Genomic DNA, 57671 nt, shown 5'->3' with positions numbered 1-57671 from the left:
GAGAGCGCAATTGGTAAAGATTGCGCCACTTTGACTAGAAGTATTTTGGCTGATAATTCTCCGTATTATGAAGCGGGTGTGAAAATTGGATATACGTCAAAAAGCGAAAAATGGTATTTGGCGGCAATGTATTTGAACGGATGGCAACGCATTCAGAAAATTGAAGGCAATCAAACACCGGCTTTTGGAACACAAGTAACCTATAAACCTACTGCAAAAACAACGTTGAATTGGAGTACGTATGTGGGGAATGAACAACCGGATAATGACAGAAAATGGCGTTATTTTAATAATTTTTACGGACAATTTAAAGTATCCGAAAAGACAAGTTTAACAGCTGGTTTTGATATTGGAGCGCAACAAAAAGTAACAGAAAGTGACGAGTATGATGTTTGGTTTTCACCGATTTTAATAGCGCAATACAAACCGACAACTAAAATCCAATTGGCAGCAAGAGGGGAATATTACGCGGATGAAAAAGGAGTGATAATAGCAACAGCAACACCAAATGGATTTAGAACCTATGGTTTTTCGGCTAATTTTGATTATTTACCTACTGATAATGTCATGTTCAGAATAGAGGCAAGAACTTTAAATAGTAAAGATGATATCTTTTTGAAAAACAATGATCCTAGTAATCAAAATGTATTTTTAACTACATCATTAGCTATTTCATTTTAATTTTTTCTAAAATATAAAATCCTAAAACTAAATTGGACAACGAAAAAGAAAATAATGTCAAACACTTTCTTGATTTAATTCAGAAATCACGTAAAGGAAAGTTTAAAGTCTACATCGGTATGAGTGCCGGTGTAGGCAAAACTTTTCGTATGTTACAGGAAGCACATACGTTATTGAAAAATGGGATTGATGTAAAAATCGGTTATATAGAAACGCATAATCGGAAGGAAACACATGATTTGTTAGAAGGTTTACCGGTCATTCCAAGGCGAACTCTTTTTTATAAAGGGAAACTGCTTGAAGAAATAGATTTGCAAGCCATTATCAATTTGCGTCCTGAAGTAGTTATTGTAGATGAATTAGCGCATACGAATATAGAAGGAAGCAAAAACGAAAAACGTTGGCAGGATGTTCTGGAGATTCTGGAAGCGGGAATAAATGTGATTTCGGCAGTAAATATACAGCATATTGAAAGTTTAAATGAAAACGTCAAAAGCATTACGAATATTGACGTTCATGAACGCATTCCGGACAGTGTTTTGAAATTAGCAGATGAGGTGGTCAATATTGATTTGACTTCAGATGAATTGATTGCCCGTTTGAAAGAAGGTAAAATCTATACCGCAGATAAAATCCCTACAGCGCTGAATAATTTTTTTAAATCCGATCAAATATTGCAATTGCGGGAACTGGCTTTAAAGGAAGTTGCGGGACAAGTGCTTAGAAAAGTGGAAAGTGAAGTACCTAAAAACAGGACTTTTAGACATGAAAAATTATTGGCTTGTATCAGCAGTAACGATAAAACGGCTAAAATTATAATTAGAAAAGCAGCTCGTTTAGCCAGTTATTACAACTGTAAATGGTATGTTTTGTATGTGGAAACTCCAAAAGAAAGCAGCGACAAAATTGCATTAGACAAGCAACGGCATTTAATAAATAATTTCAAATTAGCCATGCAACTTGGTGCTGAAGTAATTAAAGTTCAGAATACTCATATTACAGATGCTATTTTAGAGGTGGTCGATCAAAAACAAATCACCACCGTTTGCATCGGGAAACCGCATTTGAGTTTATTTAAAGTAATTTTATCGACAACTGTTTTCAATAAATTGCTTAACAACTTAACGTCATCTAATATTGATCTTCTAATTCTATCTTAAAATGAAAATTAAAACCAAATTAAACCTGGGCGTTGGATTGCTTTTTCTGATGATAATCATTCTTTCATTAGTAGCGGCATTTTATATTTTTTCGATAAAAAAAGATACAGAAAACATTCTGAAAGCCAATTACAACACTCTGGAATATTCTCGTAATATGCTTCTTTCGTTAGATGAAATTAATGAGAATGAAGAAAAAGCAATTACTATATTTGAAACCAATATTACCAAACAAATTGCCAATATTACGGAGGCTGGCGAAGATAAAGCGACCTATAATTTGCAGAAAAATTTTGATTTTTTGAAAGAAAATAGAACTGATGAAACCTTAAAAAGCCAAATCCGTCAAGACATATTCAAGATTATGAAATTGAATATGAATGCAATAAAACAAAAAAGTGATATTGCTAAACACACAGCAGAGACCGCTAATTTTTGGATTGCAGTAACAGGAACACTTTGCTTTTTGATTGCTTTTAATCTTCTGGTGAATTTGCCCAACAATATTGCCAACCCAATAAAAGAACTCACGGACAGTATCAAAGAAATAGCCAATAAAAACTATTCGCAACGTGTGAATTTTATGAATCACAATGAATTTGGGGATCTAGCCAAATCATTCAATATCATGGCAGAAAAACTGCAGGAGTATAACAATAGTAATCTCTATAAACTTTCATTTGAAAAGAAAAGACTAGAAACCTTAATCAATAATATGCACGACCCAATTATCGGGTTAGACAATCAAGGTTTGGTTTTATTTGCCAATGATGAAGCCTTGAAAATCATTGGATTAAAAACGGAAGAAGTAATTGGAAAACTGGCAACAACTCTTGCTCTGACAAATGATTTGATGAAATCGCTAGTAATAAATGATTTGTCTAACGAAAAACAGAAATCGCTTCCCATGAAAATTTTTGCTGATGGAAAAGAAAGTTATTTCGAAAAAGAAACTCTAAATATTACGATAAAACCAACTGGAGAAGATCAAACTATTGATATTGGCGATGTTATTATTTTGAGAAATATTACTGTTTTCAAAGAACTGGATTTTGCTAAAACCAATTTTATTGCTACTGTTTCACACGAATTAAAAACCCCAATTTCATCCATCAAATTAAGTTTACAATTACTTGAAAAAACAGAAACAGGAACTATTAATGAAGATCAAAAGCAATTAATAGAAAGTATAAAAGACGATAGTCAGCGGTTATTAAAAATTACTGGGGAGTTGTTGGAATTGTCGCAGTTAGAAACAGGAAATATTAAGCTGAATATTGAGAAGAGTAATCCCTATGAAATTATTAATTACGCTTCAGAAGCGGTAAAAGTGCAAGCAGAACAAAAGCAAATTGAGCTAGTTATTGAGACGGAACAAAATTTACCAGATATAAAAGCGGATAGTGAAAAAACTGCTTGGGTTTTGATTAATTTTTTAACCAATGCAATTACGTATTCTACAGAAAACAGTACCATAATTGTAAAACTTAAAAATGAAAACAGTCAAGTTGTTTTTCAAGTAATTGATACTGGAAAAGGTATTGATAACCGTTACAAAACTAAAGTTTTTGATAAATATTTTCAGGTTCCAGGAAGTCATAAGTCAGGAACAGGACTCGGTTTAGCTATAAGTAAAGAATTTATAGAAGCGCAAAACGGAACTATTGGGGTAGAAAGTGAGTTGGGTCTGGGTAGTACTTTTTATTTTAAATTGACAGCGGTTTAAATTTTTCTTTTGAATTACAATAGTTGAAAAATATTTTGCAACACATAGATAAACGTAAATCTTAATGTCATGTTGGAAAAACCAGTCAAATTGACCACCCTATTCCAGTCTAAATTGACCACCAGTTTCGGAGTAAACTGACCACCACTTTCCAGTTCAAATTGACCACCTGATTTTGGGGTAAAATTGGACATCAAAAACTACTAACTCTTTCATGTTGTTAGCACCATACATTCGTTAAAAAAATACGGATTATGGCAAACAAAATAACAGACATGAGTAAAATTAGAAAAGCAATTAAATTCTACTGTAACGGAAAAAGTAAGTTATTCCTAAGTAAGTACTTATCTCTTTCTAGAAATACGGTAAAAAAGTATATTTCTTTATTTGAAGTGCTAGGATTAAGTTTTGAAGTAATTAGTGAAAAACTGGTGCTGAGTTAGAACTTTTGTTCTCACACACTACCGTGTAATCAATCAGTCCCAAACTGCAGATTCTTTATGATTTTTTTCCTAAAATGGAACGCGAACTAAAAAAAGTTGGCGTTACCGTACACCATATGTGGGAGCAATATATTGCCCTAAATCCTAATGGTTACAGGAGCTCACAATTTGGACATTATTACAAAGCATGGAGCAAACGAGTCAATCCAGTGATGCACATGAATCACAAAGCGGGTGATAAAATGTATGTGGATTATGCTGGAAAAACACTCTCCATTATTGATAAAGACACGGTAGAAATCAAAGAAGTACAGTTTTTTGTAGCCATATTGGGAGCCAGCCAATACACCTATGCCGAAGCTTCCATGAGCCAACAAAAGGAAGATTTTGTTACTTCGGTAGAAAATGCTATGCGTTTTTTTGAAGGTACTCCTGCGGCAATTGTTCCGGATAACTTAAAATCTGCAGTAATAAAAAGCAGTCGTTTTGAACCCACAATAAATGAAACCTTGGCTGATTTAGCCGAACATTACCAAACTACAATCTTGCCTGCCAGGGCTTATAAACCCCGAGACAAATCATTGGTTGAAGGAGCTGTCAAGATCTTGTATCGAAGGATTTATGTAAATCTAAAAGAAACTAAATTCTTTTCTCTGGAAGAATTAAACCAGCAAATATGGGATTTATTGGATGCTCATAATAGTCGAAAACTCACAGGACGTCCGTACTCTCGGATAGAATTATTTTTAGAAGATGAGCAACAAAAACTAAGTCCATTACCACAAGAACGTTTTGAAATCAAATACCAATCCTTTGCAACGGTGATGCAAAACGGGCATGTTCAATTAAGTCAGGACAAAAATTACTATAGCGTTCCGTATCAATATGTCAAGAAAAAAGCGAAACTATTGTATACCAAATCAATGGTAGAAATCTATCACAAATACAATCGAATAGCCATCCATCCAAGGAATTACAAACCTTATATCTATACCACAATCCCGGAACATTTAGCCAGCACGCATCAATTTGTAGCCCAGTGGAGTGCTGCCCGCTTCATTGATTGGGCCAGTAGTATTGACGAGTCAGTAGCAGAATATATTATGCAAATAATTGAAAGCAGAAACCATCCTGAACAGGCTTATAAAAGTTGTTTGGGAATATTAAACTTCGAAAAAAAGGTAGGGAAAGAGCGATTAATAAATGCCTGTAAGCGGGCACTTGATTTTAAAATTTACAATTTTAAGACCATCCAAAATATTTTAGAAAACAACTTAGATCATATTGAATTTGAACAAGAACCTGATCAGGAACTTCCAATTCACGGTAACATAAGAGGAAAACAGTATTATAATTAAATCAAAACACAGTAATGATGAATGACCCGAGCGTAAGCGAACAGGCGAAGCAATCCACAGTAACAAAAATGAAACAAATAAAGCTTTACAGCATGCATAATGCCTTTAAAACAGCCATTGAAAGCGGGAAAACTGACCATTACACGCTCGATCAGTTTGTATCGATGCTTATTGATGCCGAATGGGATGAAAGGCACAATCGTCGTATTGCCCGCAGTATCACCAACGCCCGATTCCATTATAAATCAAATATTGAAAATATCAATTTTGACCAAACCCGTAATCTGGATCGAAACACCATACTGCGTCTGGCAGAATGTGAATTTGTAAAAAAAAATGAAAACATTTTAATCACGGGAAGCAATGGTGTAGGCAAAAGTTATTTAGGCACCGCATTAGGTTATCAAGCCTGTATCCAAGGTTTTAAAGTAAGTTATTTTAATACTTCGAAGCTGTTTGCTAAAATAAAAATGGCAAAAGCAGACGGCTCTTATCTGAGAGAATTGGCCAAAATAGAACGGCAAGATGTTATTATATTAGACGATTTTGGACTCCAAGCTTTGGATAGCAGTAACCGAATTACACTTTTAGAGATCATTGAAGACAGGCATAATAACGGTTCTATTATAGTAACCTCTCAGATCCCCGTGCAAGGCTGGTATGACATCATTGGAGAAAAAACAATAGCCGATGCCATTTTGGATAGACTCATACATCAATCTCATCGACTCGAATTACATGGAGAATCTATGAGAAAAAAAAGAGGGATAAACAAAGGGATAAACAAAGGGTAATATTTAAATATATTTGAATACTAATTAACAGATGAAAAAGAGTAGTTTTTAATGAAAAATGGGGTGGTCATTTTGCTCCGGAATTAGGTGGTCATTTTGAATTGGAATCAGGTACTCACTTTAAATTGGAATTGGGTGGTCAATATCACTGGAATTTGCAATGATCTTTAAAATAAGTAAATTTTTATGTTGAAATTTGCGATTTCAACTTATTGTGATTCAATTTCAAATTGTTGATTTTCTAAGGTCATTTTAAATTATATATGTCTCTGCTAATTTGTGTACCTAAAATAAAAGTTTAATTTTACTTTTTTAATATATATAGCAACCTTGCCTGTCATTATATAATAATCCTTCCTAATTATTTTTGGCCCGTTGTTTATAAGAAGAAATTTCCAAAGTCATTTTCATAGATATAAACTCATATTTCCATGTATCAATTTTTAAAAAATATCTTGATGCTTTTTTTAGCATCATTAATTTTAGTTTCTTGTAAACAAAAACAAGGAGACAAAATCAAAGTTGGATTTTCTCAAGCTATGACTACGGACGACTGGCGTAAACAAATGAACATCTCCATAAAAGTTGAAGCTTCTTTACGGCCTGAAGTAGATTTGACTATTAAAGATGCTGATAACAATGTCCAAAACCAAATTGAAGATATTGAAAAATTTATAGCTGATAAAGTAGATGTTATTATTGTATCTCCAATTCAATCTAAACCCTTAACTGCAGTTGTAGAAAAATCGATCAAAGCAGGAATTCCAGTTCTTGTTGTAGATCGAAAAATAGATGGTGAAAATTACTCTGCATATCTTGGAGCTGATAATATTGAAATTGGCAGAATTGCTGCTCGATATATTATTTCGAACAGTAAAGGTTCCGGTAAAATTATTGAAATTACCGGAGCAAGTGGCTCATCGCCTGCATATGAGCGTAGTCTGGGGTTTAATCAGATAATTACTAAAAATAATCGTTTTAAAATTAACGGCACCATTCACGGTGATTGGGAAAAAGAGTCCGTTAAAGTACCACTCAAAACAATTCTTGAGCAAAATCCGGATATTGAATACATTTTTGCTCATAACGACCGTATGGCATTAAGTGCGTGGGAAACTGCTAAAACACTAGGATTAGAAAAGAAAATTAAATTTTTAGGCGTTGACGGACTTAATACGGTGAATGGCGGTATAGAGTTGGTGAAAAGTGACGTTTTAGATGGAACTATATTATATCCGACTGGAGGAAATGAAGCACTGAAATTGGCCTTAAAAATGTATAATAAAGAGCCGATTTCTAAAAATAATATACTAAATACGATTGTTATTGATCAGAATAATGCTGAAATCATCGAAAACCAAATGGATAAAGTTGATCAGCAGCAAGCCGTTATTGAATCACAGCAAAGAGCAATAAAGGTGCAGGAAGGAGAATATGCTTCACAGAACAATCTGGTTCGGTTACTGAGTTTTTTCTTAATGATTATTCTCAGTTTGACGATTTATAGTATTTATTCGACTATTTCTATTTCGAGAAAGAAAAAACAGCTGGAGAATATTAATCAGACTGTAATTGATCAGAATCATGAAATTCAGGAAATGGCAAAAATTGCTGAGAAAAGCAATGAGGCCAAATTGAATTTCTTTACAGGACTCTCTCATGAATTCAAAACACCAATAACGCTGATTATGAGTTATGTGGAGTCATTAATTGAAAACGAAAAAATCAAAGGAACCGCTCTTATTGATGAAGTAAAACTGATTCATAAAAATTCGAATAGATTACTGAGATTAATAAATCAGTTGTTGGATTTTAGAAAAATTGAAGAACAAAAATTCACGTTAAGAGCTTCAAATACTAAGATCTATGACTTTACAAATGAAGTAATGACTAACTTTAAAGGTGAAGCTTCCCGTAGAAATATTGATTTTCAGCTTATTTGTAAAAATAAAAACATGGAGTTGTTTATTGACAGGGGGTTGATGGATAAAGTTTATTTTAATTTGCTTTCAAATGCTTTCAAGTTTACGCCTGATAACGGGAAAATAGCTATTTCAATTAGCGAAAATCAGGACAATACAATTAAAATTAGTTTTAAGGATTCCGGAATTGGAATACCGGAAAATGAATTATCAAATGTATTTAATCCATTTTTTAGAGCTTCAAACAATAATAAAAACAGTTCCGGAATAGGGCTTCATTTGTCAAAAGAGTTTGTGCTTTTGCATCACGGAACAATAGAACTTAAATCGAAGCAGGGAAGTGAGTTTATAATTACTTTACTAAAAGGCAGCAGTCATTTACAGCCTTCTGAAATTATACATAAAGCAGAAAACTTAAATGTAACTCCAAATCTAATAACAGATTATCTTGATGTTGAGCCTGATTTTAGCCAACTTAACGTAAGTTCTCAGTTAGAAAAACATTCTCTTTTAATTATTGAAGATAACATTGATTTGGTTACATTTTTAAAAGCTAAACTATCGAACGAGTATGTAATTAATATCTCTGACGGAAGTGATGCTATTGAAAGAGCAATGGAAATTGTCCCGGATATAATTATTTGTGACATTAATTTGGCAGACAAAGATGGTTATGAAATTAGTAAAGAATTGAAAAAGGATTTACGTACTTCTCATATTCCTATTATTATATTGACGGCACAAAGTAACAAGGAATCTGTTTTAAAAGGATTACAGAGTGGAGTGGATCAGTATCTTACGAAGCCTTTTAGTCTTTCGATTTTAAAACAGTCTATTTCGAGTCTGCTTTTTAACAGAGAAAAACTACGTTATTACTATACGAATAATATCTATCGTATTGAACCTGAGTCTAAATTTGGTAATCAGGAGCAGTCTTTTATTACTAAAATGAATGATATTATTAAATTCAATGTGGAAAACCCTAAATTTTCAGTTGAAGATTTAGCATATAAACTAAGTGTTTCCAGAGTTCAGTTGTATCGAAAGGTAAAAGCGATTATCGGAATTAATATCAGTGATCATATTAATAACGTAAAATTAGAGAAAGCGGCAGAACTTTTAAAGTCCAATAAGATGAATATTTCTGAAATTGCATACTCTCTTGGATTCTCTTCTCCAAACTATTTTTCTACAGCTTTTAAGAATAAATTTGGAATTTCACCAAAGGAATACAAATCTTCCAACTAATACTGGTTTAAAATTGATACAAATCAGGTATCAATTTTAAACCTAATGTAACAAAATCGAAACTACAAGGTTTTCGTAAATATTCTTTATTTTACGTAATCCATTGTAAATAAAGTCTTTGAATTCAGATTATCAAACCCTCAGTAATTGAAGAATTAAATTGTAACATCATTAAAAATAAGTTGTTTTTTTTGCGGATATCTTAGCGATAAGTTTTTAATAAATCTACAATGAACAAGATATTACTTTGGTCCGTCACTGCTGCACTGGCAGGTTTTCTTTTCGGTTTTGATACCGTAGTTATTTCTGGAGCTGATAAACAATTACAGCTTCTTTGGCATTCTTCTGATGCTTTTCATGGATCTGTTGTTATGGCAATGGCACTATGGGGAACAGTTGTAGGTGCTATTTTTGGAGGAATTCCAACCAATAAAATAGGTCGTAAAAAAACACTGTTCTGGATTGGGATTTTATATTTCGTTTCTGCTGTTGGTGCTGCTTATGCAAACGATCCATATGTTTTTGCTGCTTTCAGATTTTTGGGAGGGTTAGGTGTTGGTGCTTCAACTATTGCTGCTCCTGCTTATGTTTCTGAAATTGCTCCTGCAGATAAACGAGGCCGGTTAGTAGCTTTGTACCAGTTTAATATTGTACTAGGGATTTTAATTGCTTTTATCTCCAATTACTTTTTAAAAGATATAGGAGAGAATGCCTGGAGATGGATGATTGGAGTTCAGGCTTTTCCATCAGTAATCTATATTCTTTGTATCCTTACAATCCCGGAAAGTCCAAGATGGTTGTTGTCTAAAAATCGTGATGAGGAAGCACGAAAAGTGTTGTTCCAAATTGATCCATCTGCAAAACTAAGTGACATTATGGATGATTCCAGAGAAAATGGAGTTACGAAACACGAGAATATTTTTATGAAAAAATACCGTTTTCCATTGATGTTGGCTTTCCTTATTGCCTTTTTTAATCAGTTTTCAGGGATTAATGCCTTTTTATATTATGCGCCAAGAATTTTTGAAGAAGCAGGTTTAGGACAAAATACCGCCTTATTAAGTAGTATCGGAATCGGGATTACGAATCTTATATTTACTTTAATTGGAGTGGCATTAATTGACAAATTAGGAAGGAAGTTGTTAATGTACATTGGTTCTGTTGGATATATTATTTCCTTAGGTTTAGTTTCGGCTTCTTTTTATTATGATTGGGGAGGATTGTCAGTACCTACTTTTCTTTTCTTCTTCATTGCTTCGCACGCCATTGGTCAGGGAGCTGTAATCTGGGTGTTTATTTCTGAAATTTTTCCAAATCATATTCGTGCTTCAGGACAAGCTTTTGGGAGTTCAGTACACTGGGTTTTGGCAGCAATTATTCCATCTTTAATTCCGATGTTGTTTACAGAAATTGGTCCAGAGGTTGTTTTCTTGATTTTTACATTGATGATGGTATTGCAGCTTTTGTTTGTAATATTTATGATGCCTGAAACCAAAGGAATTTCTTTAGAAACTTTAAGCGAAAATCTAACTAAAAAATATACCAAAAAAAATGAAATCAAAGAAACATCTACCGCTGGTACTTTGTAGTGCTGTGCTACTTTCAATAGTAAGTTGCAAAACCGCTTCAGTTGTATCGCAAACAACTGCTGGTACAAAAGGGGCTGCCGAAGAGCAAATGTACCGTCCTAATTTTCATTATACACCAAAGAAAGGTTGGATGAATGACCCTAATGGAATGTTCTATGCTGACGGACAATATCATTTGTACTATCAATATTATCCTGATGGAAATAAATGGGGCCCTATGCACTGGGGACATACCACTAGTAAAGACATGATTAAATGGGAAGAACAGCCTATTGCTATTTATCCGGATAAAGATAAATATATTTTTTCAGGAAGTGCTGTTGCAGATATAAACAATACATCCGGTTTAGGAAGTGGAAAAACAGTTCCAATTGTGGCTATTTACACTTTGCATGATATGACAAAGGAAAAAGAAAACAAAATTGATGTAGAGCAGCAGGATCTGGCTTATTCGAATGACAATGGTTTTACATGGCAGAAATTTGAGGAAGGAAATCCTGTTGTGAAAAATCCTGGAATTCGTGATTTTCGTGATCCAAAAGTAACCTGGGATAAAACCCATAAACAATGGGTAATGGTTTTAGCTGCTCAGGATAGAGCTCAGTTTTACAAATCAACAAATCTTAAAAACTGGGAATACTTATCTGATTTCGGAAAAAACATTGGAGCTCATGGAGGTGTTTGGGAATGCCCTGATTTTTTTCAAATGAAAGTGGAAGGTACAAATGAAATAAAATGGGTTTTAATTCAGAGTTTAAATCCAGGTGGAGCTAATGGAGGATCGGGAACACAATATTTTATTGGTGATTTTGACGGAACAACTTTCAAACAAGATGTCAATTTTGCTCAAAGAGTAGAAAAGGAAAAAGCAGTTTGGTTGGATTATGGAAAAGATAATTATGCGGGAGTTACCTGGGATAACATTCCCAGTACAGATGGCAGAAAATTATTTATAGGATGGATGTCTAATTGGGATTATGCACAGCAAGTTCCCACACTTGCTTGGAGAGGGAGCATGACTATTGCACGTGAAATTCAGTTAATAAAAAAAGGAAATGAATATAGCTTGGTTAGCAATCCAGTAAATGAAATCAATAAATATATTTCTAAAACTATCAAAGAAAAATCATTAAAAGGAAAAGAAAAAATCTCCATTGTAACAAGTGAAAAAATAGATTTGACTAAAGCAATTGTAAATTTTGATTTAAAAAATCTAAAACAAGATACTTACACTTTTACGCTTTCTAATACTGCTGGACAATCTTTGACTTTCGGAATTAATAATTCAGATCATTATTTGTTTTTAGATAGAACCAAATCTGGGAAAACGGATTTCTCTGAAAAATTTGCATCTACAATTACCAAAGCAATTTTGGATGGAAACCAAAAAGAAGCAGTTTTTAAAATCATTTTAGACAAAACATCCATTGAAATTTTTTACAACAATGGCGAAAAAGTAATTACCGAAATCTTTTTCTCAAACCAACCGTTTACTGAACTTTCTGTTTCTTCAAATCAAGGAATTGAATTGAATGACATTGTAATTAACCAATTAAATATAAACTAAAACTAAAAACCAAATCCATTAACTTATGAAAAGTAAAATTATTTATTTTCTGTTTTTCTTCTTTCCAATACTGATGATGACAGCTCAGGAAGGCGGAATTAAAGGAACGGTAATTTCGTCTGATGACGGAATGCCACTTCCAGGAGCTACTGTACTTATTTCTGGAACTTCCATAAGTACAACCACTGATTTAGATGGAAATTTTTCTTTCCAGAATGTAAATTCAGATGCTACAATTGTAGTTTCTTTTATTGGATATGCATCGCAATCGATTGTGGTAAAAGGGCAAAAAGCATTCAATATAAGCTTGCAAGTTGATGACAATAAACTGAATGAAGTTGTTGTTACGGGATATTCCAAACAAAAGAAAAGTGACATAACCGGAGCTGTTGCTGTTGTAGACATGAAAGATCTAATGAAACAGCCAGAACCGAATCCTATCAAAGCTTTACAAGGAAGAATTGCAGGGGTTAAAGTATCTTCTGATGGTTCTCCAAGTGGAGGAAATACTAAAGTGGTTATTCGTGGAGTGGGAACCCTGAATAATACGGATCCTCTTTATGTAATTGATGGAATGCCAACAAAATCAGGAATGCATGAATTGAATCCGAATGATATTGAAACGATTCAGGTTTTAAAAGATGCTTCGTCAGCGAGTATTTATGGATCGAGAGCCTCAAACGGAGTGATTATCATTACTACCAAAAAAGGGAAAGCGGGTAAAATGAGAATTAATTTCAGCACCTATTCTTCTTTTTCTGATTATTCAAGAAAGCTTGATGTTATGAACGCCAATCAATTCGGTCAGGCATTATGGCAGGCAAATATCAATGACGGACTTAATCCGAACAATAATAATTTACGCTATCAATTTGACTGGACGGTAAATAATAACAAACCACAATTAAATAAAGTTTTGGTTCCTGAATATTTAGATGCAGATCAGACTCTGAAAGCTTCAAATACAGACTGGTACGATGAAATTTCGCAAATAGGAATAGCCAATTCGTATGATTTGTCAGTTTCAAATGCATCAGACAAAGGCAATTATGTTTTTTCGTTGGGATATTATGGCAATGAAGGTGTTGTGAAAACAACTGATTTCGAAAGAATTTCTGCCAGAATGAATAGTTCATATAAATATTTTGACGGTAAATTGGTTATTGGTGAAAATTTTAGTTTCAACCGTACTAATGAAGTTTCAGATCCTGGTGTTTTAGATCCTGCACTTCGGGCTCTGCCAATAATTCCGGTACGTACCGTTGACGGAAAAGGCTGGGGAGGTCCAGTAGGAGGAATGAATGACAGACAGAATCCAGTTCGTTTATTAGAATATAATAAAGACAATAAATATGATTATTTACGTCTTTTTGGAAATATGTACGCTGATTTAGAGCTTGTTAAGAGCCTTCATATCAAAAGTAGTTTTGGTCTTGATTACGGATTTTACAAAAAACGCACCTTACAAAGAAGTTATAAATCAGGTTACCTTCAAAATGATCAAAATTCAGTAACCATTGATCAGTCGCAAAGCGATAAATGGACATGGACAAATACAGCTATTTACAGCCTGAATTTCGGAAAAAGCAATTTAAACCTAATGGCAGGAACAGAAATGTATAAAGATGTTTTTGAGACAAATTCCTTACGCAAAAACGACTTTTTAATAGAAACGCCTGATTACATGTATCCGGATGCAGGAACGGGAGAATCTTTTACAAGCGGCACTTCAACCAACTATTCCCTGCTTTCTTATTTCGGCAAAGCAGATTATGAGTTCGATAACAGGTATTTGCTTTCGGCTACAATTCGTCGCGATGGTTCTTCACGTTTTGGTAAAAACAATCAATACGGAACTTTTCCAGCGGTGTCAGCGGGATGGAGAATCAGCAATGAAAATTTCATAAAAGACAAAGCACCTGTTATTTCTGATTTAAAATTAAGAGCTGGTTGGGGACAAACAGGAAACCAAGAAATTAGTAATACCGCGGTTTACTCACTTTATTTAGCTAGTTATGCTGGCGGAAATCCTACATGGAACACTTCTTTCGGAACAGCTTACGATATTGCTGGAAACGGAAATGGTTTACTGCCATCAGGTTTTATAGCTACACAATCAGGAAACGATGATTTAAAATGGGAAACAACTACACAAACTAATGTTGGTTTAGATTTTGGATTATACAAACAAAAATTAAGCGGATCTGTTGATTATTACATCAAAAAAACAGAAGATATCTTGGTTTTACCACCCTATTTAGGAGTGATTGGCGAAGGAGGAAACCGTTGGGTGAATGGTGCGTCGATGGAAAATGAGGGATGGGAAGTTTCTTTAGGATACCGCGATGAAACTTCATTTGGTTTGAAATATGATATTTCTGCGAATGTTTCGGCAAACAAAAATAAAATTACAGCATTACCTGATGAAGTTAGAAATAATTATGGAGGAAATGGAGTTGATGATAATATTTTAGGGCGCCCTATTAACTCGATGTACGGTTATGTTACTGACGGATTGTTTAAAAGTCAGGACGAAGTTGATAACTCAGCCAATCAGGATGGAAAAGGTCTTGGAAGAATCCGTTACAAAGATTTAAATGGTGATGGAACTATTACTGACAAAGACCGAACTTGGATAGGGAATCCAAATGCAGGTTTGCTTTACGGATTTAACTTAAACTTATCGTATAAAAACTTCGATTTTAATACTTTCTGGGAAGGTGTAAATGATGTTGATGTAATTAATAATACAAAATATCAAACTGATTTTTGGAGTGTTGATGATGTTGGGTCTAATAAAGGAACCCGTTTGCTGAATGCCTGGTCTGTGGATAATCCAAATTCAACCATTCCGGCTTTGACAACTGTTGACAGAAATGCGGAATCAAGATTTTCTACTTATTATGTAGAAAACGGAAACTATCTTAAACTTCGTGTGCTGCAAGTGGGATACAGTCTGCCAAAAGATGTATTGAAAAAGACGAGTATCGAAAGTTTTAGATTTTACATCAGTGGACAAAATTTATTGATTATTAATGCTAAAAATTTCACTGGTGTAGATCCTGAAAATGCTGGATTTGGATATCCGCAGCCAACGACTTTTACAGCTGGGCTTAATTTAACATTATAATAAAAGATTAAATAGAAAAAACATGAAAAAAATAATATATATAGCAGGGTTTTTAGTGATGGGAATCATCTCTTCCTGTTCTGATTTTTTGGAAACTAACCCGCGTGGCGTATTATCTGAGGATGATATTGTTACACCAGAATCAGTAGAAGGATTTATGAATGCTGCCTACGCACAATTAGGGAATGATCACTATGATTCGCCTTACAGTTTGTGGCCTTTTGGAAATGTTCGTTCTGACGATGCTTATAAAGGAGGAAGCGGAACAAATGATATTCAGAATTTTCACTTTTTTGAAGTATCGAATAATATCAGACCTGATTTTGGTGAACTAGACAATTTTTGGTATATCAGTTATGTTGGAGTTTCCAGAGCGAACAAGGCTTTGAAAGCTTTGGAGCAAATTTCGGAAGCCGATTATCCGTTGAAAAAAAGACGTATTGCCGAAATGCGTTTTTTGAGAGGACATTTTTATTTTATGCTGAAAATTATGTTCCGAAATGTACCATACATTACAGAAGATATTCCTGTTGAAGATTATAAAACGATTTCAAATACTGCAATTCCAAACGAAGAACTTTGGAATAAAATTGCAGCAGATTTTCAGGCAGCAGCCAATGATTTACCTGAAACACAGCCACAAGTTGGGCGTGCTACACAAAAAGCAGCTTATGCATACTTAGCCAAAACACGTTTGTATCAGGCTTATACACAAGACGAAACATATGATGTTATAGGAATCAATACGCAGCATCTTCAAGAGGTAATTACTGCAACAGATAAAGTAATTGGAAAAGCATCTTTGGAACCTGATTTTGCCAATAACTTTTTGCCAGGAACTTTTGAAAACGGTTCAGAATCAATTTTTTCTATTCAATTTTCAGATAACGATGGGACTTTATACGGGAGGTTAAATTTTTCGGATGTTCTTTCTACTCCTCAAGGATTGGGATGCTGCGATTTTCATAAGCCAAGCCAAAACTTAGTAAATGCTTTTAAAACAAGCGCTAATGGTTTGCCAGAATTCGACACTTATAACAATCAGGATTTTGATTATAAAAATATAGATGCCAATACTGTTGATCCGAGATTGTATCATACAGTTGCAATGCCAGGTTTGCCATACAAATACGATCCAGAATATTTATATGTTGAAGCATGGGTAAGATCTCCGGGAACCTATGGTTATTTTGCTTCTTTAAAGGAAAATGTAGCGCCAAGCTGCAGCTGTGTTGTAAATATTGATCCCTTTTATGGAAATTCAAAAAACAGAATACAAATTCGTTATGCCGATGTGATTTTGATGCGTGCTGAAGCTTTGATTGAATTAGGAAGACAAGCCGAAGCTTTACCGTTAATCAATCAAATTAGAGAGAGAGCGGCTCAAAGTACAGGAAGACTTCCGTATGTGAGTAACTTTAAAATCAATACTTATGTTGATGGAGTTAACTGCAATTGGACAAAAGATTTTGCCCGTAAAGCATTGCGCTGGGAACGCCGTTTAGAATTGGCTATGGAAGGAAGCCGCTTTTTTGATCTGGTTCGCTGGGGAGTTACTGATGAAGTTATGAATGCGTTTTATGATAAAGAAAAAACAAAACGCAGCTATTATCAAGATGCTTTTTTTGATGCACGTAAAGAAGAGTATTGTCCGATTCCGTTAAAACAGATTAATTTTAGTCAGGGATTATATAAACAAAATCTAGGGTACTAATCCATTTACAAACAGCAATATGAAAAAATTTATATATAAAATCTGGACACAGGCGTCTTTGATATTGGCATTGCTTTTCATGGCAACAGCTTGCGAAGACAGTTTCGAAAATGGTGGTTTTGATGTCAATTCATCTTCTAATGTTATTTCTTTTAATCTAAAGGGAACAGCAGGAGAAATTGATCAGAAAACAGGGAAAATTAATGTGACGATGTCTTACGGATCCGATATTACAGCTGTAATTCCTGAAATTGTTTTGGAAGCAGGCGCAACATCGAATCTTGATTTAACAACTCCCATCAACTTTACAACTCCGGTAAAGTTTAGAGTGATAAACGGTAATTTATATAAAGATTATACTATAACTGTGGCCGTTTTGAGTCCAATTAAGAGTTTTAAAATTAATGGAGTACCAGCAGTTATCAACGATGTCAGCAAAACGATAACTATGACTTTACCGGAAAATACTAATTTAACAGCACTGAAACCCGTAATCGAATTAACGGATGGTGTATCTATTTCGCCTACTTCAGGAGCAACGGTTGATTTTACAAATCCGGTAACTTTCTTGGTAACGTCTAATGGAAAAAGTGTCAATTATACTGCTAATGTAGGAGTGCCAGTTACAGGTTTAGTAGTTGCCTTTTTGGGAACTGCTGCAACAAGAGCCGAAATAACAAATATGGATGAAATTACAGCTTCAAACTGGCTGTTTGAAAATTTCACAGGAGCCAAATATATTTCTTTCGATAGTGTTTTAAACGGTGCCGATTTAAGTGATGTCGATGTGATTTGGTGGCATTTTGATTCGGCTGCTAATTTGCCTTCTGTGGCATACAATCCTGTGGTAACAACGGCACTTAAAAGTTTTAGAACTAATAAAGGTAATTTATTGTTAACTTCATTTGCTTCTCAATATGTTGATGCTTTAGGAATTGTTCCTTCAGGAAAAGGACCTAATAATGTTTTTGGAGATTTTCTTCCTAACGGATTTGTAGATGGAAATTCATGGGGGATGTCATTTGTAGGACATGAAAATCACCCAATATTTGAGGGCTTGGTGACTTACGAAGCAGGAAAAGCTAATTTACTGCAAAGCGGTACTTTTAGATTAAATCACACTGCTTGGTGGTTTTTACCGGAATGGGGTGGCTACGGAAACGGTGAAGGCTGGAGAAATCAAACCGGAGGAACAAACTTAGCCAGCGAAGCTTGGGATAATGCTCTTGACGGAAGAGTTACCATTGCTGAGTTCCCGAACACAGGAACCGATAAAAATGTAGTAGTGATTTCGATGGGAGCTTATGATTGGTATAACGAAGCTAATAGTAGTGGCGTACCAAGTCAAGCAAATGAGTTTATAGGTAATATCAAACTTATGACACAAAACAGCATCAATTATTTAGCTGAGAATTAATCTAATTTGAAAACAATAAAAATGAAATATAGAAACATAATAATACTGACTTCCATTTTCTTTTCAGCAGTTTCCTGCAGTCAGGAAGAAACGTATATTGGAGGTTCCATTTCAGGTGGTGAGTCAGAAATGACAAGTGTTTATCCCGCACCGCCTTCACAATGGATGGGCGGAACAGATCCATATTACAGTGCAGGCTATACAGGGGATATTATGCCTTTTTTTGACAACGGAAAATTCCATATCTATTTTCTTCATGATGCCCAGAATAAACCTGCGGGCAAGGGTTTTCATGATATCCATAAATATTTAAGTACTGATTTGGCTCATTTTACTTATGAAGGACAAATGATCCCATTCGGAAAAACTACTGATTCTGATTTTGCCATTGGCACAGGGTCAGTTGTAAAAGTGGGGAATCTTTATTACTTCTATTATACTGGTCACAATGGAACTACTGCTTTTGTGCAGTCAAATGCTAGAGAAAGCGTTTTGTGTGCTACTAGTTCTGATTTGAATAATTGGACAAAAGTTGCTTCTTTCAAGGTTACAGCGCCAGCGGGTTATTATAATTATGATTTTAGAGATCCTCATGTGTTTTATAACGATGAATTAAAGAAATATTCGATGTTAGTAAGCACACAAACGGAACCTGGCAGAAAAGCGGTTTTACTGCATTTTACAAGTGCTGATCCAGCTTCAGGTAAATGGGATGTACAAGCTCCAATTTATACTACAACTCCTGAAGAAAATTATTTGATGATGGAATGTGCTGATATTTTTAAAATGGGTAATTATTGGTATTTGATGTTTTCAGAAAACTGGAGCGGTAGTAAAGGAACGCATTACCGAATGGCAGCATCGATTAACGGACCTTGGTTGAAACCAGAAAATGATATGATTGACGGTGAATATTTTTATGCAGGAAAAACAGCTTCTGACGGAAATAAAAGATATGTTTTTGGCTGGAATGCCAGAAAAACACCTGAAAATGATTTAGGAAATAAAGATTGGGCAGGAAATATGGTTACTCATCAGTTAGTACAAAATTCTGATGGAACTTTAGGAACTCAGGCATTGCAGTCAGTAAAAGATTTGTTTTCTAAAAAGACTGCTATTGCAGAGGTTGATGAAACGTCAGGAAGTGCTACTGCAAACAATGGAACTTATACTTTGTCAGGTTCAACAGAAAAAGCCATGATAACATTTAAACCTCTTGGAAAAAAAGCAAAAATAAATGCAGAAGTTACATTAGGTAAAACAAATGGAACAGCTGGATTTGTTTTTCATACCAATGATACTGGAAGTTATTTCAAAATTGTTTTTGATATTGCAAAGGGTAAAGTTATAGGCTATAATTCGGCTTCCCAGGAAACTACCCGAATTCCATTTAAATTTCAAACGAGTACCAAATATGATGTTGAAATAATTACTGAAGGAAGCTTAGTTGTACTTTACATTAATGGAAAAGTAGCTTTAACCAATCGCATTTATGCAAGAGATAAAAATAGATGGGGATTGATTGCTGAAGGACAAAATGCTATAATTACAAATCTTCAGGTTACACAGCCTGAATAACATTACTTTAAAATATTTTTAGAATGGATAACGGAAAAAAACTTAATGCAGTGGCCTACGGAGAGGTACTTTGGGATGTTTTTGCCAATGAAAAAAAGATTGGTGGCGCACCGCTAAATGTTGCTTTGCGCATGAAAACATTAGGTTGCGAAGTGGCTATGATCAGCTGCGTAGGAAATGATGAGAATGGAGAAGCAATTATCAGTCATGTAAAAAGCTTAGGACTTGAAACAGATGCTATTATTAAATCAGAAGATTTTCCCACTGGTTTGGTAAATGTTACCTTAAACGAGCGTGGTTCGGCAAGTTATGAAATTAGTTATCCATCGGCTTGGGATAAAATTGTATTGAATGATTTGGCAAGAAATTCAGTTAACAATGCTGACGTTTTAATTTATGGCAGTTTAGTTTGCAGAGATCAGGTTTCAAGACAAGCACTGGAAGAATTGCTGGAACTAAAAATCTATAAGGTTTTTGATGTTAATTTGAGAAAACCTCATTATTCGTATGAAATGCTGGAACAATTAATGCACTCGGCTGATTTTATAAAGTTTAATGATGAGGAATTGTTAGAAATTACCGCAGCCATGGAGTCTCCGTTTACCAGTTTGGAAGACAATATGAACTTCGTGGCAGAAAGAACCAAAGTAAAGGCTATTTGCGTAACAAGAGGGAAACACGGGGCTTTGTTAATGTGGGAAGGTCAACTCTATGAAAATGAAGGATATCATGTTGAAGTCGCTGATACAGTAGGAGCAGGTGACTCGTTTTTAGCGTCATTAATGACATCATTACTTACTGGAATAGCTCCACAAACAGCTATTGATTTTGCTTGTGCAGTAGGAGCATTAGTAGCTGAAGCTCCCGGGGCTAATCCCGAGATTTCGAATTCTAGAATTGAAAGTTTAATGATAAGGTAAAAGTGTCGTCCTCAAAAATATTTTAAAATAGCCCATTTTTATGGGCTTTTTTAAAATATTTAGAAAACACTTAGGATTCTTTGGTGGTTTATATGAAACTTTTCTCGAACTACTTCATGAAGGAAGTGAATATTTTAGGTTTAAAATAATGACATAGCTCTTTTGGAATAAATCACAGGTTGCTACAGTAAAGTAAACTTAGAAGCTAAAATAAGAATCCAAAATTTAGTGTTTCCAGAAGGATTGTCCATTAGGGCAGAAAATAGGGAATATCTAACCAAAAAAGTTAATGGAGTTTTTGGTATGGTGACAGTAATGACAGTACTTAACGAAGGTGTTAAAAATGAAAAAAACCACCAATAAAATTGATGGTTTTTTCTTAGTAGCGGGAACAGAACTCTAAACAGAGGAAACTACTAAACTTTATTTCAAAGAAAGTTTCTTCAAATCCTGCAAAAAATGGTTCGTAAGCAGGCTCGTAAGGACCACCATAAATTTACAAACCTCCGAAATCATTTGATTTTGGAGGTTTTTTTGGGTTCAAAAATTGCGTTCATTTTTATGTACGCATTGCCATCTATCACTTTTACTAAGATTTATGATTCGAACACCTTAAGAGTAATGCTTGCGAAGAATTTAAATTTTAATTTTTATTCCAGCATTAATTACAAATCCATCCAATGGCGCATATATATCTTTGAAAACAGGATTTGAAATTGTTCCTGTGTATATGCTTCCGAATTTTGTTTGTCTAGTATCAGTAAAATTTTCAAAATTGGCATAAACTGAAATGTTTTCCCAAATTTTTTCAACCATAAAGCCAAATATCCAGTAATCTTTTCCAATTGTCCCATCACTTAATTTCTGAGAACTATAATAATAAGCCTCTAAACCAGCTTTCCATTTTTCTTCGACTTCATACATCAAGACATTATTCAATCTGTGTTTTGCTGTCAAAGGATTTTCGGATTTTATTCCTCTATTATCAATAGAAGCATCCGTGTAAGTATAACCCAGAAATAATTTAAAATCTTTATATCCTAATTTTACATTCGTTTCGGTTCCTTTTGTGTCTAAATAGCCATTAATGTTTACAAACTGATACACATTATTAGGGAGAGGATTTAATATCAGCGGATTATCAACATTTGTGTAAAAGAATAATTGATTTAATGATAATGAAACATCTTGGGTAATTTTAGTTTTATAGTTTATGTCAAAGTTAACACCGTAACTTTTTTCAAGTTTATTGAAATCACTATTGATTGGCATTACATTTCGGTATTGGATGCGCTCACTTTCTTCCGTAAAAATAGTCGGCGTTTTATAGCCTAATCCACCACCAATTCGAGAAGTAAGTTTAGAATTTACTTTGAATAAAGCTGAAAGTTTCGGTAAAAAAGAAAATCCATAATCCACTACATAGTCGCCTCTAAGGCCGGTTTCAATATCTAACCAGTTTTTAACTTTCACTATATTCTGAATAAACGCACCGTACGTAATCTGGTTATAATTCCTTAGCGGAAAAGCAGTTTGACTTTTTTCATTAAAGTTTTCAGTATATAAATTTCCACCAGCAATCCATTCTGCAAGATCACCGTTTTTTGAATAGGTGATTTCAGAAAAAGTACTGTTTTGTAAACCGTCAAAAATGTAATCCGGAATTGTTATGACACGACTGAAATTATTGAAACTGTTTTTGATAGTTACCGATTCTTTCTCATTGAATTTATGTGTTAGCGCAAATTGTGTGCTTATTCTCTGTGTTTTATTTCTTTCGAAATAACTGCCTTGATATTTACTTTCATCTTTGATATAATCAATGTTTCCGCCGATGCGATTTTCAAAAACAGTATTGATGCCAAAATTAAGTTTAGTCTTTTCATTAAAATTGACAAACAGTTTTGGAGTAAAATTAAAACGTTCAAACTTTGGAATAGCAGTAAGCACTATATTTGCTGGATCATATGGCGCATTTCGATTATGAGAAGCAAAAACAGTCAATCCGATTTTTTTAAACTGCTGCGAATAAAAGCCATTTATATCGAAGCCGAGAGCAGAGGTTCCATTAATTAAAAATCGTAATTCTCTTTCCTCAGTTGGTGTTTTAGAAACAAGATTGACTAAGCCCGCAATAGCTCCGCCTCCATATAGTGTAGAAGCAGAACCTTTGATTATTTCAACTTGTTTTAAATCTAGTGGGGGAGTCTGAAGTAATCCCAATCCGCTTGAAGCGCCTGAATAGATTGGTAAACCATCCTTTAAGATTTGAGTGTATCGTCCATCCAGTCCCTGAATCCTGATAGAAGAGTTGCCAGAAGTTGCTGAGGTTTGCTGGGTTTGAATTCCTGTACTTTCGTTAAGCATCATACGAATATCGCCTAGTTTCATATTTGCTTTTTCTTCAAGTTCTTCCCCCGCAATAAATTCAACCCTGGTTGGAGTATTGCTAATTGTTCTTGTTCCTCTGGTTGAAGTAACAATGATCTCCTCCATTTCTTCAGCTTCGCTTTCCAATGTGATCTCTATAAAGATAGAATTAGGTACTTTAAAAAATGTCTTTTTTGGAGTGTAACCTTCCATAGATATGGACAATGTATAATCTCCATTCTGAAGATTCTCAATAAGAATGTTTCCATCAGTATCAGAAATGAAGACTGAATTAGTTTCTTCAATCTTTGCTGATGCACCTTTTATTAGTTCATTTGTTGCTGCATCCTTAAGATGAATTTTGATTTTATTCTGTGCTTGAACAGTGCCAATAAATGCTATTGCCACAATCAATAAAATATATTTAAACATTTATGATTTCTTAATATTAATAAATACAAAAAGCTTGCATAATAGTAATTATGCAAGTAAAAAATGATTTTACAATTATTAAGAAACTTTAGGGGGCTGCCAAATTTTACAAAGGAAATAAGAATCAACAATTTGATGGTATGATAGTGTTTTTGATACTTCATCTGGAATAAAATCTATTTTCTCAGCACAAAATATAGAGTTCAAGCTTATGGTAAATCCTACACAGCTACCGCAAGAATAAAAAGGAGAGCATTTTCCATTACAATCCATACCACAGTCAAGCGAATCATTTTCGCAGTCTTTCTCAACTAGACATTCCGAATGTTTAGCAAATACATTGCATGGTACTGTTGAAAGAAACAGTACAATAAAAGACAATATTGTTACTAATATTTTCACTAAACAAATTTAGATATAAAATTTAAAAGTGGCTTATTTAAAACAAGTTTCTTCAAATCCTGAATAAAATGATTCGTATACTGGTTCTTAAGGACCACCATAATTTACAAACCTCCAAAGTCATTTGATTTTGCAGGTTTTTTTTTGGTTCGAAAAATTGACAGATATTTATTAAAATCTCTCAACACCATTGATTAATATAATGTCAGGTTCGAACTGCGTAAGGTTCAAAGACATAATCCAATAACAATAATAGTTTTTTACCCCTACTTTTTTTTCGCTTTTTAGGATTTATTCTTAATTAAGAATTAATTATCAAGCAGACAAATGACAAAAACGGTTTTTCCATCGTCATTTTTATATGCCAAATAACCACTGTGAGCCTCTACAATGCTCTTAGACAAAGTCAAGCCAATTCCCGCACCTTCTTTGCGAGTGGTGAAAAATGGCAAGAATATTTTACTTTCTATTTCTTTTTCGATGCCTTTTCCAGTATCGGTAATCATGATAAAAATTCTCTTTTCTTTGACTTCTGCCGATATAATAATCTGTTTTTTTTCTGCACTTGACAAAGCATAAATGCAATTCGTAAAAAGATTAATCAATACTTGCTCCATCTGTTGCGGATCAATATTGAGTCTTCGGTCGAAAGTAATCGTGTTTATGACTTCTATTTGTTCTTTTTTAAACAAAGGATTCATGATTTGACAACTGTTTTCAATTAACTTTGACAATTCAATAACTTCTTTTTTGGGAGAAGGCAACATGGCCAGTTTTCGGTAACTTTCTACAAATTGTTGTAAATGGTCGCTTCGTCTCAACATTGTAGCAACACTGCTTTTCATGTCGTCCAAATCTTCTGCCGCAATGGTTTCTTGCTGAACTATGCCCTGTAAATTCTGGGACAGTGAGCGAATTGGAGTTATCGAATTCAAAAGTTCATGCGAGATTACTTTCATCAAATTGATCCAAGCCTCTTTCTCTTTTTTTTCAATTACATTTTGAATTGAATCCAGTAAAACAATAAAATAATGTTGTTTATAAATTTCACTACTCGAAGTCTGCATCACAAATGTTTGCGTGTCTTGCTGATTGACACGAATCTCTAATGATGTTTTAATTTCCTGAAAATCCTGTTTCTCGATAATTTCACATAACGCAGGCAAATGATTTTTTAGATACTTCCATTTGGAGACTTTTGGCACATCAAAATGTTTAGCAAAAAAATCATTCATCAAAAAAATGTTCCAGTCATTTCCTTCCTTTTGCAAGATGATAATTCCTGTTTCGATAGTATTTAAAATAGAACGGTAGACAATATCTTTTGAAACCTGCTCGTTTTCTTTATTTTTTAGCGTTTCGTACAGCTTGAACAAACTAGAATAATTTTGATACGATTTATGTTTCGAAAAATCCGATGTAAAATCATTTTGTAAAATAGAGGTGATCGTTCTATCATAAATCAAAAAGGCTTTTTTGATATAAAAATACATTTCGACTAAGAGCAGAAAAAGTACAAGAAGCCCAAAAAGTGCTGAAAAAAGTAATCCTTTTTGAAAAATAAATATGGAAATTCCAGAAAGGCAAAGAAAAAAAATTAATCTAAGAAAAAGGAGCTGGTATATTTTTAAGGATGTAAACATATTAGTTGATGTTATATTTTTCTAAGCGTCGGTATAATGCTCCTCTGGATAATCCTAGTTCTTCGGCAGTTTTGCTAATATTGTTGTTATTTTTCAACAGGATTTTCTCAATAGCCGTTTTTTCTATTGCCGAAAGTTGAATATCATCTTGATTGTCTTCGAAAGTTGTGATTTGCTCTAAATCTAAATCCGAAACGCTAATGTAATTGTTCTCACAAAGAATCACGGCACGCTCTACTCGGTTTTCCATTTCCCGAATGTTTCCGTTCCAAGAATGCTTTATTATTTGTTCCAATGCTTTTTCGTCAAAAATAATTTCGTCACGTCCATATTTTATGATCATTTTTTGCAAAAGATAATATGCCAAAGGAATTTTATCTTCGTCTCGTTCTCTTAATGGGGGCAAAACTATTTCCATAGTGTTGATGCGATAATATAAATCTTCACGGAAGTTTTTATCCATAACTTCTTGTTTTAGATTCAGATTAGTAGCTGTGATTATGCGAACATTTAAAGGCCTTGCTTTTGATTCTCCTAATCGGGTTACCATTTTGGTTTGAATTATCTGCAAGAGTTTAGATTGTAAATGCAATGGAACATTTCCTATTTCATCTAAAAAAATAGTGCCGTTTTGAGCCATTTCAAAACGTCCTGGAGTATCAACTTTTGCGTCTGTAAAAGCGCCCTTAGCATAGCCAAATAATTCACTTTCAAAAATATTGGAGTTCAACGAGCCCAAATCAACGTGAATAAAAGGATTATTTTTCCGTTCTGATTGGCGGTAAATATGATGAGATAATACAAATTTACCGGTTCCGTTCTCGCCTAGGATTAAAACATTGGCATCGGTTTTTGCCACTTTATCTGCCAATGAATATGCCTTTTTTATAACTTCCGAATTACCAACGAAAAATTCGTCTACAATCTCGATAGCATTTAATTTCTTGTGCTCTTTTCGGCTTTTATCGACACCTTGCTTTACAACGCTAAGTAATTTTTCGTTTTCCCAAGGTTTTAAAATATAATCAAAAGCACCTGCTTTTAAACCTTCCACGGCCGTTTCAACCTTTCCAAAAGCAGTCATCAAAATGACTACAGTCTTTGGTGAAAGCGTTTTTATTTCTCTTAATAAATACAAACCTTCTTTTCCATCCTCAAAACCTATTTTGTAATTCATGTCGAGCAAAACCACATCTATTGTGTTTCTTGCTAATAATTCAACCACATTTTTCGGGTTATTGAGCGTATAAATGTTTTCAAAATGCTTTTTAAGGAGCATTTTTGAAGCAAAAAGAATGTCTTCTTGGTCGTCTATGACTAAAATTGAGGCGTTGGTCTTTTTCATTCTAACGTAATATCTGTGTTTTTTTATTCAGAAAATGGAATCATTGTTCGGTTTCGGACAAATAGTGTCCAATTATGGACACCATGTAAATTTTATTATAATTAAAAACATAATAGTAAGATTGTTACGATTTTTAATTTTATGGTACGATTATCCTAATAGACTATACAAATAATAAACAATGGACACCAAAATCGTACGTAAAACTAACAAAAATAAGTATCTTTTAATTGCTTTGCCAATTATCTTACTCTTCGGGTATTTTGTCTTTTCATCTGCTACCAAAAAAAGAAGTTTGAACGTAAAAAAAGTTGAAATTACAATTAGGACCGTTGAAAATAATTTTTTCGAAGATTTTATGTCCTTTCAGGCAAAAGTAGTTCCTTTAAATTCAATGTTAGTTAATATTATAGAAGGGGGAGCCATTCAGGAAATATTTGTCGAAAACGGCGATATGGTTGTAAAAGGTCAACCGTTAACACGCTTATATAATCCTAATGCAGAACTGGCGTACATGCAACAAGAAACGGCCATTATTGAACAAATTAATAATTTGAATAAAGGCAAACTCGATTTAAGAAATCAGGAACTGAATTTAGAAAAAGACTTGATCGGAATAGAGCACGATTATCTTGACGCTAAAAACTTATTCGAATTGAACCAAAAACTTTTTGACAAAGAAATCCTTTCTAAAAATGAATGGGAAAAGACCCAAGAAAATTATCGTTTTCAAAAAGAACGTATGAACATCATCAAAAAAAGTGTCAAAAAAGAAAAATTAGCAAATCAAGTCCAGATAGGACAACTGAATCAATCCATTGGTTTCATGAATAAAAGTTTGGATATTTTGAGAATGAATAAAAAGAATTTCCTTATCACAGCACCAATTTCTGGAAGACTTTCTTCCTTTGAACCTATACTCGGGAAAACCTATGTGCAAAATACAAGTATTGGTTCTATTGATGACAGGAAAGGCTATAAATTGATGGCCGATATCGATGAATTTTATTTGGATAAAATTGAAGAGCAACAAAAAGGAACAATAGATTTTGAAAACAAATCCATCGTAGTTAAAATAACTAAAGTGATTCCTGAAATTAAAAACGGAAGGTTTCAAGTCGAATTGGATTTTGTTTCTTCTGAAAAATTAGATTTAAAGCAGGGATTGAGTTTTGGCGTAAAATTAAACCAATCAGAAAAAACCAAGACGGTAGTAGTTTCTAAAGGAAGCTTTAACGAAGAAACCAGCGGGAAATGGATTTTTGTAGTCAATGGCAACAGAGCAGAAAGAAAAGCAATTAAATTGGGTCGAGAAAATCCATTATATTATGAAATACTCGGCGGATTGAAAGCAGGCGAAAAAGTAATTACCTCATCGTATAAAGACTATAAAGAAGTCGAAGTTTTGAATTTAGAATAAGAAATAATAGTAAATAATTATATAAAAATATCATCAATCAAAAAACGAACAATAGTATGATTCAAATTAAAAATCTTTCAAAAGTATTTAGAACCGAAGAAGTGGAAACAATGGCATTGAGTGAAGTTTCACTTACCATAAATCAAGGTGATTTTGTTTCAATTATGGGGCCTTCGGGAAGTGGAAAGTCAACTTTATTGAATATTGTTGGATTGCTAGACAGCGCATCAACCGGAAGTTATCAGTTGCTCAATCAAGAAATGATTGGGCTGAAAGAGAAAGAAAAATCGAAAGCCAGAAAAGAAAATATTGGTTTTATTTTTCAGAATTTCAACCTGATAGACGAATTATCAGTTTATGATAATATTGAATTGCCATTAATTTACAATAAAGTTCCATCCTCTGAAAGAAAGACAAAAGTAGAAGCAATAGCTGATAAATTAGGAATTTCCCACCGATTGAAACATTATCCGCAGCAACTTTCCGGAGGACAGCAGCAGCGTGTGGCTGTGGCAAGAGCCTTGATTAACGACCCAAAAATCATTCTTGCCGATGAGCCTACAGGAAATCTGGACAGTAAAAACGGAAACGAAGTAATGGAACTTTTAACTGATTTACATGCGAATGGCGCCACAATCCTGATGGTGACGCACTCTGATTATGATGCTTCTTTCTCTCAAAAAACCATTCTTATGAAAGATGGAGTTGTCATTTCTGAAAAAGTAAATAAAAGAAATGTAGATGTTTTTAAAGTATAAAAATGATAACCATTCTCATATCAATCATCACAATCATTTTTGAGTTGCTTTGCAAAATACTTTTGTAAACTTCTTGAACCTCTTACATCAATCAAAATTAAATCAATCAAAAAGTTATGATACTCAACTGGATTAAAATATTTATTTACCACTTAAAGCAAAACAAATTGTTTTCTTTTCTCAACGTTTTAGGTTTGAGCATTGGTATTGCAGGATTGATTTTCGCCATTTTATATTGGAATGACGAACATAGTTATGATAAATGGAATCCTGAAAAGGATAACGTTTACATGGTTATAAATACTTTGAACAATAATAAATGGCCTTATACAGTTGCTCCCATAGGACAATATCTAAAAAATGATCCTAATGTAGAAAGTTTCAACTACAGTTATAATTGGTATGATTCAGATTTATTTAGCTATAACGGGAAAAAGCAAAAAATAGCGAAAGGATTTAATACTCAAAATAAATTTTTCGATTATTTCCCCTTTCCTTTTATTTTCGGAATTGCTAAAAATGCTTTAAAAGATGATTCTTCTATTGCAATTTCTGAGAAGATTTATAATACTTTTTTTAACAAAGAAAATCCAATTGGTAAGCAAATAAAATTTGGAGAAAACTTTTATACCGTTAGTGGTGTTTATAAAAATGAAATGAAAAGTTCTATTGCTCCTGATGTTGTGTTGACAGATAACTTTAAAAAAGTTATAACACAGAGTTTAGACCAATGGGAGTCTTTTAATTTTTGTTTGCTTATAAAACTTAAGGATAACTCAAAAAAAGAGTTAGTTGAGCGAAAAATTGAGCAACTTTTTATAGATAATGTTATTAAACCCGAAGCCAAAGAAGCCAATATTAGTTTAGAACAGCAAATAAAAGAACATGGGATAGTTGCTATTAATTTAGAACCGCTAAAAGATGCTCGTCTCAATTCTTCATTAATAGGAGGTTGGGGCTATCCAGAAGGAGTGGGGAATTATCAATATTTAATCATAATGGCAGGATTGTCTATTTTAATAATGATTCTTTCCATTATTAATTATATCAATTTAGCTACTGCCAGTGCGATCAAGAGAGCGAAAGAGGTAGGAGTGCGCAAAGTACTGGGTGCAAGCAAAAGGAATATCACATTTCAATTTATCTCAGAAACACTAGTAATTGTTCTCCTTTCTATTCTTTTCGCATTAGTAATTGTCGAGATTTCATTGCCTTATTATAATGAACTTTTAGATAAGGATTTAAAAATTTATGGTAGTCAATTCTATTTACAATTGCTATTTATTTTCGGAATAGTGGTTTTATTAGGGGGATTTTTCCCAGCGCTATATATTTCAAGTTTTGAAGCACAAAAAGTCTTAAAAGGTAATTTTAACAGAAGTAAGACTGGAATTTGGTTGCGCAACAGTATGTTGGTTTTTCAATTTGCTATAGCTGTTTTTTTTATTATCGGCACAACGATTGTCTACCAACAGGTAAACTACTTAACCAAAAAAAACCTTGGTTTTAAAGGTGATCAAGTTATAGAAATTGATTTTCTGAAAAAATTTGACAAACAATCTGATGCAAGTTATAAGAAGGATTTTTTTCAAAATTATTTGGCAGTAAAAGATAGAATGAGCAGAATGAAAGGCGTTAATCAAGTGGCTACGGCAAATTTCTCTTTTGGAAATGGTGCACGTTCTTCTAGTGATTATACTTTTCAAAACGCTCGCATTCAAGGGCTGAACATGGCTGTTGATTTTGGGATGATGGAAATGATGAATATCAAGTTATTAGAAGGAAGGTATTTCAATTCTAAATACGCTTCAGACACTATTAATAATATAATGGTTAATGAAACAGCTGTGAAAATATTAGGAATCAAACAGCCAGTAGGAAAAGAAATTGTTTCTGGTGACGGTGAGAAATTCAAAATAATCAGCGTTGTAAAAGACTTCAATTTAAGAGGACCTCAAGAGAAAAACTCACCAATGGTGTTTACGCATTTAAAGACAATGCCATTGATGTTGCAAGGTGTAAATTCAATTTTTGTAAAAGTAAAGGGAGAAAATATTGAAGAAACGATGAGCGATATTGAACAATTTTGGAAGACTAAAGTTGATACCGAATATACGTTCTCGTATGAGTTTGTAAATAAAAAATACGCACGATCTTTTAAAGAATATGCAAAACAAAAAAATCTATTCTCAATCCTGAATGTGGTGGTTGTTCTTATTGCCATTTTCGGTCTGTTTGCTCTAGCATCGTTCTCTATGGAGCGAAGATTACGAGAAATCGCTATTCGAAAAACCTTGGGTGCCGAAACCAATCTTTTACTCAAAGAATTATCAAAGCAATATATCGTTTTTTGTGCAGTAGGTTTTGTCATTGGGGTTGTTCCAGCCTACTTATTATTAGAAAAATGGCTCGAAAATTTTGCGTACCGAATTACAATTCAAATTTTTCCTTTTGCAATTGCTTTTCTGTCTTTACTGCTCTTAACATTAATAATTGTTTTGGCAAAAGCTTGGCAAGTAACCAGAATGGATGTTTTAAAATATTTAAAATACGAATAATTAAAAAGATTTATACCCTTTTATAACTAACCAAAACCCGAATAATGTTATTAAACTATATAAAAATATTCCTCTATCATTTAAAGCAAAACAAACTGTTTTCATTTCTTAATGTTTTTGGACTAGCCATAGGAATTGCAGGATTGATTTTCGCTCTACTATATTGGAACGACGAACAAAGTTATGATGCTTGGAATCCCGAAAAAGACAATGTGTATCAGGTTTTAGTACAGTTAACAGGAATGCCAGTTTTTTCAGATTGTGCTTTATTCCTAAAACCTATTTTAGATAAAGATACTAATGTAGAAAAGGTAGTTTATGCTGACAGCTGGTATCAAAAGGATAAAATTATCTACAAAGGCAAGAAAGAAATAATTGATAAAATTATTAATGTTGAGCCTGATTTCTTTTCTCTTTTTCCATTTGAAATTATTAAGGGAGATGTGGTTTCGGTATTAAAATATGATTCAAATGTTGCTATTTCAGATGTGATTGCTAAACGAGTTTTTGGTAACGAAAATCCGATTGGTAAACAAATAACATGTTTGGATCAAATGTTTATAGTGCGCGCTTTGTATCATATTCCAGGGAACTCTTCAATTGCTCCAGATGTTATAATGAATAAAATGACGCAGTTCAAAAGTGAAAATATGACAGGACCTTTTATATTCAAGTTACTTCTTAAAATTAAAGATCCATCAAAAATTGAGAATACTCGAAAGAGTTTAGAGAAAACTTACAACCAAGATTTTGTTCGGAGAATTGCCAAGGAAGAAGGTTTTACTTTAGAAGAAATGGCTAAGAAAATGGGTCATTTTAATGTAGTTATAGAGCCACTTTCAAAAGCGAGATTACATTCTATTACAGATGGATATCCAGAAGGTAGAGGAAATTATCAGTTTTTGTTGATTATGGTTGGGTTATCTGTTTTAATTCTCATTCTTTCGATTGTAAATTATATCAATTTGGCTACAGCGAATGCGGTTAAACGTGCTAAAGAAGTCGGTGTTCGTAAAGTTGTGGGGGCTTCAAAAGGTACTATTGTTATTCAATTTATTTTTGAAACTGCTCTAATAAGTTTGTTTTCGATTTTATTAGCATTAGTCATTGTTGAGTTGACTTTGCCGTCTTACAATGATTTTTTAAATAAGAGTTTACGAATAATTGGTAGTCAGTTTTATCTTCAATTAATTCTGATTTTCTGTATTACAGTTTTGGTAGCAGGAATACTTCCAGCCGTTTACGTTGCTAATTTCGAAACTTTAAAAGTTCTCAAAGGCAATTTTGGAAGAAGTAAAAACGGAATCTGGTTGCGTAACGGAATGTTGATTTTCCAGTTTACAGTGGCTACTTTCTTTATTGTTGGTTCTTATATTGTGTATCAGCAAATCGATTATCTAACCAATAAAGATTTAGGTTTTAAAGGAGATCAAGTGATTGAAATTAATTTGAATTTTCCGGATTCGGATTATGAACTGGAAAACGTAGGGCAAAATATCTACAACAAATACAGTACAATAAAACAAGAACTGGCTAAAATAAAAGGTGTAGAACAAGCTTCTACAGGATTGATTTCATTTGATGGTTCAGATGATTCATTAGGAGGTGTATTGTACAATGATGAACTTTTTAAAGCAAGAACAATTGCAGTTGATTTTGGTATGTTCGAAATGATGAAAATAGAAGTAGTTAAAGGAAGGTCTCTTGATCAGAAACATGCTTCGGATACCATTACTTCTGTGGTGATTAATGAAACAGCACAAAAGTTGATGAACATGAAAGAGCCTATAGGAAAAGAACTAATTATCAAAGAACGAAAATTAAAAATCATAGGAGTTGTAAAAGATTTTAATTTATTAAGTCCTGAAGTTGAGGTGTCAGGAATGTATTTCTATCATCTTAAAACGGTAGATATTGCTCAAAATATCAATAAGGTTTTCGTAAAACTAAAATCGGATAATATTGAAAATACAATTACCGATATCGAAAAATTATGGGCAAAAATGGATACTGAGTATCCTTTTAAATATGATTTTGTCGATAAACAATATGCAAGAACTTATGAATTGTATGTCAAACAAAAGAATCTTTTTTCATTGTTAAATATTGTTGTAATTGGTATTGCGCTTTTCGGGTTATTCGCCTTGGCTTCGTATTCAATTCAAAGACGGATGAAAGAAATCGCCATCCGGAAAACTTTGGGTGCAGAAACAAATACTTTGTTGTTAGAATTATCCAAACAGTATATTTTGTATTGCACTATCGGGTTTTTAGTCGCTTTGTTTCCCGTGTATTATTTGATGAACAAATGGCTCGAGAATTTTGCCTTTAGGATTGACATGACGGTATTTCCATTTGTGTTTGGGTTCATCATTTTGTTACTTCTAACGCTTGTGATAGTACTTTCAAAAGCCTTTCAAGCAACAAAAATAGATGTTTTAAAATATTTAAAATATGAATAAGAATTCAATTTTTACGGTAGTCTTTTTTTTAATTTTTGCTTTAGGAAGTGCTCAGGAAAATTCTTGGACGCTTACTAAATGCATGGAAACAGCTTTACAAAATAATATCAAAATAAAAATCAGACAACTTGAAATAAAAAAGACAGAAAAGTCCCAAAACTCAGTTTTGAATCGAATGTTACCCACTATTAATTTATATGGTGAACAAGGCTATAATTTTGGTTCTACCATTGATCCTTCGACTAATGGAAGAGTAAGTTCCAATATTCAAAATGATAATTTCTATCTGAATGCAAGAACGAATTTAATAGATTTCAGTGCTTTTGCGAATGCTCAAAAAGATAAAATCAATATTAAGCAAGCTAAAGCCGAAAAAGAAGTAGTAGAAAATGAATATAAATTGCAGATTTTGGAAAGCTATTATCAAGTACTTTACGCACAGGAATTATTGAAAATTCAAAAAGAACAACTCAAGCAGGCTTCATTCAACTCAGACAGGATAACTAAAGAAGTTGCCATTGGAAGTAAACCTCAAAGCGATTTGTATGACATGCAATTGAGTTTTTCGACAGAAGAAATCCGAAATCAAGAAACAGAACAATTGTATGCTATTAAAAAGACTGAATTGTTCCAGTTGATGAATATTGTGGATGTGGCGACAGATGAAGTAGTATTAGAACCATATTTAAATGAGGCTGCTAAAGATTTTGATAATGAGCTGTATAATCCTAAAATTAAACTTGCCGAGCTCAATTATCAAAACAGTTTGCAGTTGATCCGTTTAGAAAGAGCCGTCAATTATCCGATACTGTCAGCGTATTATGGATATTCTACTTTTTATTATAAAAATATAAAACAAGCAAATGCCAACACAGATTCTTTTTTCAATCAATTAGAAGATAATAAAAGCCAACAAGTTGGTATGCAATTGAGCGTTCCAATTTTCAATGGTTTTAGGAATAATAAAAAAATCAGTGCATCAAAAATAGTAGGTGATAAGGCTAAACTATTCGTAGAACAGGAAAAACAACTGTTAGACAAACAAGTTGTAATGGAAGAACAAAATAAAAGGAATTATTCGCAACTTCACCATAAATTGATGGAGAAGCAAAAGTTTGCCAAAGCTTCCTTAGCTACTACGGAAGCTAAATTTATAAACGGTAAAGTGGAAGCTATTTTATATTCCTCAGTGAAAAATCAGTCACTTTCAGCTGATTTTGAAGTGTTGAAAAATAATCTTCAATTACAATACATTGACTTGAAAATAAATTTGTTAAAAAAGAATCAGTTGTAAAAATAAAGAATAAAATTTAAAAGAATTTATAATCTAAAATAGTAACGATAACTTCTTCAAATCCTGCATGAAATGGTTCGTAAACAGTTCCGGAAGGACCACCATAATTTACAAACCTCCAAAGTCATTTGATTTTGGAGTTTTTCTTTGATTCGAGAAAACACCGAGTTTATCTTAGAATTCAGTTAAGCCTCATTAATACTGAAATAAATGGTTCGTACAGCGTAAGTTCTAATCTAATTCTTTAAGCAATTACTGTATTCATAAAACAACAACAGTAAAAAAAAAAAAACTATTTTAGTAGCTTTTAGCAATAAGTCCGCGTCAAAAATCATTCTTTTTTATTCTCAAGCTGCACCTTGAATTTCCCCAAATAAGGATTATCCGCCATTAGCGAGTGTCCAATTACTAAAATATAATCTCCTTTTTGCTTGAGTGGGATTTTTAAATCCATTCCAAAGGGGCCGTCTGAAGATTTATCTGGAAAAATAATTTGGTTGAAACGTATGTTTCCTTTACCTGTACTTGGAACAATTCGCGCTTCCAACGCGCCAAAATCTTTATTTTTAAATTTGATGAATACTTTTGAACGAATCGAATCTAAGGAACCTTCACCTGTATAGGAACCTTCTTCATTACTAAAATTCATTTGAATGGTGTCGCCTGTTTGTCTGTTTTCTTTTTTCTGTTTCTCTGTTGCAATTGTATATGGGGCAGGAGCAGCAGCAGTCTCCTTTTCTTTAAGATGACAAGAAAAAAAGAAAATTGAAATTAAGAGCATCAAAAAAAATTTCATAACAGTGTTTTTTACTAAAGTTTTTCAAATTTAGTTCTTTTTGGCGGTGTTTTTTTATAAAACAGCATTTGGATTCTTGTAGAATTTAGGTATAAATTTCATCTTTTTTTTCATGTTGTTTTCTCGAAAAAATGCTTTTTAACATCGCTCATTTAGCTTTCTTTTATACTCACAATTAATCTATTGTTGCAGGGATTGTATATTGATTTTGTCTCATAGTAAGGTGGGCAATACTTATTTTAATACCTAATATAAATTTTTAAGATAAGTTTTTGGATGTTTCGAAGCAATTTAATAGTGTCATTTCTTTGAAATTCTTATGCAGATCTAATAAGCATCAATATAGTAAAAACCCCATAGCAATTTTTTGCTGGTCTTCATTTTAAGCTTTAGACGTTCCGTTAATTATTGTAAACATAAAAAGTAAATAGTCGGTGAAAAAATGCTGATAATTAGAAGTCTTTTCATTGAAGCAATCTGCGGATTATAATACAATAATCTTCGCTATAATAGAAATTGATTCAAGCAAAAGCGTCCCGAAAAGAGTCCGACGCAGTAAGGTGCGATTTCGGGGCGGCGAGCCTGTACCAGTGGTTGCTATTTTAAGCAATACATCCGTTAGTAGTGATGCTTCAATAGTGGCTAGTAACGCGCTTCTGTATAAATCAGTACATCCACTGGCGTTATCGTTTAGCACCTCGATGAATGAAGTTTTTGGAAGAACCATTAAATCACTCCGCACTGTATATCCATTTGTGCAGGGTTATACAGAAGTGGGAGCCATCCAGCGGTTTCTTCTGGGATGATATTGTCGAGGTCGGTTGTTTTTAACAATGCAGAGGTAGAAATTAGTATACGATACGACATAATAATTAAAAGCAGTTTGATTAAAATGAGGACAGGCAGTATAAATTGCCTGTCCTAATCGTTTAATTAAGAAGTAGTGCATCGGCGCCATTAGTTGCAAAATCGGAGCAAAGATTAAAAGCCGATTGTGCTCGAAGTTGTCCTGTACCACCCATTAAGAGAGAAGCCACTTTGGCTTCCTCATCCTTGTAGGATCGGATATTTTGGAAATAGCCAGTAATGGCATTATAGGCTCCGAACACAGTGCCTCTGGTGGTGTCTAGTAATTGAGTCGGATGGCTCATGGCGTACTCAAACGCACAGTCTACTATATTGACAAAATAGGATGAAAGTTCGTCCGCTCTGCCATCTTGCAGGTTTTTCAAGACCTCTTTACTTGGTGCAAGGGCGGACTGGATGAGTTTTTTTACCTCATTGTCTGCGATGCGTACTTTAGACCAATTGTTGAAAATGGCTTCCATTTGTACTGATAAAACATCGGTAATTCCCATTACTTTGTGCGCCTGCTCCAAGCGTTGTTTGGCATTGGAGGTATGGCGAATGCGCACGGTATTGCTTTGGTTGCGTAGGGCAGCGTTCAGGGTGTTGGAGCATACAATGCGTATAGGGGTAAAAGCGGCTGTAATGCTTCCACTTCCATCGTGTGAGGTCGTTAGAAAAAGATACTTTTCGATAAGGTCATCTTTACCTACTCGGATGTAGTTAGGCAGTTTAGCGGTAATAAAAATGCGTTCCCCTTTTCCCAAAGCCCCTGCGGTTTCGTATAGCATACCGTCACCACCTACAATAGCATCAAAGAATGAAAAGGCATCCCTGTTTTGTACAATTTGATAATCTTTGCCGACTACGCCTAAAACGGCATCATTGTCAGTGCGTACGGTGCTGAAGTAATTCGGTATTTCAATTGTACCATCCTGTATGGGAGTGAAAAGTTTCCTTTTTTCCACTTCGTAGTCCAAGCCTGCGTGTAGTATTGCCTCAGCACTTGTGGGATAGTCTTGAATAATTTGTCCTAAATTGTGCCATGCTTTTTCTTTAACACTAAAAAAACTGTGTTTTGCTGTCTGCTCGTTGAAATTAAGATTGTGTGCCATGATGTTGTGATTTAGATTAGTACTATTAATTTTTGATTTCTTTCCTCTGTATCCTTCCCATTCCAAAAAATGTTTTCCAAAGAAAAAACGGGAAAAAAGAAAGCAAGAAAAAAGGGGCTTATGGATGTGAAGAGCTATAAGTCCCGAAGGGTGGCCAGTGCAATGTAGCCATTATGCGCTCGAAGCATCCATGAGACACTATCTTAGCTGCCTTTTAGTCCGTTTGAAATGAAAACAGCAACCAGCAGCAAACCGTATTGATTTAAAATTTAATAGTATCTGCAGTAAAAAGAGCGGTATACTATTTTGTTTAAAGTATAATCTATTCTAGTTATAATTTTCTTCTTCAATTGGGTTACTGAAAGTCTCTTTACTATTGGATAAAATCATATAGAAAAATTCAATTGAAACAGCGAACCGATACAACTGACAATTGCCACTATAGTCATCCATATGTATAATCTCCGTTTAACAGCAGTTTAAAAAATTTTATCAAGCCTCTTTGTTTTGTGAGATAGGAATTTAAACTATTGATATTCGTGGCAGTTAAGCACGCGTAAACCAAATAAATAGCATCAGACATGATGCTGCTGGAATGCAGTGGAACGGAGCCAGCGGAGTGTAATACAATGAAGCGGAATTATGGATATAATACCCCTGTCAAAAAGAGAAAGCCAATATATTAAGATGCGGAAATTAATAGTGAAAAAAAAAATAGCTGTCCCGCCTTTTCTTTTAGAGGGAGTGCTGTTTTTTTACTGCTGTGAAGTGTTTGCGGAACCTATGGAAATCCCAAATAAAATAGTGAAAAAAATCATGAAACATGTTCGGGGTGAACCTACTGGAGTCGCTGGAATCTCAATAGAATACCTAAATTCCAATTTTAATATTTATAAATAAACTATAGTTATAGCGTTCAATATCATTATTCAAAATAGTTTTGCGTTGAGCTTTCAATTTTCGAATTATTTTCATTATTGATTGTAAATTATCTTTCATAAATTTTTGCAAGAAATGATTATTAACGATGAAAACTTGTACCGTTAAAATAACCAAAAATGTTCGACCGTTGAAAACACTATTTTAACTATCTAATTGTTTATTATTTGTATTTATCATCAACAGCAGTTAGCGAGTGAAGAGCTCATGTTCGAAATAAATGATGGATTTGAGTATTACAACAAAAATTAATATGATTACCGCTTGCGGGTATGTTTTACAACTACCGACCCTCAGGACCAAAGTACGATTTACATTTTAGACGCAGAACGTCGGTTCATAAACAAAAATCCCTTGCTAAATAGCATTGTAAAACCTTTTTGTACTAGTTAATCATTGTTTTGGAGAGGCGACAGTACCTTAACAAAATTTCTAGGACTTAAAAATAAATATCTCAATTAAGGAATTGGAAATTTTGGATCTGAAGAAACAATCGAGATACTAATCAAAACATAATTAAAGCATAAACATGAAATTAGTTGTTCTGTTTTAAAGAAGAATTTTTTTTACAGAATTCTTTAACAAATATTTTCGCACACAATTGTTTCGGGCTTCCTCTAAATAGCTATTTATTACTCGCCATTTGTTTATATAACTCTAAAAATTCTATGTTTAACAGTATCTAATGCGCTGAAATCTATTCATTTTTTGCTTAATTTTTTTCTTAAAGACGGTTCAATCGTTTTCGCTTTGTTTTACTTGTTAAACATAATTAAAATTGTTTTTTTCTTTGATTACTTTCATTACTTTTGGCCTCCAAATGAGAGTAACTATATTTTTTCTATATCTGTTTTTCTATCTGCAAAGCGGAGGAAATTATGTTCATGCAGCTTCGCATGACAATGATATTTACAACTCACTAACGTCTAAGCTTTTAAAGTCAAATCAAGTAAAAAATGATAACTCGAGTTCGGGTAGTATTATGATTAATGCTGATGGATTTGATTTAGAAGAAGAATGCTCCAAAAATGATTCTGTTAAAAACAAAAATTTAAACAAAAATTTTACTGAAAAATTCAGCGTTTCAAAAGTTTGGTATCAGACATTTTCTTGTCAGTCCGTCATAAACTATTGTGATAAGAATTTTAAAGTCTTCGCGCCATTTTGTGGCCAGTCATATCCTATTTATATTATTCAGCAGGTATTAAGAATTTGATTGATACTATAATCAGTTACTAAATTTTTGAGGTTGCTAACCCTTATGAATGCTATAGGCTTTCATTTATGGTAATGCAGTTCGAATATTTTTGTAAGTTGATGACTTTTTATGTCTAAGGAATTCCCAATTCCATGTATTTAATCGCTTAATTTCCATTTTACATCATGAATAAAATACTCGTGTTCACGGGCTTGATTGCCTTGTTGTGCCTAACAAGCTGTACAACTAAAAAAGAAGAAAAAGAAGAAGAGACAAAATTTATTGTTACCAATCCTATAAAAATTGATACATCGTTTACCAAACAATATGTTTCTCAAATTCATTCCGTAAGAAACATTGAAATCCGAGCGCAGGAAAAAGGATATTTACAAAACATCTATGTAGATGAAGGTCAATATGTAAAAGCAGGTCAGCTACTATTTAGAATTATGCCGGGTATGTATCAGGCAGAATTACTAAAGGCACAAGCAGAAGCTAAAGGAGCTGAAATTGAATTACAAAATGCTAAAACCCTTGCCGACAAAAATATAGTTTCCAGAAACGAGCAGTCTTTGGCTCAAGCCAAATTGGAGCAGGCAAGAGCAGAAGTGGCTTTGGCTAAACTACATTTATCATTCACTGAAATCAGAGCGCCATTTGCCGGAACTATAGATCGTATTCCATTAAAATTAGGTAGTCTTATTGATGAAGGGGAACTGTTGACTAGTCTTTCAGATAACAGTCAAATGTTTGCCTATTTTAATGTTTCAGAACCGGAGTATCTAGAATATCAGAGCAATGTAAAAGATCGTGCCACTAATAAAGTAAGTCTCTTATTAGCTAATAACAAAGTTTTTCAGTTCCAAGGAAATGTCGAGGTTATTGAAAGTGAATTTAATAATGAAACAGGAAACATAGCCTTCAGAGCAAGATTTCCAAACTCAAACAAATTACTGAAACACGGTGAAACAGGATTGGTTCAAATGAATGTTCCGCTTAAAAATGCTATTGTAATTCCGCAGAAAGCGACCTATGAAGTTCAAGATAAGAAATATGTTTTTGTTGTAAATAAAAACAATGTACTGGAATCAAAGGAAATTAGTATTACTGGTGAAATCCCTGATTTGTATGTCGTTTCGAGTGGAATTACCGAAAATGATAAAATTTTATTGGAAGGGATTCAGAAAGTCAAAGACGATGAAAAGATAAAGTATGATTTTGTAAAATCGAAAGACGTCATCGCCCATTTGCGATTAAAAACGGAATAGGTTTATAAATTTCAATTTGGTTTAACCAGTAAAAAATAAATATAATGTTTAATAAATTTATTCAAAGACCAGTTTTATCGATAGTAATATCGCTAATAATTGTCTTTTTAGGAGTCTTGGCGGTAACCAATTTGCCGGTGACTCAATTCCCTTCCATTTCGCCACCAAGGGTAAATGTAATAGCAGATTATCCTGGGTCAAATGGAGAACTGATGATCAAGTCCGTAATCATTCCATTAGAAAAAGCACTCAATGGAGTTCCAGGAATGAAATACATGACTTCAGATGCTGGTAATGATGGGGAGGCCAGCATTCAAGTAATTTTTAATTTGGGTACTGACCCGAATCAGGCTGCGATAAATGTTCAAAACCGAGTAGCCTCTGTAGTTAATAAATTACCGCCATTAGTGGTAAGAGAAGGAGTGAAAATTACGCGTGAAGAATCGAGTATGCTTATGTATGTGAATCTTTACAGTACGGATAAGAATACGGATCAGAAGTTTTTGTACAACTTTGCCGAGATTAATATTCTCTCTGAATTAAAAAGGGTAAATGGAGTAGGATTTGCAGATGTTTTGGGTAATCGGGAATATGCAATGAGAATTTGGCTGAAGCCAGACAGAATGTTAGCCTATAAAATTTCTGCAGAAGAAATTATGGAAGCGTTGGCAGATCAAAGTTTAGAGGCGTCACCGGGCAAAACTGGAGAAAGTTCTGGTAAAAGATCACAAGCATTTGAATATGTATTGAAATATTCGGGCCGATTTACAAGTAAAGAACAATATGGAAATGTAGTACTCAGGTCAAATCCTGACGGCGAAATTTTACGATTAAAAGATGTCGCTACTATTGAGTTTGGAAGTTCTATGTATGATATTTATTCAAACTTAAACGGAAAACCTTCTGCCGCAATTGTTTTGAAACAATCCTATGGAAGTAATGCCAGTCAGGTTATTAAAGATGTAAAATTAAAATTAGCTGAAATCAAGAAAAATTCTTTCCCAAAAGGAATGGATTACGAAATCAGTTATGATGTATCTAAATTTCTGGATGCTTCTATCGAAAAAGTAATTCATACTTTGGTCGAAGCCTTTATTTTAGTGGGATTGGTAGTATTTCTTTTCTTGGGCGATTGGAGGTCAACTATTATACCGGCCATTGCCGTGCCTGTTTCCCTTATTGGAACCTTTATGTTCATGCAATTATTCGGTATTACTTTAAATCTTATAACCTTATTTGCATTAGTGTTGGCCATTGGAGTCGTCGTCGATGATGCCATTGTGGTTATCGAGGCAGTCCATGCCAAGATGGAGGAAGACCATCTCTCGCCGCTGAAAGCTACGAAAAAAGCGATGCACGAAATAGCAGGAGCAATTATAGCGATTACATTCCTGATGGCAGCAGTATTTATTCCTGTGGCATTCATGTCTGGGCCTGTAGGGATTTTTTATCGTCAATTCTCGATAACAATGGCAACGGCTATTATTCTTTCGGGTATTGTGGCATTAACGCTTACGCCGGCACTTTGTGCGATGATGTTGAAAAGCAATCACGGTAAACCTAGAAAGAGAACGCCAATAAACCGCTTCTTAGATGGATTTAATACTAAATTTAATAATACTTCCGAGAAATATCAAAGCATTTTAAGCCGCATTGTAAACAGAAGAACCATTACTTTTATTGCGCTTATAGGTTTCTGTGCAGGGACTTGGTTCGTCAGCAGTACTGTTCCTTCAGGATTTATTCCTAATGAAGATCAGGGAATGTTTTATGCAATCATCCAAACGCCTCCCGGTTCCTCATTAGAAAGAACAGATAATATTGCTGAAAAATTGCAGAAAATTGCCGAAACCATAGACGGTGTGCAATCGGTATCTGCTTTGGCAGGATATGAAATTTTGACGGAAGGTACGGGTGCCAATGCCGGAACTTGTTTGATTAATCTGAAAGAATGGAGCGAACGAAAGCATTCTGTGCAAGAAATCATGACCGAATTAGAAGAGAAAACCAAAGATATTCCGGGTGCCAATATTGAGTTTTTTCAACCACCAGCTGTGCCTGGATATGGAGCTGCAGGAGGTTTTGAACTTCGTCTGCTGGACAAAGCAGGGTCAGGAGATTACAAGAAAATGGAAACGGTTAATAATGATTTTGTTAAGGAACTAAATAAACGTCCGGAATTAGCATCGGTATTTAGTTTTTACAGTGCCAGTTTTCCTCAGTATATGATGAAAGTCGACAATGATTTGGCACAACAGAAAGGGGTTTCCATTGAAAATGCCATGAATACGTTATCAACATTGGTGGGTAGTAATTACGAAATTAGTTTTATTAAATACGGATTTAATTACAAAGTTATTGTACAGGCCGCTCCTGAATATCGTGCTTTACCTGAAGATATTTTGAAATTATATGTCAAGAACAATCGGGATGAAATGGTGCCTTTCTCGGCTTTTATGAAGTTGGAAAAAGTATATGGACTATCGGAAATCACCCGCCATAACATGTATAATTCTTCTGAAATAAGTGGTTCAGCAGCGCCAGGTTATAGTAGTGGAGCCGCAATTAAAGCGGTTCAGGAAGTAGCAGACGCAAAATTACCTCGAGGTTTTGGTATTGATTGGGCTGGTATTTCTGCTGATGAGGTGGCGCAAGGAAATCAGGCTGTTTGGATTTTTCTAATCTGTTTAGGTTTTGTCTATCTTGTTTTAGCAGCACAGTATGAAAGTTTCATTCTCCCATTGTCAGTAATCCTTTCTTTACCGGCAGGTATTTTCGGAGCCTTTCTTTTATTGAAGTTGACAGGCTTAGAGAACAATATTTACGCTCAGGTAGCCATGGTGATGCTGATAGGTTTATTGGGTAAAAATGCAGTTTTGATTGTAGAATTTGCAATTCAAAGGCATGCCGCCGGAAGAACGGTGCTTCAAGCCGCAATGGAAGGTGCAAAAGCCAGATTTCGTCCTATATTGATGACGTCTTTTGCATTTATAGCAGGTTTGATTCCACTAGTATTTGCCACTGGACCGGGTAAAATTGGTAATCGAACTATTGGTACAGCGGCAGCAGGAGGAATGCTGATAGGAACTATTTGTGGGGTATTTGTGATCCCCGGACTGTATTATGTTTTTGGCAGAATTGCTGAAAAATATAAACTCGTAAAAAATGAAAAAGAGAATCCATTAACCGAAGAATTTGATAATAATCATGCCTAAAATAAAGAATTATAAATATATTGTTCCGCTGGCTATTTGTCTGGCGGTGGCAAGTTGTACTCCGGCTTTAGCTCCTCTGGTTGAAACCAAAGCAGTTCCGGAATCTTTCGACAAGAGTATCGATACTACCAATATTGCTGCTACGCCTTGGCAAACTTATTTTAAAGATGCTAATCTGATAAACCTGATTGAAATTGCTTTAAAAAACAATCAGGAATTACAGATTACTTTGCAGGAAATTGAAATTGCTAAAAACGATATCCGTGTGCGAAAAGGGGCTCTTTTGCCAAAAGTGGGTATTGGAGCAGGAGCAGGAATTGAAAAAGTAGGGAGATATACCAGCCAAGGCGCCGGTGATGCTTCAACTGAAATAAGACCAAGCCTAGAAATGCCAGAACCATTGGGCGATTTGAAAATAGCAGCTTATGCCAATTGGGAAGTTGATATTTGGAAAAAATTGCGCAATTCTAAAAAAGCTGCTGTAAGTCGATATTTATCAACTGTCGAAGGAAAGAATTTTGTAATCACAAATCTTATTGCTGAGGTTGCTGATTCGTATTACGAATTGCTGGCTTTGGATAGTCAATTAGATATTGTTAAACAGAATATTGCCTTGCAAAGTACCGCTTTGGAAATTGTAAAAATTCAGAAAGAAGCCGCTAGATCAACTGAATTGGCTGTTCAGAAATTTCAGGCTGAGGTAATGGCATCCAAAAGTATGGAGTTTGAGATTCTTCAAAATATAAAAGAAACGGAGAATAAAATAAATTTCTTGTTAGGGCAATACCCGCAGAAAATAGAGAGAGATAAATCTAATTTTATTAGTTTATTGCCTCCGGTAATACAATCCGGGATTCCTGCTCAATTGTTATCGAATAGACCCGATATAAAACAAGCCGAAATGGAATTAGAAGCAGCAAAAGTAGATGTAAAAGTAGCCCGTGCTGAGTTTTATCCTTCATTAGATATTACGGCAATGGTAGGCGTAAATGCTTTTAAATCATCGTACTTGTTTACATTGCCAGAATCATTATTGTATTCATTTGTGGGAGATTTTGCAGCACCATTAATCAACCGAAATGCAATAAAAGCGGAATATAAATCTGCCAATGCCAGACAAATTCAGGCTTTGTATCACTATGAGCGTACGATTCTTAAAGCATATCTGGAGGTTTCCAGTCAGCTTTCTAAAATTAATAATTTGGAAAAAAGTTATCAATTGAAAGCTCAGCAAGTAGTTGCTTTGAGCCGTTCGATTGATGTTGCTGGTGATTTATTTAAGTCTGCCAGAGTAGATTATTTTGAAGTTTTGATGACCCAACGCGATGCTTTGGAATCCAAACTCGAACTTATAGAGACCAAAAAAGAACAACTTAGCGCTGTAGTTCATGTTTACAGAGATTTAGGGGGCGGTTGGAAATAAATAAGTGTATCGCTCAAAAAAATATATAGTAATAATTATTTTAAACAGTAGTAAGCGCAAGTTTACTACTGTTTTTTTTTATTTATAAAAATGTATTTCAATTTGGTTTGATCTCGCTATCATTGTGATTGTCATTTTTTTTTAAAATCCATAGAGAAGTGCAAATTCCAGTTATATTGACCACCCAATTCCAATTCAAAATGACCACCCCATTTTTCATTAAAAACTACTCGTTTTCATCTGTTAATTAGTATTCAAATATACTTAAATATTAGCCTTTGTTTATCCCTCTTTTTTTTCTCATAGATTCTCCATGTAATTCGAGTCGATGAGATTGATGTATGAGTCTATCCAAAATGGCATCGGCTATGGTTTTTTCTCCAATGATGTCATACCAGCCTTGCACTGGGATTTGTGAGGTTACAATAATAGAACCGTTATTATGCCTGTCTTCAATGATCTCTAAAAGGGTAATTCGGTTACTGCTATCCAAAGCTTGGAGTCCAAAATCATCTAATATAATAACGTCTTGCCGTTCTATTTTGGCCAATTCTCTCAGGTATGAACCATCTGCTTTGGCCATTTTTAATTTAGCAAACAGCTTCGAAGTATTAAAATAACTTACTTTAAAACCTTGGATACAGGCTTGATAACCCAATGCGGTGCCTAAGTAACTTTTGCCTACGCCAGTGCTTCCCGTGATTAAAATGTTTTCATTTTTTTCGACAAATTCACATTCTGCCAGACGCAGTATGGTATTTCGATCCAGATTACGGGTTTGCAAAGCCCATAATGAAATCCCGACCGCGCTGCTATACCACAATCGTTAGCGCAGTTTTCTAAACTGTGCCCACAACAATGAGCAAATAATGATTGATTTTTTATCCTACAATCTGCGTCGGATTTTTAATCTGAGTGACCAAAATCTACTAGAACAATATCTACGAAGTATCACTTTATATTTTTGTGATCTAAGAGCACTTTTTTAACGCTTTTTATGCCTTATTTTCTTTTGAGAATGTGAAAGTTACTTTTATTAAAAAGAATTTTAATTATAGTTTTAATCCCATATATTTACTCACTGATTAACTAAATAAAGTTCGTTTAAAGGTTTTTAGACGAACTGACGTTACCAGCAAGCTTAAAAAAACCTGCGAATTAAAAAATAATAGCTTAAATTAATGAACGAGCTAATTTCGCCAAAATACCAAATGAAACTTGTGAAATCCGTTCACGATGCTATTTGTGAGGAATATAATTCAGACAAGGAAGTTAGTTTGTACATTAGTAAATGGCACTGGGGAGATCAATGGAATAATAATTGGGAAAACTTCCATATATACCAAAAAAACAACGGAGAAATTGACTTATTGAGTACTTTACACTCAATGACTGGAAGCGACATACTAAAAGTAGCTATTGATATGGGAGTTGACACTCCAGATTTTATTCCATCAATTCCAACATTCAAAAATGAATTGAAATCTGATTTCAAAACTGCTTACGATACTTTTACAAAAGCTTTTAAACAAATAGAAACAGATCCAAGTCTTGCAATTGGTTTAGCAAATTCAGCGTTAGAAAGTATAATTAAGGAAATTTTAAAAGACTACCGGATAAATAGTAAAGTCAAAGGAACTGAAACACTTTATAAATTGACTACTATAGTTTTAAAAGAATTTAATATTCTTGACGATAATCATCCTGTAGAACTAAAAACTATTGGAAGTGGCCTTTTGTCCATAAATCAATCAATTGAAAAATTAAGAAGCGAAAAAACTAATTTTCACGGAAAAACTTCGGATGATTATTAGATAAATGATACAGTTTTTACATATTTTGTAATCAATTCAGTCGCAACGGTTGGACTTTTTCTAAATTCATATTTTAAAACAAAATTCCCTAAACCGATAGTAATAACAGAAGAAACTGATGATTTACCTTTTTAGATTGTACAGAAATAAAAGCCAGCTGGTAACAGCCGCTACAACGGATTTGGGCATTTGGCTTAATGGAAAGTTGGTTTTGTATTTGGAAAATTAGGCATAACCGAAAGATTACGAATTTTTAATCCCAAACCCGCTGTAGTGCAAGAACGTTAACGGATATTTTAAAAAACTGCAAAATGAAAAACATAATTTTATCAATCGCTTTTTTTTCAATTTTTAGTTGCAAAAATTCTGAAAACAAAATTGAATTTACACCTACGGCAGTTAAAGAAATCAATGAAATTGTAAAAGTAATAATAGCGGAAGATAGTCTAGAAGTTTTTGAAAATGCAAAAGATAAAAAAATGATTTGTAATGAATTGATTAGATTAAACATCTACATTCCAGAAAAATCAATAAATGGCGAAATTCCTCTACCTCCACCACCATCGTTTAATGATGTTTCAATAACTGACTTACTAAATTATGATGGAAACTCAACATTCTTCAAAGCTGTTGATTCACTGTATTTGTTAAAACAAAACTTAAATCCAGAAAAATTAGAGATAGACTCTAATATAGTTGGACAAGTAAATTTTACCACAAAAGATAAAGAAATCAGTAAGAAAAAAGCAGAACAGCCTTATAGTTACTATGAAATGACAATTCCAGTTTTTTCGTTAAATAATCAAGTAGCTTATTTGGAATTGAATTACTATTGCGGAAGATTATGCGGAAGCGGAAAATCGGTATATCTAAAAAAGATTAATGGAAAATGGAAAGTTATAGAAAAGTGGGGAACTTGGATAAGCTAGAAAACATCCGCCAACACACGCTACAAGCAATTTGGGTATTAGGCTTTCCCGAAGTATCGGGAGGAAAGTTGGTTTTGTATTTGGGATGATTTACTTCGTCTATTCGCTATCGCTCGGGTGGCAAATCTAAAGGTAGTACCAGAACGTTGTACGCAAGCCTATATATCTTTATTCTTTCGAAACATACTCAGATATATCCTTGGTTAGGGTAAACTTGAAATTGGCCAAAGTGTAATACAGCATACCAATTGTAATTCCAACAAGCGCATATTCTATTTTTGGCAAAAAGGTAGATCCGATAGTTATAAAAATACATACTAGTGTATTAATTGTCATAATTTTACGGAAGGGAGGAAGAAAAACAACATAAACGGTTTGTTTACCGATGTAAAAAAAGCTCATTCCCGTAATCGCCATAATTCTAAACTCATTCATATTTAGATCATTTAAAATAGCATGTCGAATCACATTAGCCAGGATCACAAAACCTATAGCTAAAAACAAGTGGGAATACAACATAGGAAACCCGTTGGTCATCGATTTAATCCGCTCCATGACATGAAAACTATCATAATATATCCACCAAATAAGGCCAATCATAATAAAACCCGTAACTGCTGCCACAATACTTAAAATGTCCCAATTGACATTTCTTAAAGTACCCGTAAGACTGATAATAGATTCTCCTAGAAGGATTAGTGAAAACAATCCTACTCGTTCTACCAGATGTTCGCGATGGACTGGTTTTTGTTTCTCCGAAATTCGGTTACTTACAATATAAATACCGAGCATTTCAACTAGAATTCCGGAAACCAAAATAATTTCCCTTAACGGAGTTTCAATGAAAACGGAAATAGCAGAAATTCCCGTGCCGAAAAGAATTATCAAGCCACTTTTCCTAGCATAACTTATAGAGTGCAAGCCTTGATTAGATGCTCTAAAAAATAAAGACACCAATATTAACTTTATAAGCGCATAAAAACAGACAAAGGCAGGATAGTCCTGAAAAAGATCATCTCCAAAAAATGCAGACATGATTATCATGAAGAACATAATTGTAAGACTAAAGATTCTTTCAGTCCTACTATCATCATTGAATCGATTGGAAAATAAGGTATGTACGATCCAGATCCACCAGATGACTATAAATTGTAAAGGGAATAGCCAAATCTGTTCAGGAGCCAAATGGTTATCATGAGTATACGCCAGAGTATGAGTTACTACTCCAATGCTGGATACAAAAACAAGGTCGAAGAATAGTTCGAGCCAGGTAGCATGTCGATTTTTTAGAAAATATTCCAAATATTCAAATTTCAGGATTTACTTTTAATGAAATTGTAAACGGCTTTTCCTTTAGCAAGCAATTGACCTTCCTGGAAAGCCTGCATACTTGTTACCATTAGTCTGTTGTCTAAAGGTACTAAATTAACTTCAACTATAAGATCAAAAGTTGCTAATTAATCTTCTTTAGAAATAAAATTAGCAATTCCAACCATTCCACCTACTGAATCCATTATTAGACCAATTACGCCACCGTGCCACTTGCTTCTTCGAATGTCTCCTCCAAATTCTTCGCTGTAAGGTACTGAAAGCCGTACTGGCTGAACCGAAAAACCAAAGGTGGACAAATGAAAGCGCTAATATATTAACGAAAAAATGTTTAGCAGATTCTAAAGAAATGGCAGTAAAATATCCTGATTTGACTACAGAGTATTGTGAATGTTCAACTGCAAAGATTCACGCGGAATTCACTCAAGCGGAATATATCGAGATTACTAAGATTGGAATTGAAGAACAAAAGCATAAGTTATTACCAGTATTTCAAAGCTGCTTGTCGGATTACCAAAATAAGGTGAAAGAGCATAAGTAAAACATTAATACTAATAAGCCAGCGCACAACCCTGCATAACGAAAATGCCTGCTTTTTAGCTTTTTCAGAAACTACTCTGTTAATTCAAATTTTTATTCTTTAATTAGCTTTCAGCAAACCAGAAGGCACTATCCGTTATGCGAGACCGTTAGCAGCAACCTCAAGAAAATAAAAAGACACAAAATTCAGTTTACTCATAATCTAATAAAAGAGCATTCTGAATCTTTGGATATTTATTTAAAAAATATAAACATCCGTGTATCTTATATAGTAACATTTTTTTTAGTTCTTATTATAATACTGATGCAACTTTAATTTCTTCTACTGATATGATTGATTATTTGGATTTTGATATGCAACCTCCGGAAGATTGCCAATATCAAATTGCACCATTCATTGAAGATTATATAGACGATAAAGTTGTTAAAATTCATCCTGAACTGAAACAGTTTTTACAAGATAATTATAATTATGGAATGAAAATAAACTAAAAAGCACAGCCACCAACAGCCGTGACGCATAATCACTACTTTTGTGCTAATCGAGCGTTTTATTTCCTAACTTCGCTTTCTCTTCTTGGAGAAAACTCAGTTCCTAAACCGCGACTAGGCGTGGCGGCGAAACGTTATGCACAAGTAAATAGAGCAAAGAAAAATAGTGGAAAAATGAAAGAGAATAAAGAAGACTTCAGTAGCTACTTTTACCAACAGGCATCAAAACTGGCCAGAATTGGAAGTTGGGAATTTGATGTGGCAGGTGACAAAATTTACTGGTCAAATATTGTACACGAACTCCACGAAACAAACTCGAATACTTTCATCCCTGATTTAAGAACATCTCTTAGTTTTTATAGGGGAGATTTTCGGTCAATGGTAAATGGAATTTTACAGAATAGTATTAAAACTGGTGCTGCATTTGACTTTGAAGCTGTAATAGTCACTAAAAAAAAGAAAGAACGATGGGTTCGGGCTATTGGTAATGTAGAGATGATTGAAGGGAAATGCCAGCGGATATATGGCAGTTTTCAGGACATTCATGTTTCCAAAATGCTGGAGCTTCAGATTCGGGAGATTTTGGGAAGTATATCTGATGCTTTTTATGCCGTTGACAAAAACTGGAAATTTACTTATTTCAACAAGGAAGCCGAGAACTTACTCTTAAAGAAGGCCGATGAAGTTTTGGGCAAGAACATTTGGGAATTATTTCCAGCAAGTGCAGATACCTCCATTCGGAAAATTTATCAAAGGGTGGCCCGTACAAAAAACACGGAATCCTTTGAATATTATTACCCTGGAAATGGAAAATGGTATGAAATTAATGCCTATCCATCACAGGGTGGCGTATCTGCCTACTTCAAGAACATTGATGAACGCAAACAGGCGGCAGAAAAACTGGAGAAAGCCTATCAGGAGAAAATTAACGTACTGGAAAGTATAGGAGATGCTTTTTTCTATGTGAATAAAGATTGGGTAGTAACCTATTGGAACAAAGAAACCGAAAAGGTTTTAGGTAGGAAAAGAGATGCCATCATTGGCAAAAACCTTTGGGACGAGTACCCTGATATTATTGAAACGGACTTTTATCGCCAATATCACAAAGCCATGGAAACTCAGGAAAACTTGGACTTTGAAGAGTTTTACCCCGCATTAAATATGTGGCTCGAAGTTACGGTATATCCCTCAACCACCGGACTATCTGTATATTTTAAAGATATTACACGAAGAAAAGAGTCAGATATACGCCTGCTTCAATCCAATGAACGCTTTGAAAAAGTTACAGAAGCGACCAATGATGCGATATGGGATTGGAATATCCTAGAAAATACGCTATATTGGGGAGCTGGTTTCAAAAAACTGTTTGGATACCAAATTGAAAAAACCACCCCAACTTTAGAGTCTTGGACTAGTCACATCCATCCTGAGGATCAAGAATGGGTAATTCAAAGTATTTATGGAGCACTCGAAAAACCGGACCAATCTAACTGGATTGCCGAGTATCGATATCAAATAAATGACGGTACTTATGCCGATGTGATTGACAGGGGTATTGTAATCAGAGATGAAAAAGGAAATCCTATACGCATGGTAGGAGCCATGAATGATATCACCGAGCGAAAGAATTTTGAAATAAGCAGAAGTAGATATGTGAGCCAAATTGAAATACAAAATGAAAAACTCAAAAATATTGCCTGGACTCAGTCACATATAGTACGGGCTCCTCTCTCAAGAATGTTGGGAATTATGAATGTTATCGAGGATAATAAAAGTCTGGATGATATTTTAATGTGGCTAAAACATTTGAGAGATTCCGCAAATGAATTGGATGAAATTATAAAGGACATGGTTACTAAGGCACAACACTTAACCTGAAGAAATGAACAAAACAATACTTATAGTTGATGATGATCCAATTGTCAGGATGATTATCCAAAAAATGATTCATCATATGGATAATTCGGTTAATTGTCAACAATGTGATAACGGAGAAGTTGGTTTGTCGGTATTAGAAACACTAAGAAATGTAACCGATGCTATTGTTATACTTTTAGACATTAATATGCCCGTATTAAATGGATGGGAGTTTTTAGACAGCCTACAAAAAATAAATCTCAGTTCTTTTGCTAAATTTCAACTATACATTCTCACATCCTCAACAGATGAAAGCGACAAGTTAAAAGCTCAATCATATCCTGTGATTAAGAAGTTTTATCAGAAACCGCTTTCGAAACAAGATATCGAAGAAATTTTGAACACACATGAAATAGCTTGAATTTTACCTCGTCAATTTGACTTTAAATATTTTAATAAATAAACAAATACCCATGCATAACTGCAAATTCCAGTGATATTGACCACCCAATTCCAATTTAAAGTGAGCACCTGATTCCAATTCAAAATGACCACCTAATTCCGGAGCAAAATGACCACCTCCATTTTTCATTAAAAACTACTCTTTTTCATCTGTTGATTAGTATTCAAATATACTTAAATATTAGCCTTTGTTTATCCCTCTTTTTTTTCTCATGGATTCTCCATGTAATTCGAGTCGATGAGATTGATGTATGAGTCTATCCAAAATGGCATCAGCTATGGTTTTTTCTCCAATGATGTCATACCAGCCTTGCACAGGGATTTGTGAGGTGACAATAATAGAACCGTTATTATGCCTGTCTTCAATGATCTCTAAAAGTGTAATTCGGTTACTGCTATCCAAAGCTTGGAGTCCAAAATCGTCTAATATAATAACATCTTGCCGTTCTATTTTGGCCAATTCTCTCAGATAAGAGCCGTCTGCTTTTGCCATTTTTAATTTAGCAAACAACTTTGAGGTATTAAAATAACTTACTTTAAAACCTTGTATGCAGGCTTGATAACCTAATGCGGTGCCTAAATAACTTTTGCCTACACCAGTGCTTCCCGTGATTAAAATGTTTTCATTTTTTTCTACAAATTCACATTCTGCCAGACGTAGTATGGTGTTTCGGTCCAGATTACGGGTTTGGTCAAAATTGATATTTTCAATATTTGACTTGTAATGGAATCGGGCATTGGTGATACTGCGGGCAATACGACGATTGTGCCTTTCATCCCATTCGGCATCAATAAGCATCGATACAAACTGATCGAGCGTGTAATGGTCAGTTTTCCCGCTTTCAATGGCTGTTTTAAAGGCATTATGCATGCCGTAAAGCTTTATTTGTTTCATTTTTGTTACTGTGGATTGCTTCGCCTGTTCGCTTACGCTCGGGTCATTCATCATTACTGTGTTTTGATTTAATTATAATACTGTTTTCCTCTTATGTTACCGTGAATTGGAAGTTCCTGATCAGGTTCTTGTTCAAATTCAATATGATCTAAGTTGTTTTCTAAAATATTTTGGATGGTCTTAAAATTGTAAATTTTAAAATCAAGTGCCCGCTTACAGGCATTTATTAATCGCTCTTTCCCTACCTTTTTTTCGAAGTTTAATATTCCCAAACAACTTTTATAAGCCTGTTCAGGATGGTTTCTACTTTCAATTATTTGCATAATATATTCTGCTACTGACTCGTCAATACTACTGGCCCAATCAATGAAGCGGGCAGCACTCCACAGGGCTACAAATTGATGCGTGCTGGCTAAATGTTCCGGGATTGTGGTATAGATATAAGGTTTGTAATTCCTTGGATGGATGGCTATTCGATTGTATTTGTGATAGATCTCTACCGTTGATTTGGTATACAATAGTTTCGCTTTTTTCTTGACATATTGATACGGAACGCTGTAGTAATTTTTGTCCTGACTTAATTGAACATGTCCGTTTTGCATCACTGTTGCAAAGGATTGGTATTTGATTTCGAAACGTTCTTGTGGTAATTGACTTAGTTTTTGTTGCTCATCTTCTAAAAATAATTCTATCCGAGAGTACGGACGTCCTGTGAGTTTTCGACTATTATGAGCATCTAATAAATCCCATATTTGCTGGTTTAATTCTTCCAGAGAAAAGAATTTAGTTTCTTTTAGATTTACATAAATCCTTCGATACAAGATCTTGACAGCTCCTTCAACCAATGACTTATCTCTTGGTTTATAAGCCCTGGCAGGCAAGATTGTAGTTTGGTAATGCTCGGCTAAATCAGCTAAGGTTTCATTGATTGTGGGTTCAAAACGACTGCTTTTTATTACTGCCGATTTTAAATTATCGGGAACAATTGCCGCAGGAGTACCTTCAAAAAAACGCATAGCATTTTCTACCGAAGTAACAAAATCTTCTTTTTGCTGGCTCATGGAAGCTTCTGCATAGGTGTATTGGCTGGCTCCCAATATGGCTACAAAAAATTGTACTTCTTTGATTTCTACCGTGTCTTTATCAATAATGGAGAGTGTTTTTCCAGCATAATCCACATACATTTTATCACAAGCTTTGTGATTCATATGCATCACTGGATTGACTCGTTTGCTCCATGCTTTGTAATAATGTCCAAATTGTGAGCTCCTGTAACCATTAGGATTTAGGGCAATATATTGCTCCTACATATGGTGTACGGTAACGCCAACTTTTTTTAGTTCGCGTTCCATTTTAGGAAAAAAATCATAAAGAATCTGCAGTTTGGGACTAATTGATTCCACGGTAGTGTGTGAGAACAAAAGTTCTAACTCAGCACCAGTTTTTCACTAATTACTTCAAAACTTAATCCTAGCACTTCAAATAAAGAAATATACTTTTTTACCGTATTTCTAGAAAGAGATAAGTACTTACTTAGGAATAACTTACTTTTTCCGTTACAGTAGAATTTAATTGCTTTTCTAATTTTACTCATGTCTGTTATTTTGTTTGCCATAATCCGTATTTTTTTAACGAATGTATGGTGCTAACAACATGAAAAAGTTAGTAGTTTTTGATGATCAATTGTCCCCCAAAATTAGGTGGTCAATTTGAACTGGAAAGTGGTGGTCAGTTTGCTCCGAAACTGGTGGTCAATTTAGACTGGAATAGGGTGGTCAATTTGACTGGTTTTTCCATCGTTATTCCAGATCTTACAATCCAAACTGGTAATATCCTGTCTACATCCCATTTCTTCAGACCTGCAAAAACTTTATCATTTTCATTTACTTTAGGTCTCAAAAGTTCAAAAGCTTCATGAGGAATTGGAAGTGTTTCCATTCCTCCAGTTTTCTTTTGCTTAAATCGGATATAATAACCATCATTTTCTATGTATTCAATTTCTGACCACATAAGTTTTGCAATATCAGAATATCGAACACCTGTTAAAATTGAAAACATGGAAATCTGATATACGAGGTCATTAGTGCAAGGAGTATCAAATAGTTTTTTTGCCTCTTCAATAGTAAGGAAGTTGCGGTGAGCTTCTTGTTCTTTAATAGAATCTATACCAGCATTAATATCAGTTTTTAGTTTGCCTTCTTTGTATGCTTTTTTCAATGTGGTTCTGAGTTTGTTTTGATATGATAAGCCTGTGTTACTAGATAACTTTTTCCCTGTATCTCTTAAACTCTTTGCTTTTAGCAAGTAATCTTTGTAATCTTCCATTAAAGAAATAGAAATATCCTTAAAACAAATATCTTTTCCTTCCAAGAAAGACTCAAAATGTGTAATTGCAGATTTCCAAATACTTCGATTATTGCCGATTTTCTTCTGTGCCAGTTTATTAAAATATTCGAGAAATGACTCGCGACCAATAGCCTGAATATGTAATTGGTCTTTTTCAAATGAAGTATATATGTTTTTTTTATTTATCTCATTTTGTCGTTTCATCTGAATTAATTCTGCTATATGACGGTTTTCAATATTTGAATTTTTTTGAAGTTGATTTTTTGGCTTTTTGAA

Annotated in this window: 39 protein-coding genes (2 of these 39 only partly in view); 26 read left to right on the top strand and 13 right to left on the bottom strand. The window is 34.0% G+C overall.

Features of this window, described 5'->3' with window-relative positions; translation table 11 throughout:
- The 3 genes in view from IWX80_RS13235 to IWX80_RS13225 are tightly spaced (at most 32 nt apart) and all read left to right on the top strand, a layout consistent with a single transcriptional unit that may run on beyond the window.
- Positions 1-681, top strand: partial view of a porin gene (locus tag IWX80_RS13235; protein ID WP_196853842.1) — the 3' portion only. It extends 402 nt beyond the left edge of the window; 681 of the gene's 1083 nt are visible here — the last part of the coding sequence; its start codon lies off the left edge, out of view; it ends in the stop codon at positions 679-681.
- 32 nt (positions 682-713) lie between these two features.
- Entirely contained in the window at positions 714-1841 is a 1128-nt protein-coding gene (locus tag IWX80_RS13230) for a sensor protein KdpD (RefSeq protein WP_196853841.1), read from the top strand.
- 1 nt (position 1842) lies between these two features.
- Complete coding sequence (locus IWX80_RS13225) at positions 1843-3567, top strand: ATP-binding protein (protein ID WP_196853840.1); 1725 nt, start codon at positions 1843-1845, stop codon at positions 3565-3567.
- A 14-nt stretch (positions 3568-3581) separates the two neighbouring features.
- Here the strand turns inward: IWX80_RS13225 and IWX80_RS13220 are convergent, their stop codons facing one another.
- Positions 3582-3761 carry a hypothetical protein gene (locus IWX80_RS13220; protein WP_196853839.1) on the bottom strand — a complete coding sequence of 60 codons (180 nt, stop codon included), beginning with the start codon at positions 3759-3761 and terminating at the stop codon, positions 3582-3584.
- A 281-nt stretch (positions 3762-4042) separates the two neighbouring features.
- Here IWX80_RS13220 and istA (IWX80_RS13215) point away from each other — a divergent pair, with 281 nt between their 5' ends.
- The 10 genes from istA (IWX80_RS13215) to IWX80_RS13170 all read left to right on the top strand — a co-directional run bounded on the left by istA (IWX80_RS13215) (position 4043) and on the right by IWX80_RS13170 (position 21247).
- Positions 4043-5368, top strand: a complete 1326-nt coding sequence (gene istA / locus IWX80_RS13215; RefSeq protein WP_334682362.1) for an IS21 family transposase — start codon at positions 4043-4045, stop codon at positions 5366-5368.
- Between the two features lie 17 nt (positions 5369-5385).
- Positions 5386-6162: an IS21-like element helper ATPase IstB gene (gene istB / locus IWX80_RS13210; RefSeq protein ID WP_196853837.1), complete on the top strand. Its 777-nt coding sequence runs from the start codon at positions 5386-5388 to the stop codon at positions 6160-6162.
- 431 nt (positions 6163-6593) lie between these two features.
- The gene (locus IWX80_RS13205) at positions 6594-9332 is read left to right on the top strand and encodes a substrate-binding domain-containing protein (RefSeq protein ID WP_196853836.1); all 2739 of its coding nucleotides are present in this window, start codon (positions 6594-6596) and stop codon (positions 9330-9332) included.
- Positions 9333-9562: 230 nt separating this feature from the next.
- On the top strand, positions 9563-10921 hold the full coding sequence (locus IWX80_RS13200; RefSeq protein ID WP_196853835.1) for a sugar porter family MFS transporter: 1359 nt from the start codon (positions 9563-9565) through the stop codon (positions 10919-10921).
- Positions 10884-12488 (top strand): glycoside hydrolase family 32 protein, encoded by a 1605-nt coding sequence (locus tag IWX80_RS13195; protein WP_196853834.1) that lies wholly within the window; start codon positions 10884-10886, stop codon positions 12486-12488. Before IWX80_RS13200 ends, IWX80_RS13195 begins: the two co-directional genes overlap by 38 nt.
- Before the next feature lie 25 nt (positions 12489-12513).
- Positions 12514-15618, top strand: coding sequence for a SusC/RagA family TonB-linked outer membrane protein (locus tag IWX80_RS13190; protein ID WP_196853833.1), 3105 nt, complete (start codon positions 12514-12516; stop codon positions 15616-15618).
- A 22-nt stretch (positions 15619-15640) separates the two neighbouring features.
- Entirely contained in the window at positions 15641-17332 is a 1692-nt protein-coding gene (locus IWX80_RS13185) for a RagB/SusD family nutrient uptake outer membrane protein (RefSeq protein WP_196853832.1), read from the top strand.
- 19 nt (positions 17333-17351) lie between these two features.
- On the top strand, positions 17352-18749 hold the full coding sequence (locus IWX80_RS13180; protein ID WP_196853831.1) for a DUF4960 domain-containing protein: 1398 nt from the start codon (positions 17352-17354) through the stop codon (positions 18747-18749).
- Between the two features lie 21 nt (positions 18750-18770).
- The gene (locus IWX80_RS13175; RefSeq protein WP_196853830.1) at positions 18771-20327 is read left to right on the top strand and encodes a glycoside hydrolase domain-containing protein; all 1557 of its coding nucleotides are present in this window, start codon (positions 18771-18773) and stop codon (positions 20325-20327) included.
- 23 nt (positions 20328-20350) lie between these two features.
- Positions 20351-21247 (top strand): carbohydrate kinase family protein, encoded by an 897-nt coding sequence (locus IWX80_RS13170; protein ID WP_196853829.1) that lies wholly within the window; start codon positions 20351-20353, stop codon positions 21245-21247.
- A 636-nt stretch (positions 21248-21883) separates the two neighbouring features.
- Here IWX80_RS13170 and IWX80_RS13165 read toward each other — a convergent pair.
- The 3 genes from IWX80_RS13165 to IWX80_RS13155 all read right to left on the bottom strand — a co-directional run bounded on the left by IWX80_RS13165 (position 21884) and on the right by IWX80_RS13155 (position 27439).
- Positions 21884-24049: a TonB-dependent receptor gene (locus IWX80_RS13165; RefSeq protein ID WP_196853828.1), complete on the bottom strand. Its 2166-nt coding sequence runs from the start codon at positions 24047-24049 to the stop codon at positions 21884-21886.
- 710 nt (positions 24050-24759) lie between these two features.
- Entirely contained in the window at positions 24760-25917 is a 1158-nt protein-coding gene (locus IWX80_RS13160; protein WP_334682359.1) for a sensor histidine kinase, read from the bottom strand.
- Between the two features lie 178 nt (positions 25918-26095).
- Positions 26096-27439: a sigma-54-dependent transcriptional regulator gene (locus tag IWX80_RS13155; protein ID WP_196853826.1), complete on the bottom strand. Its 1344-nt coding sequence runs from the start codon at positions 27437-27439 to the stop codon at positions 26096-26098.
- A 181-nt stretch (positions 27440-27620) separates the two neighbouring features.
- Between IWX80_RS13155 and IWX80_RS13150 the strand changes: the two genes are divergently transcribed.
- From IWX80_RS13150 to IWX80_RS13130, 5 genes are all read left to right on the top strand, one after another.
- The gene (locus IWX80_RS13150) at positions 27621-28859 is read left to right on the top strand and encodes an efflux RND transporter periplasmic adaptor subunit (protein WP_196853825.1); all 1239 of its coding nucleotides are present in this window, start codon (positions 27621-27623) and stop codon (positions 28857-28859) included.
- Positions 28860-28915: 56 nt separating this feature from the next.
- On the top strand, positions 28916-29617 hold the full coding sequence (locus tag IWX80_RS13145; protein ID WP_196853824.1) for an ABC transporter ATP-binding protein: 702 nt from the start codon (positions 28916-28918) through the stop codon (positions 29615-29617).
- A 116-nt stretch (positions 29618-29733) separates the two neighbouring features.
- Positions 29734-32175, top strand: a complete 2442-nt coding sequence (locus IWX80_RS13140; protein ID WP_196853823.1) for an ABC transporter permease — start codon at positions 29734-29736, stop codon at positions 32173-32175.
- Between the two features lie 44 nt (positions 32176-32219).
- Positions 32220-34637 (top strand): ABC transporter permease, encoded by a 2418-nt coding sequence (locus tag IWX80_RS13135; protein WP_196853822.1) that lies wholly within the window; start codon positions 32220-32222, stop codon positions 34635-34637.
- Positions 34630-35931 carry a TolC family protein gene (locus IWX80_RS13130; protein ID WP_196853821.1) on the top strand — a complete coding sequence of 434 codons (1302 nt, stop codon included), beginning with the start codon at positions 34630-34632 and terminating at the stop codon, positions 35929-35931. The genes IWX80_RS13135 and IWX80_RS13130 overlap by 8 nt, the downstream gene beginning before the upstream one ends.
- A gap of 331 nt (positions 35932-36262) precedes the next feature.
- Here the strand turns inward: IWX80_RS13130 and IWX80_RS13125 are convergent, their stop codons facing one another.
- Together IWX80_RS13125 and IWX80_RS13120 are read right to left on the bottom strand one after the other, a co-directional pair.
- A complete protein-coding gene (locus IWX80_RS13125; RefSeq protein WP_196853820.1) occupies positions 36263-36727 on the bottom strand; it encodes a hypothetical protein in 465 nt (154 codons plus the stop codon).
- A 929-nt stretch (positions 36728-37656) separates the two neighbouring features.
- Entirely contained in the window at positions 37657-38688 is a 1032-nt protein-coding gene (locus tag IWX80_RS13120; protein ID WP_196853819.1) for a DUF932 domain-containing protein, read from the bottom strand.
- Positions 38689-41010: 2322 nt separating this feature from the next.
- Between IWX80_RS13120 and IWX80_RS13115 the strand changes: the two genes are divergently transcribed.
- From IWX80_RS13115 to IWX80_RS13105, 3 genes are read left to right on the top strand one after another with little or no spacing between them, the layout of a single operon-like run.
- Positions 41011-42093 carry an efflux RND transporter periplasmic adaptor subunit gene (locus IWX80_RS13115; protein ID WP_196853818.1) on the top strand — a complete coding sequence of 361 codons (1083 nt, stop codon included), beginning with the start codon at positions 41011-41013 and terminating at the stop codon, positions 42091-42093.
- A 44-nt stretch (positions 42094-42137) separates the two neighbouring features.
- Entirely contained in the window at positions 42138-45308 is a 3171-nt protein-coding gene (locus IWX80_RS13110) for an efflux RND transporter permease subunit (protein ID WP_196853817.1), read from the top strand.
- Complete coding sequence (locus IWX80_RS13105; protein WP_196853816.1) at positions 45301-46731, top strand: TolC family protein; 1431 nt, start codon at positions 45301-45303, stop codon at positions 46729-46731. The genes IWX80_RS13110 and IWX80_RS13105 overlap by 8 nt, the downstream gene beginning before the upstream one ends.
- Positions 46732-47002: 271 nt before the next feature.
- On the opposite strand, the gene IWX80_RS13100 is transcribed toward IWX80_RS13105, so the two are convergent.
- Positions 47003-47554, bottom strand: coding sequence for an ATP-binding protein (locus tag IWX80_RS13100; protein ID WP_196853815.1), 552 nt, complete (start codon positions 47552-47554; stop codon positions 47003-47005).
- 358 nt (positions 47555-47912) lie between these two features.
- Between IWX80_RS13100 and IWX80_RS13095 the strand changes: the two genes are divergently transcribed.
- A complete protein-coding gene (locus IWX80_RS13095) occupies positions 47913-48545 on the top strand; it encodes a hypothetical protein (RefSeq protein WP_196853814.1) in 633 nt (210 codons plus the stop codon).
- A gap of 311 nt (positions 48546-48856) precedes the next feature.
- Complete coding sequence (locus tag IWX80_RS13090; protein WP_196853813.1) at positions 48857-49474, top strand: hypothetical protein; 618 nt, start codon at positions 48857-48859, stop codon at positions 49472-49474.
- 168 nt (positions 49475-49642) lie between these two features.
- On the opposite strand, the gene IWX80_RS13085 is transcribed toward IWX80_RS13090, so the two are convergent.
- Both IWX80_RS13085 and IWX80_RS13080 read right to left on the bottom strand, forming a co-directional pair.
- Positions 49643-50776 carry a low temperature requirement protein A gene (locus IWX80_RS13085; RefSeq protein ID WP_196853812.1) on the bottom strand — a complete coding sequence of 378 codons (1134 nt, stop codon included), beginning with the start codon at positions 50774-50776 and terminating at the stop codon, positions 49643-49645.
- Between the two features lie 155 nt (positions 50777-50931).
- Positions 50932-51102, bottom strand: a complete 171-nt coding sequence (locus tag IWX80_RS13080; protein WP_196853811.1) for a hypothetical protein — start codon at positions 51100-51102, stop codon at positions 50932-50934.
- Positions 51103-51673: 571 nt separating this feature from the next.
- Between IWX80_RS13080 and IWX80_RS13075 the strand changes: the two genes are divergently transcribed.
- The 3 genes from IWX80_RS13075 (at position 51674) to IWX80_RS13065 (ending at position 54113) form a co-directional block, all read left to right on the top strand.
- Positions 51674-51835, top strand: a complete 162-nt coding sequence (locus IWX80_RS13075) for a hypothetical protein (protein ID WP_196853810.1) — start codon at positions 51674-51676, stop codon at positions 51833-51835.
- A 120-nt stretch (positions 51836-51955) separates the two neighbouring features.
- Entirely contained in the window at positions 51956-53713 is a 1758-nt protein-coding gene (locus IWX80_RS13070; protein ID WP_196853809.1) for a PAS domain S-box protein, read from the top strand.
- A 4-nt stretch (positions 53714-53717) separates the two neighbouring features.
- Entirely contained in the window at positions 53718-54113 is a 396-nt protein-coding gene (locus tag IWX80_RS13065; protein WP_196853808.1) for a response regulator, read from the top strand.
- Positions 54114-54116: 3 nt separating this feature from the next.
- Here the strand turns inward: IWX80_RS13065 and IWX80_RS13060 are convergent, their stop codons facing one another.
- From IWX80_RS13060 to IWX80_RS13045, 4 genes are all read right to left on the bottom strand, one after another.
- Positions 54117-54284 carry a hypothetical protein gene (locus IWX80_RS13060; RefSeq protein ID WP_196853807.1) on the bottom strand — a complete coding sequence of 56 codons (168 nt, stop codon included), beginning with the start codon at positions 54282-54284 and terminating at the stop codon, positions 54117-54119.
- 51 nt (positions 54285-54335) lie between these two features.
- Positions 54336-55100: an IS21-like element helper ATPase IstB gene (gene istB / locus IWX80_RS13055; RefSeq protein ID WP_196853806.1), complete on the bottom strand. Its 765-nt coding sequence runs from the start codon at positions 55098-55100 to the stop codon at positions 54336-54338.
- Between the two features lie 17 nt (positions 55101-55117).
- A complete protein-coding gene (gene istA, locus IWX80_RS13050; protein WP_196853943.1) occupies positions 55118-56344 on the bottom strand; it encodes an IS21 family transposase in 1227 nt (408 codons plus the stop codon).
- A 433-nt stretch (positions 56345-56777) separates the two neighbouring features.
- On the bottom strand, positions 56778-57671 hold the 3' portion of the coding sequence (locus tag IWX80_RS13045; RefSeq protein ID WP_196853805.1) for a tyrosine-type recombinase/integrase. It continues 135 nt past the right edge of the window; 894 of the gene's 1029 nt are visible here — the last part of the coding sequence; its start codon lies beyond the right edge, outside the window — the gene reads right to left on this strand; it ends in the stop codon at positions 56778-56780.

The organism is Flavobacterium sp. CAN_S2 (genome assembly GCF_015752255.1).
Classification (GTDB): domain Bacteria; phylum Bacteroidota; class Bacteroidia; order Flavobacteriales; family Flavobacteriaceae; genus Flavobacterium.
The sequence above is the reverse complement of the archived record's forward strand: the minus strand, read 5'-3'. Positions and strand labels throughout refer to the sequence as shown.

Bases quoted from the DNA above. Each gene is read 5' to 3' on its own strand.
- IWX80_RS13225 (WP_196853840.1), top strand. From the start codon at position 1,843: ATGAAAATTAAAACCAAATTAAACCTGGGCGTTGGATTGCTTTTTCTG.
- IWX80_RS13220 (WP_196853839.1), bottom strand. From the start codon at position 3,761: ATGTCCAATTTTACCCCAAAATCAGGTGGTCAATTTGAACTGGAAAGT.
- istB (WP_196853837.1), top strand. From the start codon at position 5,386: ATGAATGACCCGAGCGTAAGCGAACAGGCGAAGCAATCCACAGTAACA.
- IWX80_RS13205 (WP_196853836.1), top strand. From the start codon at position 6,594: ATGTATCAATTTTTAAAAAATATCTTGATGCTTTTTTTAGCATCATTA.
- IWX80_RS13200 (WP_196853835.1), top strand. From the start codon at position 9,563: ATGAACAAGATATTACTTTGGTCCGTCACTGCTGCACTGGCAGGTTTT.
- IWX80_RS13195 (WP_196853834.1), top strand. From the start codon at position 10,884: ATGAAATCAAAGAAACATCTACCGCTGGTACTTTGTAGTGCTGTGCTA.
- IWX80_RS13190 (WP_196853833.1), top strand. From the start codon at position 12,514: ATGAAAAGTAAAATTATTTATTTTCTGTTTTTCTTCTTTCCAATACTG.
- IWX80_RS13185 (WP_196853832.1), top strand. From the start codon at position 15,641: ATGAAAAAAATAATATATATAGCAGGGTTTTTAGTGATGGGAATCATC.
- IWX80_RS13180 (WP_196853831.1), top strand. From the start codon at position 17,352: ATGAAAAAATTTATATATAAAATCTGGACACAGGCGTCTTTGATATTG.
- IWX80_RS13175 (WP_196853830.1), top strand. From the start codon at position 18,771: ATGAAATATAGAAACATAATAATACTGACTTCCATTTTCTTTTCAGCA.
- IWX80_RS13170 (WP_196853829.1), top strand. From the start codon at position 20,351: ATGGATAACGGAAAAAAACTTAATGCAGTGGCCTACGGAGAGGTACTT.
- IWX80_RS13165 (WP_196853828.1), bottom strand. From the start codon at position 24,049: ATGTTTAAATATATTTTATTGATTGTGGCAATAGCATTTATTGGCACT.
- IWX80_RS13155 (WP_196853826.1), bottom strand. From the start codon at position 27,439: ATGAAAAAGACCAACGCCTCAATTTTAGTCATAGACGACCAAGAAGAC.
- IWX80_RS13150 (WP_196853825.1), top strand. From the start codon at position 27,621: ATGGACACCAAAATCGTACGTAAAACTAACAAAAATAAGTATCTTTTA.
- IWX80_RS13145 (WP_196853824.1), top strand. From the start codon at position 28,916: ATGATTCAAATTAAAAATCTTTCAAAAGTATTTAGAACCGAAGAAGTG.
- IWX80_RS13140 (WP_196853823.1), top strand. From the start codon at position 29,734: ATGATACTCAACTGGATTAAAATATTTATTTACCACTTAAAGCAAAAC.
- IWX80_RS13135 (WP_196853822.1), top strand. From the start codon at position 32,220: ATGTTATTAAACTATATAAAAATATTCCTCTATCATTTAAAGCAAAAC.
- IWX80_RS13130 (WP_196853821.1), top strand. From the start codon at position 34,630: ATGAATAAGAATTCAATTTTTACGGTAGTCTTTTTTTTAATTTTTGCT.
- IWX80_RS13125 (WP_196853820.1), bottom strand. From the start codon at position 36,727: ATGAAATTTTTTTTGATGCTCTTAATTTCAATTTTCTTTTTTTCTTGT.
- IWX80_RS13120 (WP_196853819.1), bottom strand. From the start codon at position 38,688: ATGGCACACAATCTTAATTTCAACGAGCAGACAGCAAAACACAGTTTT.
- IWX80_RS13115 (WP_196853818.1), top strand. From the start codon at position 41,011: ATGAATAAAATACTCGTGTTCACGGGCTTGATTGCCTTGTTGTGCCTA.
- IWX80_RS13110 (WP_196853817.1), top strand. From the start codon at position 42,138: ATGTTTAATAAATTTATTCAAAGACCAGTTTTATCGATAGTAATATCG.
- IWX80_RS13105 (WP_196853816.1), top strand. From the start codon at position 45,301: ATGCCTAAAATAAAGAATTATAAATATATTGTTCCGCTGGCTATTTGT.
- IWX80_RS13095 (WP_196853814.1), top strand. From the start codon at position 47,913: ATGAACGAGCTAATTTCGCCAAAATACCAAATGAAACTTGTGAAATCC.
- IWX80_RS13090 (WP_196853813.1), top strand. From the start codon at position 48,857: ATGAAAAACATAATTTTATCAATCGCTTTTTTTTCAATTTTTAGTTGC.
- IWX80_RS13075 (WP_196853810.1), top strand. From the start codon at position 51,674: ATGATTGATTATTTGGATTTTGATATGCAACCTCCGGAAGATTGCCAA.
- IWX80_RS13065 (WP_196853808.1), top strand. From the start codon at position 53,718: ATGAACAAAACAATACTTATAGTTGATGATGATCCAATTGTCAGGATG.
- IWX80_RS13060 (WP_196853807.1), bottom strand. From the start codon at position 54,284: ATGAAAAATGGAGGTGGTCATTTTGCTCCGGAATTAGGTGGTCATTTT.
- istB (WP_196853806.1), bottom strand. From the start codon at position 55,100: ATGAATGACCCGAGCGTAAGCGAACAGGCGAAGCAATCCACAGTAACA.